Source organism: Vagococcus vulneris, from assembly GCF_003950515.1.
In the GTDB taxonomy this organism is placed as follows: Bacteria; Bacillota; Bacilli; order Lactobacillales; family Vagococcaceae; genus Vagococcus; species Vagococcus vulneris.
The window spans coordinates 1-40,597 of the sequence record NZ_NGJS01000018.1 but is presented as its reverse complement, the minus strand read 5'-3'; the positions used below and the strand labels follow the sequence as shown (position 1 = coordinate 40,597).

The 40,597-nt window shown below is 33.9% G+C and carries 26 protein-coding genes; 19 read left to right on the top strand and 7 right to left on the bottom strand.

Features of this window, described 5'->3' with window-relative positions; all coding sequences use genetic code 11:
- Positions 1 to 209 precede the first annotated feature (209 nt).
- The gene (locus CBF37_RS10050; protein WP_240626703.1) at positions 210 to 1,208 is read right to left on the bottom strand and encodes a D-2-hydroxyacid dehydrogenase; all 999 of its coding nucleotides are present in this window, start codon (positions 1,206 to 1,208) and stop codon (positions 210 to 212) included.
- A 95-nt stretch (positions 1,209 to 1,303) separates the two neighbouring features.
- Positions 1,304 to 2,206, bottom strand: coding sequence for a LysR family transcriptional regulator (locus CBF37_RS10045; protein WP_125984625.1), 903 nt, complete (start codon positions 2,204 to 2,206; stop codon positions 1,304 to 1,306).
- 193 nt (positions 2,207 to 2,399) lie between these two features.
- On the opposite strand from CBF37_RS10045, the gene lpdA reads away from it, so the two are divergent.
- The 13 genes from lpdA to CBF37_RS09980 all read left to right on the top strand — a co-directional run bounded on the left by lpdA (position 2,400) and on the right by CBF37_RS09980 (position 16,364).
- Complete coding sequence (lpdA, locus tag CBF37_RS10040) at positions 2,400 to 3,806, top strand: dihydrolipoyl dehydrogenase (RefSeq protein ID WP_125984624.1); 1,407 nt, start codon at positions 2,400 to 2,402, stop codon at positions 3,804 to 3,806.
- Between the two features lie 26 nt (positions 3,807 to 3,832).
- Positions 3,833 to 4,876, top strand: coding sequence for a PTS sugar transporter subunit IIC (locus CBF37_RS10035; RefSeq protein WP_125984623.1), 1,044 nt, complete (start codon positions 3,833 to 3,835; stop codon positions 4,874 to 4,876).
- A 17-nt stretch (positions 4,877 to 4,893) separates the two neighbouring features.
- On the top strand, positions 4,894 to 5,997 hold the full coding sequence (gene pdhA / locus CBF37_RS10030) for a pyruvate dehydrogenase (acetyl-transferring) E1 component subunit alpha (RefSeq protein WP_125984622.1): 1,104 nt from the start codon (positions 4,894 to 4,896) through the stop codon (positions 5,995 to 5,997).
- A 1-nt stretch (position 5,998) separates the two neighbouring features.
- Positions 5,999 to 6,979: an alpha-ketoacid dehydrogenase subunit beta gene (locus tag CBF37_RS10025; RefSeq protein WP_125984621.1), complete on the top strand. Its 981-nt coding sequence runs from the start codon at positions 5,999 to 6,001 to the stop codon at positions 6,977 to 6,979.
- A 13-nt stretch (positions 6,980 to 6,992) separates the two neighbouring features.
- Complete coding sequence (locus tag CBF37_RS10020; protein WP_125984620.1) at positions 6,993 to 8,570, top strand: 2-oxo acid dehydrogenase subunit E2; 1,578 nt, start codon at positions 6,993 to 6,995, stop codon at positions 8,568 to 8,570.
- Between the two features lie 18 nt (positions 8,571 to 8,588).
- Positions 8,589 to 9,497 carry a phosphate acyltransferase gene (locus CBF37_RS10015; RefSeq protein WP_125984619.1) on the top strand — a complete coding sequence of 303 codons (909 nt, stop codon included), beginning with the start codon at positions 8,589 to 8,591 and terminating at the stop codon, positions 9,495 to 9,497.
- Positions 9,498 to 9,509: 12 nt separating this feature from the next.
- Positions 9,510 to 10,571: a butyrate kinase gene (buk, locus tag CBF37_RS10010; RefSeq protein ID WP_125984618.1), complete on the top strand. Its 1,062-nt coding sequence runs from the start codon at positions 9,510 to 9,512 to the stop codon at positions 10,569 to 10,571.
- A 23-nt stretch (positions 10,572 to 10,594) separates the two neighbouring features.
- Positions 10,595 to 10,897, top strand: a complete 303-nt coding sequence (locus CBF37_RS10005) for a hypothetical protein (protein WP_125984617.1) — start codon at positions 10,595 to 10,597, stop codon at positions 10,895 to 10,897.
- A gap of 445 nt (positions 10,898 to 11,342) precedes the next feature.
- Positions 11,343 to 12,080 (top strand): tRNA pseudouridine(38-40) synthase TruA, encoded by a 738-nt coding sequence (truA, locus tag CBF37_RS10000; RefSeq protein WP_125984616.1) that lies wholly within the window; start codon positions 11,343 to 11,345, stop codon positions 12,078 to 12,080.
- A 103-nt stretch (positions 12,081 to 12,183) separates the two neighbouring features.
- Complete coding sequence (locus CBF37_RS09995; RefSeq protein WP_125984615.1) at positions 12,184 to 12,948, top strand: ABC transporter ATP-binding protein; 765 nt, start codon at positions 12,184 to 12,186, stop codon at positions 12,946 to 12,948.
- Between the two features lies 1 nt (position 12,949).
- Complete coding sequence (locus CBF37_RS09990) at positions 12,950 to 14,524, top strand: hypothetical protein (RefSeq protein ID WP_125984614.1); 1,575 nt, start codon at positions 12,950 to 12,952, stop codon at positions 14,522 to 14,524.
- Positions 14,525 to 14,608: 84 nt separating this feature from the next.
- Positions 14,609 to 15,292 (top strand): metal-dependent hydrolase, encoded by a 684-nt coding sequence (locus tag CBF37_RS09985; protein WP_125984613.1) that lies wholly within the window; start codon positions 14,609 to 14,611, stop codon positions 15,290 to 15,292.
- A 121-nt stretch (positions 15,293 to 15,413) separates the two neighbouring features.
- Positions 15,414 to 16,364, top strand: a complete 951-nt coding sequence (locus CBF37_RS09980; RefSeq protein ID WP_125984612.1) for an RluA family pseudouridine synthase — start codon at positions 15,414 to 15,416, stop codon at positions 16,362 to 16,364.
- 30 nt (positions 16,365 to 16,394) lie between these two features.
- Here CBF37_RS09980 and CBF37_RS09975 read toward each other — a convergent pair whose 3' ends face one another.
- Together CBF37_RS09975 and CBF37_RS09970 are read right to left on the bottom strand one after the other, a co-directional pair.
- Positions 16,395 to 17,378 (bottom strand): LacI family DNA-binding transcriptional regulator, encoded by a 984-nt coding sequence (locus tag CBF37_RS09975; RefSeq protein ID WP_125984611.1) that lies wholly within the window; start codon positions 17,376 to 17,378, stop codon positions 16,395 to 16,397.
- 11 nt (positions 17,379 to 17,389) lie between these two features.
- Positions 17,390 to 18,880 carry a sucrose-6-phosphate hydrolase gene (locus tag CBF37_RS09970; protein WP_125984610.1) on the bottom strand — a complete coding sequence of 497 codons (1,491 nt, stop codon included), beginning with the start codon at positions 18,878 to 18,880 and terminating at the stop codon, positions 17,390 to 17,392.
- 206 nt (positions 18,881 to 19,086) lie between these two features.
- Here CBF37_RS09970 and CBF37_RS09965 point away from each other — a divergent pair, with 206 nt between their 5' ends.
- From CBF37_RS09965 to CBF37_RS09950, 4 genes are all read left to right on the top strand, one after another.
- On the top strand, positions 19,087 to 21,054 hold the full coding sequence (locus CBF37_RS09965; protein ID WP_125984609.1) for a sucrose-specific PTS transporter subunit IIBC: 1,968 nt from the start codon (positions 19,087 to 19,089) through the stop codon (positions 21,052 to 21,054).
- Positions 21,041 to 22,675, top strand: a complete 1,635-nt coding sequence (locus CBF37_RS09960; protein WP_420824174.1) for a glycoside hydrolase family 13 protein — start codon at positions 21,041 to 21,043, stop codon at positions 22,673 to 22,675. The genes CBF37_RS09965 and CBF37_RS09960 overlap by 14 nt, the downstream gene beginning before the upstream one ends.
- A gap of 448 nt (positions 22,676 to 23,123) precedes the next feature.
- A complete protein-coding gene (gene apf, locus CBF37_RS09955) occupies positions 23,124 to 23,690 on the top strand; it encodes an aggregation-promoting factor (protein ID WP_125984607.1) in 567 nt (188 codons plus the stop codon).
- Positions 23,691 to 23,801: 111 nt separating this feature from the next.
- Positions 23,802 to 24,587: a sulfite exporter TauE/SafE family protein gene (locus CBF37_RS09950; protein ID WP_338067349.1), complete on the top strand. Its 786-nt coding sequence runs from the start codon at positions 23,802 to 23,804 to the stop codon at positions 24,585 to 24,587.
- 479 nt (positions 24,588 to 25,066) lie between these two features.
- On the opposite strand, the gene CBF37_RS09945 is transcribed toward CBF37_RS09950, so the two are convergent.
- A complete protein-coding gene (locus CBF37_RS09945; RefSeq protein ID WP_125984606.1) occupies positions 25,067 to 25,312 on the bottom strand; it encodes a hypothetical protein in 246 nt (81 codons plus the stop codon).
- Between the two features lie 482 nt (positions 25,313 to 25,794).
- On the opposite strand from CBF37_RS09945, the gene CBF37_RS09940 reads away from it, so the two are divergent.
- A complete protein-coding gene (locus tag CBF37_RS09940) occupies positions 25,795 to 36,987 on the top strand; it encodes a Cna B-type domain-containing protein (RefSeq protein WP_125984605.1) in 11,193 nt (3,730 codons plus the stop codon).
- Positions 36,988 to 37,034: 47 nt separating this feature from the next.
- Here the strand turns inward: CBF37_RS09940 and CBF37_RS09935 are convergent, their stop codons facing one another.
- The gene (locus tag CBF37_RS09935; RefSeq protein ID WP_125984604.1) at positions 37,035 to 37,727 is read right to left on the bottom strand and encodes a response regulator transcription factor; all 693 of its coding nucleotides are present in this window, start codon (positions 37,725 to 37,727) and stop codon (positions 37,035 to 37,037) included.
- Positions 37,724 to 39,214: a sensor histidine kinase gene (locus tag CBF37_RS09930; RefSeq protein WP_125984603.1), complete on the bottom strand. Its 1,491-nt coding sequence runs from the start codon at positions 39,212 to 39,214 to the stop codon at positions 37,724 to 37,726. The genes CBF37_RS09935 and CBF37_RS09930 overlap by 4 nt, the downstream gene beginning before the upstream one ends.
- A gap of 175 nt (positions 39,215 to 39,389) precedes the next feature.
- Between CBF37_RS09930 and CBF37_RS09925 the strand changes: the two genes are divergently transcribed.
- Positions 39,390 to 40,373 (top strand): DUF4822 domain-containing protein, encoded by a 984-nt coding sequence (locus CBF37_RS09925; RefSeq protein ID WP_125984602.1) that lies wholly within the window; start codon positions 39,390 to 39,392, stop codon positions 40,371 to 40,373.
- The last annotated feature ends 224 nt before the right edge of the window (positions 40,374 to 40,597 follow it).

The following is a 40,597-nucleotide window of genomic DNA, read 5'->3' as shown; positions in this document are numbered from 1 at the left end:
CTTCTTCTTTTACTTCTACTGGATAAGCAATCCTTTTAACCATAAAAAACACACCTCCGTTAAATTCATTTTACATGAATTCAACAGGGGTGTTTTTATATTTGTCTCATCTTTTGGGGTCAGTTCCGTTTTATTAAAGAGATGCGATGGTTCTTTGACTTTATTGAAAAATAAATTTTTAATTTAATTCCTAATTGTAGTAGAGTTTATTATGGATTAACGATGGTATCCGCTGATCCTGTCGTTAATATGGAGTAACAACTATTTAAGGCACCTTCTACCAAATTTTTCACAGAAGTTTTTGTATAAAAAGCAATGTGAGGCGTATAAAGAACGTCTTCACGCTTGATAAGCTCTTCTAATAGTGGATCTTCTAAAGGTTTATCTGCCCAATTTTTGGTGACATAGGGCATTTCATTTTCATAAGTATCTATTGCACAGCAAGAAATTTGACGACTATCTAGAGCTTCAATCAAACTTTTCGTATCAACGATAGCACCTCTAGCAACATTAATTAAAATTGCGCCAGGTTTCATCTTAGCAAATGTCTCTTTATTAAATAAATGGTGATTTTCTTTGGTTAGAGGAAGGTGAATGACAATCAAGTCAGATTGTTCTAGGAAGTTATCAAAATCATCAATATAAGTCAGGATATCTTCAATATTAGGGTTTTTATATAGATCATAGCCGATAACATTAGCCCCAAATCCTTTGAAAATTTTAGCCGTGATTTGTCCAATTCGACCTGTACCTAAAATACCTACTGTTAAGGAACGTACTTCTGTTGAGATAATTTTTTCATCCCATGTAAAGTCGTGGGCTTTAACTCGGTTTTGAACTTCTTGTGTGTGTCTTAAACAATTGAGAGCGCTACCAACTGCGAATTCAGATACAGAATTTGGCGAATAAGCGGGGACGTTGGTAATTGAAATTCCTTGTTTTTTAGCTTCATCTAGATTATACATGTCGATACCAGCAGAGCGTTGAGCAATTTGTGTAAAACCATCTTCTTTTAACCGGGTATACATGTCATCAGGTATTCCCATAGTTTGTTGTAAACTCAATCCATCGTATCCTTCAAGTAAGTGATAAGTGCTATTGTCAAGTATTTCTGGTGTTGTTGTTAAGTCAACATTGTTTTTATTTGCCCAATTTTTTGCTGCTGTTGCTTCATCATCTCGAGCGCCCATCATTAAAATCTTTACCATGTTCTATCTCTCCTCTTATTTTTATCTAATACAAGCTAAGTATAAGAGGTAGAGAATAAATTCACTAATTGGTTGTTTCTATAGACCTATAGATTTTATAATTTATCGGTTATTTTTTGATTAGTCAAAAACTCTAAACAAAGAGCAGCTTCTGGGGAGAGCGGCTTCCCTTTTTTGTGAATAAAGACAATTTCAAAAGGCTTTATTTTATCACTTAGTGGTACCCAAGCAAGTGGCTTATCTTTATATAATTCTTTTAATTGAACAGGAATAAGTGCAACTATGTTATTTTTTATAACATGGTTTACTAACAATTTATGACTATTGCTCATAAAGTCAATGTCAGGTCTAAATCCAAATTCACGTGCTTTATTTTTTAAAACGTGCCATAGGACATAATCTTTGCTCATTGATGCAAATGTCTGTTTTTTTAATTCTTTGATGCTTAATTCTTTTTTATTAGATAAGGGATGGTCATCTCGCATTAAGACATAGGCATCATAATTAAATGTATGTACTGCGTTTCTTTCAATATCAAGGTTTTCTTCTACTATTGGGAAGGAAACAATCCCGATCTCCAATTCACCGCGAGCAACTTTTTTTTGTGTTTTTACAGACCCATCTTCTTCAATTGTAATAGAGAAGTTAGGGTAAACAGACATAAATTGTTGGATTAACGGCATGTAAACAGGAGAGATGACCGAATTAGATCCAATAGTTAATTCTTTTTTTTTGTAAATATGGTCGGATTCAATCGTTTCTGTCAATGTATCTAGATCTTCTAAAATCTTTTTTCCTTTGTCATATAAAATACAGCCAGCAGTCGTAGGCATCACTTTGTTACCAACTTGATACATAAGTTTTTCACCCAACTCTTCTTGTAATTTATTCATGTTCCAAGAAAGTGTTGGCTGAGTTACGAAAAGATTTTTTGCAGCATTCGAGTAATTTTGAGTTTTGATAATTTCTATAAAATATCTTAACTGTCTGAATTCCATTAATTATTCTCCGTTTCTAGATTTTTTTATGACACTATAGATTTTATCAATTTCAATTATGTGAAATTTAAATCTATAATTTAGTTGTGGTAAAAAATAAAGCGTTTTCTAAAATAAAAAAAGAAATAATTGATAATTTGATTATAACTGAAAGAAGACACTTTATAAAGCGTGAGAGAAAGGACGTGTAAAAATGGTTGTAGGTGATTTTGAGTCAAACTTAGAAACAGTAGTAATTGGTTCAGGACCAGGGGGGTACGTTGCAGCAATAAGAGCAGCTCAATTAGGACAGAAAGTATCCCTAATTGAAAAAGATAATATAGGAGGAACGTGCTTAAATGTTGGTTGTATTCCTTCAAAAGCATTAATTGAGGCAAGCCATCATTATCAAGATGTTAAAAATTCACCGTTTGTAGGAATTTCTTCTAAACAGGCGAGTATAGATTTTTCCGAGGTACAGGATTGGAAAGAAAATAAAGTTGTAAAAAAATTGACAGATGGTGTTAAATTTTTACTTAAAAAGAATAAAGTAGATGTTTTAGAAGGAACAGGCTATTTTATGGATGAAAATAGAATTCGTGTGATGCACGAATTTGGTGGTGACACATACCACTTTGATAATGTCATTATTGCGACAGGTAGTACACCAATCGAGATTCCGGGTTTTAAATTTGGAAAACGTGTATTAGATTCAGCTGGTTTATTGAGTTTAAAGGAGATTCCAAAGAGATTAGTGGTAATAGGTGGCGGGTATATTGGTAGTGAACTAGCTGGAGTATTTGCTAACCTAGGTACAAAAGTAACAATTCTGGAAGGACAAACTTCTATTTTAGGTAACTTCGATAAAAAATTAGTATCCTTTGTGGAGAAATCTTTTGAGAATATGAATGTTTCTATTGAGACAAATGCGCTTGCTAAGCAAGCTGTTACAACAGATGAGAATGTGTCTATAACATATACAGTTGATGGTGAGGACAAAGAAATAATCAGTGACTATGTATTGGTTTCTGTAGGTCGTAAACCGAATACAAGTGAGCTTGGTTTGGAAAGAGTAGGCATCGAAATGGATGAACGTGGACTAATTAAAGTAAACGATCAATGTCAGACAACATTAGACCATGTCTATGCAATAGGTGACATTACCCAAGGGCTTGCTTTAGCACATAAAGCAAGTTATGAGGGAAAAGTTGCTGCTGAAGTTATTAGTGGTAAAGAAGTGGCAGTGGATTATAAGGCAATGCCTGCTGTTTGTTTTACTAATCCAGAACTCGCATCGACAGGATTAACTAAAGCTGATGCTGCTGCACGTGGATATGATGTACAAGTGTCAGAATTTCCGTTTCAAGGAAATGGGCGTGCTCTTTCTATGGGGAAAGCAGAAGGTTTGGTATTACTTATCAGTGATAAAAATACTGGTGAAATATTAGGTGGTCAAATTGCCGGTGTTAATGCAAGTGATTTGATTACGGAAATTACTTTAGCTATTGAAACAAACGCAACCATTGAAGACTTATCTTTAACAGTTCATCCACATCCAACTATTAGTGAAACTATTATGGAGGCTGCTGAAGTTGGATTGGGATTACCGATTCATATATAAAAAATTAATAATAGGAGATCAATCTTATGTCAATTAAAAATACCACACCAAAAGAATTTACGATGAATATTTTAAATGGTGTCGCACTAGGCGTAGTTGTTTCTTTAATTCCAGGCGCATTATTAGGAGAACTTTCTAAAGCACTGGGCTGGTCATTTTCTCTAACCGCAACAGGAATAGCTGCTACTATGATGCCAATTGTAGTAGGTGTTGCTGTCGCAATTAATTTTAAATTTACTCCCATTCAAATTGGTTCTCTTGGAATGGCTTGTGTGGTTGGGTCAGGTGTCGCGCGAGTTAATCCAGACGGTGGCTTTATTTTTCAAGGATCTGGAGATGTTATTAATACAGGTATTACTGCAGCAATAGCAGCTTTATTGATTATTTTATTAGGTGAAAAATTAAAAGCGTTTACTATATTAGTGATTCCCACAATTGTTACAGTTGTTGGCGGAGGATTAGGATTTTTAATCTTACCTTTTATTAAAAAATTAACAATGATGTTAGGAACTTTTATAGCTACTCTAACCGATTTACAACCAGTACCAATGACAATTGCGATAGCCGTAATGTTTGCAATGATGATTGTTTCACCAATTGCTACGGTCGGAATTGCAACAGCAATTTCATTAAGTGGTATCGCATCTGGTGCTGCTAATTTAGGCATTTGTGCAGCTGGTTTTGGTCTTTGTATTGCGGGTTGGAAAGCAAATGCTGTTCCTACGTCATTAGCACATTTTATTGGTTCACCCAAAATGCAGATGGCGAACGTCGTTAAAAAACCAAAAATAATGTTACCTGTTATTTGTAGTGCTGCTATTACAGGATCTCTTGCAGCAATTTTTGATTTACAAGGCACGCCATTTAGTGCAGGATTTGGCTTTAGTGGATTAATTGGACCAATTAATGCGCTAGCATTAAAAGCAGATGGTTGGACAGTTAGTAACATAATAATTACGTTTTTTGCTTTCTTAATTGTGCCAGTTATTTTAGGATTTGTGTTTAATTATTTATTTAATAAGAAATTAGGTATCGCTAGTTCAGACGATTATAAATTAGATTTTAATTAAAGAGAGGAAGAAACAGAATGAGTAAACAAGAGTTTAAATTATTTGATGATATGGTTAAAAAAAGTGAAGAAGCTATTCCATTTATACAAATTTTAGATGAACATGGAAAAATTGTAAATAAAGGCATGAAAAGTTCATTAACAGATAAAGAACTAGTAGATTTAATGAAAACTTTAGTATGGGGCAGAACAACTAATGAGCGACTTATTCTCGCTGGTAGACAAGGTCGTATTGGTAATTTACCTCCGTCTGAAGGCCAAGAAGCATCACAATTAGCCACAATATTTGCAATGAAAAATAATGATTTTGTTTTACCAACTTATCGTGATTTGATTCCATTAGTATATCATGGAATGCCTATGAAAAATGCTATTCTTTGGTATCGTGGCCATATGTCAGCTAACATCTTTCCCGAAAATGTTTATGGCTTACCTGCTCAAACAATTATTGGGTCTCAAATTGTTCAAGCTGCAGGTCTAGGCTATGCTTATCGACGTGATGAGAAAAACCAAGTGTCCTTTACTTATATCGGTGATGGTGGGTCGTCACAGGGTGATTTTTACGAAGGTATTAATTTTGCTGGTGTTTTTAATTCTCAAACTATTTTTATTATCCAAAATAATAAATATGGTATTTCAGTTCCTCGTGAGATGCAAAGTAAAGCTAAAACTTTAGCACAAAAAGCTGCAGCAGCTGGAATACCTGGTATACAAGTTGATGGAATGGATCCGCTAGCTTTATATGAAGCAACAAAAAAAGCTCGTGAGTATACGATGGCTGGTCACGGACCTGTTGTTATTGAAACATTAACCTATCGTTTTGGTGCCCATACATTATCGGATGATCCAACGAGATACCGTTCACAAGAAGAAGTAGATGCGTGGGTTGCTAAAGACTTTTTAAATCGTATGCGTACGTATTTAGGTGAGAAAGGTCTTTGGAATGATGAGCTAGAACAAGAAGTTGTTGAAGCAACAACTAAAGAAGTAAATGAGGCTTTGGACTTAGCTGATCAAGAACCTAAGATGAAGGTATCGCAATTACTGAAAAATGTATACGAAGTACCAACGCCACGTATTCAAAAAGAAATAGAGATGTATGAAGCAAAGGAGGAAATTTAACATGGTAGCTAAAAAGAATATGGTTCAAGCTATTAATGAGGCACTGACACAAGAAATGAAGCGTGATGATAGGGTTATAGTTTTTGGTGAAGATGTCGGCACTAATGGAGGCGTTTTCCGAGTGACGGATGGAATGCGTGATGAATTAGGCGAAGATCGTGTATTTGATACACCTTTGGCTGAATCTGGAATTATGGGAATGGCAATGGGAATGGCCCTTGGTGGTTTTCGACCTGTACCTGAAATTCAATTTTCAGGATTTACAATGGAAGCCATTGATGGATTATTAGGTCAATTATCACGTCATCGCTATCGTATGGCTGGTCGTGAAGGAGTGCCTGTGACAGTTCGATCTACTTTTGGTGGAGGTGTCGGTACGCCTGAGCTCCACTCAGATAATTTAGAGGGATTATTTGCCCAATCACCAGGTTTACGAGTAGTCATTCCAAGTGGTCCTTATGATGCGAAAGGTCTTTTGGTATCTTCTATTCGAAATAATGATCCTGTTTACTTTTTAGAGCATTTAAAATTATATCGGTCAATTACTGAAGAGGTTCCTGAAGAATCATATGTTATTCCATTAGATAAAGCACATGTGATTAAAGAAGGTTCTGATATTACGATTGTAACTTATGGTGCTATGGTTCAAGAGTCTAAAAAGGTGTTAGAGAAATTAGAAAAAGAGGGTATTTCGATAGAGTTAATTGATCTTAGGACAGTAGCTCCATTTGATATTGATACCATTTTAACTTCAGTTAAAAAGACCGGTCGTGTGGTAGTTGTTCAAGAAGCACAACGTTTAACGGGTATAGGCAATCAAATTATGGCTGAAATTGCTGAAGGTGCAATGTATGATTTAGAAGCTTCAATTGGAAGAGTGGCAGCTCCAGACAGTCATTTCCCATTTGGACAAGCGGAATCTATTTGGTTACCTAATGCATCAATTATTGAAGATCAAGTTAGAAAAACATTAGCAGAATAAAAGGAGGATCACCATGGCATATATTTTTAAATTACCAGATGTCGGTGAAGGATTAGTAGAAGCGGACATCATTCAGTGGTTAGTTAAAGAAGGGGATACAGTGAAGGCAGATGATGCATTAGTTGAGATTCAGAACGATAAATCATCAATGGAAATTCCTTCACCTGTATCAGGTATTGTTTCTAAAATATTGGTACCAGAAGGAATTGCTAGAGTAGATGAGGGAATTATTGAAATTGAAACAAATGAAAATGTAAAAGAGGAACCTTCTAAAATAATGACTGAACCTCAAGAAGATTCAGCTATCAATGACTCTACACCTGGTGATTATATCTTTGAATTACCAGATGTGGGTGAAGGACTAGTTGAGGCAGAAATCATTCAATGGTTGGTTAAAGAAGGGGATACAGTGAAGGCGGATGATGCATTAGTTGAAATTCAAAATGACAAATCATCAATGGAAATTCCGTCTCCAGTCTCTGGAGTGGTCACTAAAATATTAGTACCAGAAGGGGTAGCTAAAGTGGATGAGGGAATTATTACGATTCGCACAAGTGATATCGAAACAAGCAAGAACAAGTCTACTAAAGAAGTTCCTGTATCACAATTAGAAAAAAAAGAATCTAAATCTAATCATGCAGTCGGTAAGTCTTCTGTTGGTGTTCGTGCACTACCTTCTGTTCGCCGTTATGCACGACAAAAACAAGTTGACCTTTCTGAAGTTATACCGACAGGACCAAACGGTAAAATTCTAAAAGTTGATGTGGAACATTTCTTAAGTGGGACAAACAAAGCAACAGAGGCTAAATTAATTAACGATAAGCCACAAGTAGCAATAGCGAAAGAAGCTAAACCATCTCTTCCAGTTACAGAGAGTCAAGGAGATTGGGTTGAAAAAATGACACCAACACGTCGTGCGATTGCTAAAGCAATGGTAACGAGTAGAAGTGAAATTCCTCATGTTACTGTTTTTGATAAGTTGCGGACTGAAAAATTGGTGGCACATCGTAATACTTATAAAGAGATTGCAGCAGATGAAAATGTTCGTTTAACATTTTTACCGTATATCGTAAAAGCTATGGTTACTATGCTAAAGGCATATCCATCGTTAAATGCATCAGTTAATATGGAAAAATCAGAAATTATTCATCGTGGAAACATTAATATTGGGATAGCTACGAATACTGATCATGGACTATTTGTTCCGGTTATAAAAAATGCTGATCGAAAAAGTGTATTTGAAATTGCCGAAGAGATTGAACAACTTGCTAAAAAAGCTTTAGATAATAAACTAACAAAAGATGATATGAGTGGATCTTCAGCAACAATTACTAATATTGGTGGTATGCCTGAAGCAGGTGGAGTGTGGTCTACACCAATTATAAATTATCCAGAATCGATGATTATGGGAATTTCACGAATAGCAGATGAAGTAATTGTAAATGATAAGAGGGAAATGGAGATAGCATCTATTATGCGATTATCATTTGCTTTTGATCATCGCTTAGTTGATGGGGTGGAAGCCCAAAATGCTTTGGCAGCATTTAAGTCTGCTCTAGCAGATCCTAATTTAATGTTGCTTAAAAATTAATTTTTTGGAGGTGTGCTAATGGTTATAGAATCATTTGATAGTTTAAAAAAACAATTGTCGCGTACTACACATAATCCTAAACGAGTAGTTGTGGCTAATGCTACGGATGAGCACACATTGTCAGCCATTATGACATTATATAAAAGTAAGACGATAATTCCTATAATTATTGGAGAAAAAGAAGTGATTGTCAGTCAATTGAAGAAGATGAATGAATCTTCTTCAATTGAACAAATAGAAATAATTGATATAAAAGGTGATACGAAAATAGCCGAAAAAGCAGTTTCTGTTATCAGAGATGGCCTAGGGGATATTTTGATGAAAGGACATATTCAAACAAGAGATCTATTAAAGGCTGTAGTTAATAAGGAAACAGGAATTCGTGAAGCCAATGTTCTGTCACATGTAGCAATCAATGAAATACCTTATTATCATAAACTGCTATTTTTAACAGATGGAGGGATGTTGTTAACTCCCGACATAGAGACTAAAAAAGAAATTTTAATGAATGTTTTACTTCTGACTAAAAAATTAGGATATACACATACAAATGTGGCTATTTTAGATGCAAGCGAAACGGTAAATCCAAAGCTGCAAGCTTCAATTGATGCAGCTGAGTTAAAAGACTATTTTTCTAAGATTAATAGTGACGAAGTTACTGTAGAAGGTCCAATTTCATTAGATTTATCTTTAAGTCAAGAAATTGCTGTGGCAAAAAATTATAATAGTTCAGTTGCTGGCAAAGCAGATGTATTATTGGTCCCCGATATTGTGTCGGGTAACCTTTTGGGTAAAAGTATGGTTACTTTTGGACAAGGAAAGATGGCCGGACTTGTTTTAGGTGCGCAGGTACCAATCATTATTACTTCTAGAGGATCTACCACGGAAGAAAAGATTAATTCATTAATGATTGCTTGTGCTATGTAAGGAGGAAATTCTTTGAAAAAAGTATTAGTTATTAACCCAGGTTCTACTTCAACAAAAGTGGCATACTATGAAGATAAACAGGAAATATTAAATAAAAATGTATTCCACGAAACAAGCGAATTATCGAAATTTAAGACAATTGCTGATCAATATGATTACCGGTTGGAATTAATTAAGTTTTTTTTAGAAGAAGAGGGTATTGATTTAACACAATTAGATGCAGCCGTTGGTCGTGGTGGTTCTCTTCCACCTGTAGATGCTGGAGCTTATCTAGTTAATGACGATATGATTGATTGGTTAGTCAACAAGACAAAAGTTCATCATGCGTCTAATTTAGGTGCGCTGTTAGCTAATGGTTTTAAAGAGCAAAGTAAAAAAAATTGTCTTGCGATGATTTATGATCCAATAACAGTCGATCAGTATCATGAATTAGCACGGATATCTGGTTTAAAAGGTGTCAAACGAATTAGTATTGGACATGCATTAAATATGAGAGCTATCGCATTAAAAACTGCAGAGAATATTGGTAAACCATACAGCGAAACCAATTTAATTGTTGCACATTTGGGTAGTGGCTCTACTATTAGTGCACATCACAAGGGACAAATGATTGATTATTCACTTGATGACGAAGGACCTTTTTCGGTTGAACGGACAGGAAGCTTGAGTTTAAAAGAATTTATACCTTTTTGTTATAAGATGACACAGGAAGAAATAATTGCCTGGACAAGAAAAGAAGGTGGAATGATTTCTTATCTAGGTACAAATAGTGGAATTGAAGTAGAAGAACGAATTCTTAAAGGTGATGATGAAGCTCGACTAATCTTTGAAGCAATGGCGTATCAAGTTGCAAAAGGAATTGGTGAATTAGCTACTGTATTAAAGGGTGAAGTTGATCAAATAGTTATTACTGGAGGTCTTGCTTACTCAGAGAGACTTATTAATTGGATTGACGAGCGTGTTAATTTTATTGCACCTGTTTCAAGTATACCAGGTGAATTTGAAATGGAAGCGCTCAGAAATGGTGCATTAAGAGTGTTATCAGGTGATGAAGTAGCAAAAGAATTTAGGTAATCAAGGAATGAGGTTTTTTAAAGGTGCAAGATATTCTTGAATTCAATGATTGTGTCGTTAGTCAGTATGGACATTTTTCTCAAGTAGAGCTTAAAGTGGTTATTTTAGAAAATAATATTGAAACTACCGTCCCTATTTCTTTTTTAAGTGATTACAGTGGTTTATCGCTAAGTATGTTATGGTCTGATGCAGGTATTGTTGACTATAAACAAAGAGGTTTGTTTGATTTGTATTACGCTACGGGTAATAATATGACATTTGATCAAACAAATAAAAGTCTAACAATATTAGATAAAAGTAATAAAGAAGTCATCGTTTATATTTAAAATATCTGGTTTACAAGAACGAAAGATTAATAAATTATAGTTATTATTATTTTTAGTTAAGGAGCGAATTCTTTCGCTCCTTTTTTGTCATTTTATTTATCAAATTAAGCTCAATTTAATATCTTTGTCTCAAAAGATCAAAAACATTATTATGATTTAAGTGTAACACAAATGATTTTTTAGTTATCTAACCTAATTTTACAGTTGGTGTCATAATAATAGCTAACATATTGATGACCTATTAATTTGTATCTATATTTTTAAATTTTTCTATTAAGTATTACCAAAATTTTTATAGATTGTTCATTTTTAATAGTATTTAGTAATAAATTTTCTTCAAAATATTATTTAATTTATTGTAACGTATCAAATTTGATTTAATTTGGTATTATGATAGTAATTGAAAAAGAGTAAGTAATAGAAGTTATTGAAAGTAGGAGAAAATATGAGAAATATAAAACTAACAATCGAATATGACGGTAAGCGCTACTTAGGGTGGCAGCGTCTTAAAGATTCAGATAAAACAATCCAAGGGAAAATAGAAAGTGTGCTGCATCAAATGACCGGCGAAACCATAGAAATCACAGGTTCCGGAAGAACTGATGCTGGTACGCACGCTCGCGGACAAGTCGCTAATTTTAAAACGCAATCTTTACTGTCATCTGCAAAGATACTTAATTTTATGAATCGTTATTTACCACAAGATATTGTGATTAAGCAAGTTGAAGATGTCACTGAGCGGTTTCATGCACGTTTCAACTGTACCGGGAAACAGTACAGTTATTATGTTTGGAACAGTGAAATACCTTCAGCTTTTCAACGATTTTACAGCTTTCAAGAGGAGAAGCCGTTAGATATAGAAAAGATGTCAGCAGCTTGTGAAAAATTAATCGGGACACATGATTTTCAAGGATTTTCAGCTCTTAGAAAATCTAAAAAATCTACCGTGAGAACGATTAAAGATATCACGATTGAACGCGACGGAGACCTAATCCGTTTTAAGTTTGTCGGTGACGGCTTTTTATATAAAATGGTTCGCATTATGATGGGAACACTTCTTGCTATCGGTACTGGTGAATTACCTTTGACAGTAATTGATGAAGTATTAAGCGATAAAGTTCGGCAATCAGCTGGTGAAACAGTTTCTTCTCACGGTTTATTTTTAGATGAAGTTTATTATTAATCAGATGCTGCGTCTAGAAAGAAAAATGTTCTATATTTTTGGTGATTAATAAATACGATATAATAAATAAAATGCATTTTTTAAAAAAAAGGGAGAGAAAGTAATGATTGAAATAAAAGAGCTTAGAAAGGTTTTTGATAGGAAGGTTGCGCTGGATCATTTAAACTTAACGATTCAATCAGGTGAAATATTTGGTTTGCTAGGGCACAATGGAGCTGGGAAATCAACACTTATTAAAATATTAGTTAGTATTTTGAACCCTACTTCAGGAAGTGTAATGATTGAGAATTTGTCTTTAGACACACATCGGCAAGAGTTAAAGAAGCGTATCGGTTATGTTCCAGATTCGCCAGACTTATTTTTACAATTGACAGCATATGAATATTGGTCATTAATGGCAGCGGCGTATAACGTTCCTGAAGATGATTTTTCACAGCGGCTAGATGAATTAATCAATAAATTTTCAATGACAAGCCATCAGACTGAAACAATTGCGAGTTTTTCACATGGGATGCGTCAAAAAACGATGATTATCGGTGCCTTGCTTTCTGAACCTGATATTTGGATATTGGATGAGCCGCTACAAGGTCTAGATCCTCAAGCAGCATTTGATTTAAAAGAAATGATGAAACACCATGCTGAAAAGGGGAATGTTGTTCTTTTTTCCACCCATGTTTTGGATAGTGCGCAACAATTGTGTGATCGTTTGGCAATCTTAAAGCAAGGTGAGCTGATGTATACAGGAACAATGGCAGACTTACTAGCAACACAGCCAAATCAGTCACTGGAAACTATCTATTTATCAATTACTGGACGCCAAAGTATGAATGAAGCGGAGCCGGAGTCAATCTCTAAGGAGGTTGATTAGTATGTTGAATCGTCAATTAAAATCGTTGGTAAAAACTAATTTATTATTTGTGAATCCGCAAGTGACGGAAAAGGCTCGAAGAAAAGGGAAAACCGGTGCAGCTATGATACGATCGATTTTATCACAGTACATCGTGTCAGGCTTGATTTTCATTGTGTTGTATGGGTTGATGATGATATTTGCAGATTTTACAAAGCTTCCAGGTTTATTTACTTACTATATGATGTTATTTACAATATTGGGTTTTTCTCAAGCGATAACGACTATTTTAAATGTTTTTTTTGAGAGTAAAGATTTATCTGCCTATTTACCCTTACCATTTAAACAAGAATCGATATTTCTTGCCAAAATTATTGTTATTAGCCTCACTGTTGTACCGTTTATTTTGCCAATCTTAGTTTTATTTTTAGTGACCTCGATTAAAACCAGCTTAAATCCAGTATTAGCAATTTTCTTAGCAATTATTTCATTTATTGTTTATGTAATTTTATTGTTTGCTGTTTCAAGCATAGTTGTCTTTGGTCTAGCCAAAACACCTATATATAAAAAGCATAAGAAACTAGTTACTACAGGACTACTATTTATTACAATGATCGCGGTAGCTATCAGTTTTATGACTCTGAGTGTATCAGATAGCCCGAATCAAATTGATAAGAAGGTTATTGTGTTTTTTATTCCATGGCACAACGTATTAGCCAATTTTTACAGTACAGACAGTTTGGTATCTATTTTAGGTATAGTTGCTTGTTTGGTACTGCTTTATGTTGTTATTAAAAAAGGAGTTTTACCGAAATTCTATGACCAATTAATTGATATGTCCTCAACTGAGGAGACTATTAAACGCAAGGTTAAAACAAATCAAAAACTATCCACACTTTTATTTTCGTATAATTTTCAGTTGATTAAAAATCCTAATTTATTACTACAAGTATTTTCAAGTTCTCTATTATTTCCGATTATATTTTTGATTGCTATGGGGATAAACGGTTCGTTGAATATGTCAGCTATATCATCAAAGTATACAGTTATTTTCTTTTTGGCCGGTCTTGTTTTTAGTTATCTGATTACAAATCCAATGTCACTCGTTGCTCTCCTCATATCATTGGATAAAGAAAACTATGAATATATTCAAGCGACCCCACTATCAAAGAAATATTATCTTATTAATAAATATACATTCAGTTTACTCTTGCAAGTGGTTCTTATCGTCATTATTACGGGCATAGCTGCAGTAATAATGCACTTAACCTGGCAGTTTTCACTTGCCGTATTATTTGGGGGAATACTCGGAAGCCATATATTTGGTCAGTATTATTTTTGGCGAGACTATCGAATGTTTAATAGTCATTGGACCGAAATTACACAACTTTTTTCAAGAGGTTCGGGTACAATAGGAATGATGCTTATTCAACTAGTTGGTTTTTTAGGTGGTGGTTTACTGATTGGCATTTCATTTTTCTTAATAACTGTCTATCCAAGTATAGTGATGCAGCTATTTATTTTTGGTTGTATCCTTCTTGCAGCTATCACCAGTCAGGTATATTATTCACAAAAATATTGGAGCAAAATGAATTAAACAATGAAGTCTCTTTGTTTTGAATGTTACTTCAAATTACGTTACACTTAATGAAAATATATTATCATTAATGGAGGTCTTTTTATGAAAATAACATATCATGGACATTCTGCTGTAGCTATTGAGACGGATAATCATCACCGTTTGCTAATTGATCCGTTTATTACAGGAAACCCTTTGAGTGATCTAACGGTTGATGATGTAAAAGTAGATTATATTTTGGTCACACATGGTCATGGTGATCATTTGGGTGATACTGTTCAATTAGCAAATAATAATCAAGCGACAGTAATCGCAATACCGGAGATTAATCATTTTGTGAATAAGTTCGGGGTTAAAAAGATACATTCATTGAATATCGGCGGCAGTTATGATTTTCCTTTTGGACGAGTTAAAATGGTGTTTGCTCAGCATAGTTCTGGCTATGAATCAGGAGATACAATGGTCTATATGGGAGACCCGGCCGGATTTATCCTTGAGATAGATGGTAAAGTAATCTATCATGCGGGTGACACAGCATATTTTAGTGATTTAACTTTACTTCGTGAAGATTTTGATATAGATTTAGCATTTTTACCAATTGGTGATAATTTTACAATGGGACCTGTTGACGCTGTAAAAGCTAGTACAGCAGTCAGCGCATCGACAGTTGTACCAATTCATTACAATACGTTTCCTGTAATTAAACAAGATCCTGAAGAGTTTGTCAGACTTTTGCCCGTAGGGATTGGTCAAGCATTAGCAGTAGGAGAATCAATTAATTATTAATTAATAAAAATCTCGTGTTTGAGGACACGAGTTTTCTTATGGTTTTTTTGTTATTTGTGGTAAAGTAAAGGACGACGTAATTATAGGGATAACACGCATTAACTGCTAAGAGGAGAAAGTAATGAAAAAAAAAGTGTATTCACAGAAGAAAAAAAAAGGATTTGAAAAATACCCACGAACGAATGAAACTAATAATAAATTTCGACCAATCGAATTTCATGTGACCGAGTCTGGTGAATTACTAGATTTTTTAAGAACCAACTTAAAGGGACACAGTCGAAATTCTATAAAATCTATTTTGACACGTGGTCAAGTAACAGTTAACGGTAAATCAACGACTAAGCATAATTTTCCATTGGAAGAAGGTCAAGTGGTTTCTGTTCAAACAAATCATAATGCGATGAAAGAGCACTCTTTAAGCGGTCTTCATATTTTATATGAAGACAATGATTTGATAGTTATTGAAAAAGATGCGGGTATTTTATCTGTTGCAACTAATGACGGGTTTGAACCTACGGCAATTTGGCAGTTGAATCAGTACGTTAAACAGGATAATTCAAATAATCGAGTATTTATTGTTCATCGACTGGATCGTGATACATCAGGTGTCATGTTATTTGCTAAAAGTGAAAAAGTTAAGAGGTTGCTTCAAGATAACTGGAAAGATGCTGTAATGGAACGAATGTATACAGCATTAGTTGAAGGGGATGTAAAAAAAGAAAAAGGGACAATAAAGTCATGGTTGACTGAGAGTAAGACGTTTAAGGTACATTCGGGTCCAGAACGACCTGAAGCAAAATTTGCAGTCACTCATTATAAAAAGATAAGATCGAATGATTCATATAGTTTGTTAGAGGTTAACCTTGAAACAGGTCGAAAAAATCAGATAAGGGTACATATGGAAGACATCGGTCATCCAATAGCTGGAGATAAAAAATATGGAGCATCAAGTAATCCGATAAAACGCTTAGGTCTTCATGCGACTACTATCAGCTTTACGCATCCTATATCCAAAAAACAAATGATATTTCGATCAAAAGTACCAAAATCTTTTTTAAAAATGTCTAAATAAAAAAAGCTATCGATATTTTCGATAGCTTTTTTATGTTGTCTTACCTTGAACTAGTTTGACTGGTAAAACGTAATTTTGTTCAAGTAATCTATTTGGCGAATCAATTCGCTGTAGTAAGATGTCTACAATTAAATTTGAAAAGTCCGTCATGGGTTGAGCCATTGTAGTTAATTGCGGAAAATAATTTTGAATAAATTTAGTTCCGTCATATCCTATAATTCGAAGGTCATTAGGAACAGAAATATTTAACTCTTGACAAAGATTAAAGACAAGAATAGCTGTTAAATCATCTGTACAAAAAACACCGTCAAACGTGTAGTTTTCCAAAATCCGTTTGATCTCTAAATTTTTTAAAGCAGTTGATTGAGCCATTGACTGCAAGTGAAATATATTTGCTTTCAGATTATGTTCTTTCAAAAACGACAAGTATCCGTTCAACCGGTCGTTAGTGGGAGAGTTTGAATCATGTGATCCTGTAAATATAGCTAATTTTTGAGAACCCCGCAAGTATAAGTTTTCAGTTGCTAAGTATCCGCCTTGAAAATTATCGCTTCCGATAATAGGAATCTTCTTCGCTAAAAAACGGTCAAAGGAAACGATAGGTAAAGACATATTTTCATATTCTTCAATGCCTAAGTTATGGGCACCCGCGATGATGCCATCCACTTGATTAGCAACTAGCATATTAATATAATTTCGTTCTTTTTCGATATTGTTTGCACTGTCGCATAAGATAGATTTATAACCGCGTTCAAATAGTTGGGCTTCAATTTTTTCGACTAATTCACCAAAAAAAGGATTAGCCACTGTTGGAAAAATTAAACCAATAAGTTGCGACTTTTTACCTTGTAGTGAGCGCGCCAGAGAATTGGGCTGATAATTCAGTTCTTCCATTGCTTGATGAACTTTTTCGATTGTTTTTTGACTAAGTGATCCGTAGTTATTGATGACACGAGAGACAGTTGTGGGTGATACACCTGCTTTTTTTGCTACGTCTGTTAATTTTATTGCCATTTGTATTATTCCTATTCTATTGAATTTAGCTTCCATAATTTTCCGGTGAATTGCTTTTGATTTCCTTGTAAAAAGATATTTGTCTGATTTGATCCTGGAAAAACACGAGAAGAGACTACCTTCTTACCGTGATTGATAAATACTTCAACAGTTGATTCATCAACGAATATTTGAAGGGACAGCTGTCCTTTATCAATGGTAACCATTCTTTCAGTTCCATATTCAGTTGCAAAACTTTCGCCGGCAAGTTTTCGATTTACTGTCATTTTACCATTTTTTGTATCAAAGGCGATATCGATTTTTTTTGAAAGGTTCTCATTAGCAAATAAAGAAAGAGTTCCTATTGCACCTTCTTCAAAATTTAATTCTAGTTCATAGCAATTTTTATCAACTTGATATAGTTTAGTTGCCGAAGAATCTAATTCTCCAGATGAGGGATGACAAGTTTCTCGTAATTCTTTCATTTCAGCAACAGGTCTTTGAATTAATTTATCATCTTCAATTATTAATTCTTTAACAATTGTCAGGCAATGTGCCCATCCAAATTTATCAGTGGGATATGTTATTTCTGGCAGACCAAACCAGCCAATCGATAGTACGCGACCGTCGGGGGCATTAAACGCTTGTGTCGCATAAACGTCAAAACCTTCATCTAAGTTAACAGGAGCAGACACATTGATAAGCTTATTTTTCCTAATATCAAAGTCTTCAGCTAGGACGTAAGAGTTTGGATAAATATTATCGTAAGAGCATATATTTCTGTCCAATCCTTGAGGACAAAATAGCAGAACTGGTTTCTCATCAATAAAAACGAGGTTTGGGCATTCAATCATGAAACCTAAAGGAAGATCACTAAATATTAATTCTCCTAAGCATTCCCAATTTTTCAAGTCAGTGCTTTTATATGTTAAGACTTTACCTTGTAATTGATTATTTTGTGCACCAATGACAATATAATAAGCGTCTTTGCACTGTATCAGTTGAGGGTCTCTAAACTCGGAAGTATAACCGTTTGGGGCTTCAGTAATAAGCGGCTGTCTAATCTTAGTAATTTGGCCGTCATTATTCATTAGTGCGCCCAGCTGATACGATTCTCGTTCCCACTCTTTATTTCTCACATTACCAGTATAGGCTATAAATAAATTTTGATCGACGAGAATGGCAGAACCTGAATAAACACCGTGACTGTCATAATTTGAATCAGGAAGCAAGTGCTCGTTTTCATCAATCCAATGAACTAAGTCAGTCGAAGTTAAATGGTGCCATGATTTAATTCCGTGAACAGGTCCATAAGGATAGCTTTGATAAAATAAATGCCAACGATTATTAAAGAAAGAGAATCCGTTGGGATCATTCAATAGACCAGTCAATGGCTGAATGTGGTAGGACAAACGCCATTCTGAATTTGAAACAGATTGTTTTAAAAAATAATAGTAATCCTTAGACCATTCGTCGTATTTTTTATAGCGTAAGTCGGTTGTCCAATGCGTAACAAGTCTCATCAGTATTTCCTCTTTTCATGAAGTATTTGTTTTAATAATAGCGCTTAACTATTTTTATGTCAAACGTATAACAATCAGAAAAAAGCTTTTTCATTTGTATTGTAAGTGGTTGATAAAAAAATATACAAAAATATTTGATAAACGTTTGACATTTTGAAAAAAAGATTTATTATAGAGATATAAAACGATTTCATGGAGGGGTTAAAATGAATCATAAAAAAGTGGCTGAACAAGTGTATCAGGCAATAGGAAAGGATAATATACAGGCAGCAGCGCATTGTGCTACTCGTTTGCGGCTTGTATTGAAAGATCCAAAAAAAGTAGATCATGCAGCACTTGATAATATAGACGATGTTAAGGGGACCTTTGAAGCAAATGGTCAATTTCAAATTATTATCGGTCCTGGTGATGTTGATTATGTTTATAAAGAATTGACAAAAATGGCACATATAAAAGAAGCGTCAACAGAAGATATTAAAGAAGCAGCTAGAAACAATGGAAAAACAAATCCTGTTATGTCAGTTGTTAAAGTATTATCAGATATATTTGTACCGATAATACCAGCGTTAGTTGCTGGCGGTCTGTTGATGGCAATAAACAATGTCTTAACATCTCAAAACTTATTTGGACCTCAATCAGTTGTTGAGATGTTTCCTGCGTTCAAAGATTTAACAAGTATTATTAATTTACTTGCTTCTGCGCCGTTTGCATTTTTACCTATTTTAGTAGGTTTCTCAGCGACAAAACGATTTGGCGGGAATCCATATTTAGGTGCTGCAATAGGTATGGCGATGGTTATGCCCGATTTAGTAAATGGATATGGTGTGGCAAATGCAATGGCAGACGGTTCAATGCCGTTTTGGAATATTTTTGGTTTAAATGTTGCACAAGCAGGGTATCAAGGATCAGTTTTACCAATCGTCGCAGTTGCTTGGATTCTAGCGAATTTAGAGAAGTTCTTCCATAAACGGATTTCAAAAGCATTTGATTTTACATTTACTCCCATGCTGGCCTTGATTATTACAGGATTTTTAACATTTATTTTAGTAGGTCCGGCAATGCGTGCCGTTTCAGATGGTCTGACCAGCGGTTTAGTTTGGTTATATGATACAACTGGTGCAATAGGCCTGGGTATCTTTGGTTTATTTTATTCACCGATTGTTATTACAGGTCTTCACCAGACATTCCCTGCTATTGAAACAACGCTGTTAGCAGATATCGCAAAAACGGGCGGTTCGTTTATTTTTCCAGTAGCATCTATGGCAAATATTGCACAGGGTGCCGCATGTCTAGCAGTTTTCTTTATGACAAAAAATGAGAAACAAAAGAGCTTATCAGCTTCAGCAAGTTTATCGGCATTACTTGGTATTACAGAACCAGCTATTTTCGGTGTAAACTTAAAATTAAAGTTCCCATTCTTTTGCGCAATGATTGCCTCAGCAATTGCAAGTGCAGTTATTGGTTTATTTAAAGTTTTAGCTGTTGCTATGGGGCCTGCGGGTGTTATTGGATTTATTTCTATTTCACCAAAATCAATTCCCGTCTTTATTTTCTCTGGGTTGTTAAGTTTAGTTTTAAGTTTTATTTTTACTGTAGCCTATGCAAAAAAGAAGAATGTCTTTGCTATTGAGGGTGACACGTTAGAGACGGTAGAAATTAAGAGCAATGATGGTATTGTTTCACCAGTTGTCGGTGAATCGACTGAGACAATAGATGTTCCGATAACTGGTCAAATTATCTCATTATCTGATGTTAATGATCCGGTTTTTTCAACAGGAATGATGGGTGACGGTATCGGTATTACACCTGAAAGTGATGATTTATACGCACCGATATCAGGTGAACTGACTGTTTATTATGAAACAAAACACGCTTTTGGTCTGAAATCAAACACAGGTATTGAAGTGCTGATACATGTAGGAATAGATACTGTAGAATTAAATGGTCAGTATTTTGATGGCAGTGTTATTCAAGGACAAATGATTGAAAAGGGTGACAAATTAGGGAGTTTTGATCGTAAAAAGATTGCAGCTGCTGGATTTGACACAACTGTCATAATGGTAGTAACTAATTCAGCAAGTTATGATGAGATTCGTTTGGTACAAAAATCTGAAGTTAAAGCTGGAGATACAGCGATAATTATAGGTGGAAGTGATGACAATGGAACAATCTGATTGGTGGAAAACCGCAGTCATTTATCAAATTTATCCAAGAAGTTTTCAAGATTCTAATGGGGATGGTATCGGTGATTTACAAGGAATTATCCAGCGGTTAGATTATCTAGCGTATTTAGGTGTTGATGCTATCTGGTTGAGTCCAGTTTACAAATCACCGAATGATGATAATGGATATGATATTAGTGATTATGAGGCAATCTCACCTGAATACGGTAAAATGACAGATATGGAGCAATTAATTGCTGAAGCAAAAAAACGGCATATAAGAATTATAATGGATTTAGTTGTAAATCATACATCGGACGAACATATGTGGTTTAAAGAAGCAAAGACAGATGCTTTAAGTCCGTATCATGATTTTTATGTTTGGCGTAAAGGACAAGGAGCCTTGCCGCCAAATGAATTGCAGTCTAATTTTGGTGGATCTGCGTGGACTTATGTATCAGAGATCGATGAGTATTATTTACATCTCCATTCCAAAAAACAACCAGATTTGAACTGGGAAAATCCTGAGTTAAGACAAGAAATATGGAGAATGATGCGTTTTTGGTTAGATAAAGGAATTGGCGGTTTTCGTTTAGATGTGATTGATCTAATCGGAAAGGAACCAGATAGATTAATCACTAAAAATGGACCAAAGCTGCATGATTACATTCAAGACATGAATAAAGAAACCTTTGGCAATTATGATGTTGTGACTGTTGGTGAGACATGGGGCGCAACGCCTGATACAGCTAAATTATACTCGAGTAGGGATAGACATGAATTATCAATGGTTTTTCAGTTTGAGCATATTAATTTAGATAAACAACCTAATAAAAGAAAATGGGATTTGAAGGAATTGGACCCGCAAGAATTACATGGGGTTCTGTCTAAGTGGCAAATCGAATTAAATTCTTATGGTTGGAATTCATTATTTTGGAATAATCATGACTTACCGAGGATTATTTCGAGGTGGGGAAATGATAAAGAATATCGGGTGCTGAGTGGTAAGATGCTAGCTATTTATTTGTATTTTATGAAAGGCACGCCTTATATTTATCAAGGTGAGGAAATTGGTATGATTAATTTTCCAGTTTCTTCTATTAATGAAGTAGATGATATCGAAAGTCGACGAATGTACGAAGAGAGAAAAGAACTGGGATACTCAGAAGAGGATATGTTGAAATCAATTAATGCCAAAGGACGAGACAACGCACGTCATCCAGTCCCTTGGGATACAAGTGATGAAGGCGGATTTACGACAGGTAAACCTTGGCTGCCAGTAGCAGTCTCTGAGGAAGTTAATGTTAGTACGGCTTTGGCAGATAAAGGATCACTATTTTATACCTATCAGCAATTAATAAGACTACGTAAAAACTACCAGGTTATTATTACTGGTGATTATCAGATTGTTGAAACAAATAATTCCAATGTCCTTGCTTATAAAAGAACGTCATCCGAGGAAGAAATATGGGTTGTAGTCAATTTTTCTAATGAAATCCAAAAATATAATTTAGAGCTACCGGAAAAGATGATAAATAATAAAGTGTTGATTCAAAATTATGAGAGACCTGTTTCATTTAGCCGATTGAAACCTTATGAGAGTTATGTACTATATAAGAAGAAAACTAAATAGAAGAGACAGCAGATATTAGTTTTTAATATCTGCTGCTTCTTTTTTTATAAGAAAGTTTATTAAAATATCCAGATAGTTGAAAATTTTATAATTCAAAAAGATGTCTATTCTGAAATAAGAGTAATGCATGTAATAAAAAAATTAATCTCAATAATCTCTTGAATAACAAAAAAATATATATTATTAAACAAAAACACGCAATATAGAACATTATATCATTGTAAATGAACGTTAAAAGAAACGTATCCGTTTATGGGTCAATTATGACAAAAATTAAATTTGTAACTTAAATCAAATGAATATGACAAAAAACGAGGTAGATTGTCATGGAATATCATTTTTTCTTTACCTATGAAATATTATTAGGTGGTAAAGTTATGACAGTCGATTGAGACAATAATAAATGAAAAACTAAAACTTACATAGAACAAAGGAGATTTTTACTAATATGAAATCACTAAAAACATTATTCTTAGGATCAACAGTTGCAGCAGGTGTATTATTAAGTACTCAAGCATTTGCAGATTCAACATATACAGTTCAATCAGGTGATACATTATCATCAATTTCTACTAAATACTTTGGCAATAATGATTCTGTTGCTAAGATTGCAAAAGATAATAAGATTGACAATGTTCATATGATTCATGTCGGTCAAACATTAACTATAAAAACGGATGGACAAGCTGAAGAAAAAACAGCTGTACCAGCAGTACAACAACAAACAGAAGCAGCACCAGTTCAGCAAGAAGTTCAACCAGTAAAAAATGAAAGTACATCAAATAGTTCGGGACAAAGTTCAAGTGCTAAAGAGTTTATTGCACAGAAAGAATCTGGTGGCGACTACAATGCATCAAACGGTCATCATGTCGGTCGTTACCAATTAGATCCAAGCTACCTAAATGGCGACTACTCACCAGCTAATCAAGAACGAGTAGCAGATCAATATGTAAACGAACGTTATGGTTCATGGGAAAATGCACAATCTTTCTGGATGAATAACGGTTGGTATTAATAGGATAGTAAGCAAATAAAAAGTCTGTCAGTTGAATACTGACAGACTTTTTTGATATGGTAATGGAGATAGTCATATATTTCATAAGTTAAATTCTAAGGAGAACAGTTCATGATTGAAGTTGGGTTGATCTATTTTCTAGTCATTATCATTGCGAATACAATTGGAGCAATTTCGGGTATGGGCGGCGGGGTAATAATTAAGCCTATTTTAGATAGTCTGCATATTCATTCGGTTGCTGCTATAACTTTTTATTCTAGCATAGCAGTATTGATGATGTCTGTTATTTCGACGATAAAACAGATTCGACAGGGCAAACAGATTAATTGGCCGTTTGTGATACAAATATCCCTAGGTTCCGTCACAGGTGGGATCATAGGAAATTATGCTTTTGAATTTTTTTTAAATCGCTTCCCTGATGAACGTGTCGTTTTGATTATTCAGATTACTTTAACAGTCTTAACGCTGTTGTTTGCACTTCTTTATAATAAATTTCAATGGACTGCGCTTCACCTAAAATCGACTTCCAGTAAGGTTCTGACGGGATTTACTCTGGGATTTTTGGCTAGTTTTCTTGGTATTGGCGGAGGTCCTATTAATGTCGCTTTATTAATGCTCTGCTTCAGTATTCCAATTAAAATGGCGACAGTTTATTCAATAATTACGATATTTTTTTCACAACTATCAAAATTAGCAATAATATTGATAACAATCGATTTAGCAAGATATGATTTAAATATGTTGTATTTTGTTGTCCCTGCTGGTGCTCTAGGTGGGATAATAGGTGCTTCAATTAGTCAAAAAATAACCAGTCAAACTGTCAATCATATTTATCGTTGGGTAGTAGTTGTAGTTATTTTATTGAATGTTTATAATGCCATAAAATTATTAAATTAAAGACTTACTAATCTTTTAATATGATCCCCAATGCACTATAAATTGAATTCATATAAAAGGCAATCCTCTAAAAGTCACATTTTTAAGGAGTGGATAAATCCACTCCTTTTTTGAAATATTGAATAGAACTTTCTCAGTTTAATTTCTTTTTCATATATTTATTGTTGTTGTAGGAATTACCTTGTTTCTCAGATTAAGTTAAATAAACGATTTTTTAGGTGAGTTATTTCTCTTAAATAAACAGGTTGAGTATAAAAGATTTATCTGCTTTATTTATGATTTTGCATCTTTCATAGTCATTAAAAATAGATAGGATACTATCTAAAACATTGTAAAACAATTAATTTTAATATTACATAGACTTGAGCTACAAAAAAATAAAATGATTTAATAATTTCTGCACGAATATGTTTAAATAACTAACTTAAATATATCGCTAAAAGAATTCAATCAAAATATAATTATTCTTTAGACTTGTTCTATTTAAATGGTTTAGATTTGTTATCTTGAGTTGTGTTCTTTTTTCTTTTTCTTCTAATTTTAATTTTTCGTTTTGTTTCATTTCGTGGTGGAAAATTTTTAAAAATATCACTATTATGTTGAATAATTTTTTCATAGTCATTAATTAGTGCTGTTAACTGTTGTTCTAATTCTTCATTTTTAGTTATAAATTCATTGTATTTTAATTCCACATAATTTAATCCGTCATCTTTTTTTTCAATCATTACAGATAAACCCCTCATTTTATTATAGACGCTACACTTTTATTATGACAAATAAAATCTTTATTTTAGTAACTCAATTTTAAATTAAATACTTCTATCATTATATATACTGTTACTTCTATTAAAACACAAAAATTTAATATAAGTAAGTTGTTTTTGATTAATAAACGCTTAGTTTATAATTATATAATATTGATATTTTTTTTATGTATATTATTTTTGTTTAAATGTCAATAAAAACACTAAGTAAGATGTGATTTGTGGTTACTTAATTTAATTTATGATATATTGATTATAATTAAGGTTATTGTTTTTATGTTTTTGTCTTTTAATCGGACGTATTATATAAGAATACCTTTGTTATACTTTTATAATAAAGAGTAGTGCTATAAAGTGTAAGGTCTATTTTAATTTTTAACAGCTTATTTGCAAGTGCTGTGTTATAGCTGGTATTTATAAATAATCAAAAGGGGAGTTAAAAAATGAAACCAAAAAAGTCTATTTTTATGTTAATTGTCTTATTGTTCGGTATTTTTGCTCAATTAGTCACAGCTGTTGGTGTTATGACTGTCTACGCTGATGAAGCTAATTCTGTAGTTAGCACGCAATCATCAGATCCAGAGATAACCAAAAATAAACAGGAGACGCTGCAAGCAGGCAGTGATCCAGTATTAAATTCACAGGAGTTGTCTGAAGACTCGGCACAAAAGGTTGATGAACCAAATACAGCTGAAGCAGAGCCTGTTGTAGAGAATCAGGATGATGATTCAAAAAAAACACACTCGTCAGAAGAACTTGAAAAAACAGATAAAATTGAAAAAGATAAAGACATACGTGAAACCGGTGGACGCAATATTCTAACGATGCCTGAAGCGGAGTATTTATATGATGATGTTGCAGGTAATAAAACAATATTTACCGATGTTACTATGACACTAAATGGAAAACCTATCACAGAAGATGCCCCATTACATGTCGGTGATCATTTTCAAATTATGTATAAATTCGATTTGCCAGATGAATTAAGTAAAAAAATGTTGGATGGTGATTACTACGATTTTGAATTACCAACATCAAAATTTATCAAATTAACTGACGCACAATCAGGTAAATTATCTGATCCGGACCATCCAGGTGTATATTTTGGAACATACGATGCTCAAACAGATGGTCATGTCCGGATGATTTTTAATGAAAATGTTCCTAAATATGATGGCATTGATGGAAGTTTGATGTTTACGCTGGAATTAAATTCTGAAACAATTGAAGTACCAGGTGAAGTACCAATTGAAATCCCTGGGGTGGAATCTAAAGATAGTGAAGTTATTTATGTCCAAGGAGCATTTGAACAGAATTTGTCAAAAAAATTTGTTAGCTATGATTATAAAAAACAAGTGGCTAAATGGAAAATTATTATTAACCCAAATTATGAAAAATTAGATAATATTACTTTAAATGATAGGACAACAGCGAGTATACCAAATATAGGGAATGCATTAAAAGACAGTATATCTATTGATAAACTAGTGAAAGCGAAAGTTGATATAAAGGGTAACATAACTGAAGGTGAAGAAATATCAATAAATGAGAAGTTTGATGAGCAAGGTAATTTTACTTTCCCATTAGATCATATTGAAGATCCTTACGTAATGGACATAACGACACCGTTAGTTTTTATTCCTAGAGAGACATCTATTACTAACTGGGTAACATTGGGTGCGACTAATTTATCAAAGGATATAGCAGTTAGTGCACAGTTCAATATAACAAAATCTAATATTGAAATGTTTCGTAAAAAGTCGACGAATGTTGATAAAGATAAGGGTATCGTTGACTGGGAGATAACGTATAATCCTTTAAGCATCGAGATACCTCAAGAGCATGCCTATTTCTCAGATACAGTGACCAACGGGGAGCTTATTGAGGAGTCTATGACTGTTGATCCAAATTTAAAACATATAGTAACTAAGACGACAACAGGTTTTGATTTCAAGTTTTTACAAGATGTCAAAGAGCCAGTTACGATAAAGTATCAGACAATCATTAAAGATTGGAGTAATTATTATACAAGTAACGTTATTGAATCTCAGGGGCAAAAAACACCAATTATAAGTGAACAAGTATCGGATGGATATAACCCACATGGTAAAAATAGTACCATCCTTAAAGAATACCCCACTTTATCTGATAGTAATACTCGATTGAATTGGAGGATTTATATTAATAGGGAACATGTTGCTGTTGATAAATGGACTGTTACTGATAATGTCGATAATGCACCCATTGATAAAGATTCAATACGTATAACAGATATGAATCTTAATAGAGATTTGACCTATGATCAATATAAAATTACTTGGCATGATATGCCGGGACGACCGAATAAAAGTAATGGTTTTACTATTGATTATAATAAACCAACTGACCATCAATATCGTATTTATTATAAAACGGAGTTTGAAAAAGCAACTCAAAAAAATGCCGCAGTGTATCGCTATACTGTAGGTGAAGAAGAAAAAGAATCAAAAGACTCTAAAACATATATATATAATTCGGTTTCAAGGCCTATGAGATTGGCAAAAAGTGGTGAATACCTTCCTGCTATTGACCAAATTAAGTGGTCGATACAAGTAAATACGGAAAGAAAAGCAATGAACGCCGATAGTTTATTAACTGATGTTATTCCAAGTGACCAAGAATTAATAGAAGACTCACTCTTTGTTGGTCAAGAAAATTATTGGTATGGTCCTCCGGAAGCAACAAATAATGCAAAGGTTTCCTATGATAAAAATAACAATCAATTGGAAGCGTCATTCCAAGAAGGAAATCCTCATATGTTTACAGTCATTTTTAATACACGGTTGAAGAACCCAATGGATATTATCGGAAAAACTATTACGAATACGGCTGTCTATCAAGATGCTGGAACACCAATCACAAATGTTAAAGGTACTGTAAGTAAAAATACGGGAAATCAACTATTGGCTAACAAAAAAGGTAAAGTCAACGCACAAGATTCAACGTTGATTGATTGGAATGTTGTGATTAATCCGAATAAATTTCATTTGAAAAATGTTGAGATTGTTGATGATCACTGGCAAAATCAAATTGTCAATCCGGCAACTATTCGTTTAACTTATGCAAGCGGACCATTGACCGGTCAACCTTTGATTGAAAATGTGGACTATAAATTAACATATACTGAACGAGATTTTCATATTGTCATATTAGACGATGTAACAGAAATTCTTAACTTAGATTATCAAGGTCAAGTATTTTTCCCGTCAGGTTCAATACCAGGACAGACTGCATCAATTAAAAACCGGGTAACTGTTAAAGGGAGTAACTTCGTGGTGTCCGATCGGCCGGTTGAAGTTCAAGTGATTGTGACAGTTCCAAATAGCTCAGGTGTCATACAAGGGAAAACAGTCGATCTAAATGTTAGAAAAGTTGATGAAGAAAATGAAAACCAAGGTTTACAAGGGGCTGGGTTTACTTTATATCGTGGTACGCAAAAAAATTCACAAAAAATAGTGGAAAATGCAGTTTCAAATGATTCAGGTAATGTTTTGTTTAGTAAATTAACTAAAGGAGAATATCTATTAGTTGAAACTAAAGCACCTGATGGATATAGCATTGATAAGGATTGGGCAGATGGTCAGGTTATCAAAGTTGATACGAGTTCTAATAATACGGTGATACAGCAAATTGTCAAAGATCCTAAGAAACGTGAAATGATCGACCTTAAAGTAAATAAAAAGTGGGAAAATGATTTTAATAATGCCCAAAAAACTCGTCCCGAAAACATTATTGTTGAGGTTTATCAAAATAATAGAGAGATACCTTATGATGTAGCGACTATTACACCAGATGATGCCGGTGACTGGAGCCATACATTTAAAAGTTTGCCAAAAACAGATAATCAAGGCAACGACTATCAGTATTCAATTAAGGAGCAAAATGTACCCGGTTATGATAGTAAAGTTGATGGTTTGACTATCACAAATACATATCGCAATGATGAAAAAACCAGCGTTTCTGGTGAAAAAATCTGGATCGATTTTGATAACAAACACAATACACGTCCTGATTCTATTCATATTCAATTGCAAAAAAATGTTGGTACTAAAGAAGAGCCTAATTGGGAAGACGTTGAGGGCGCTAAAAAAGAAATCAAGAAAGACGACAATCAATCTTATACATTTGACGGATTAGCTAAGTTCGACAGTAATGGCCAAGTGATTGATTATCGAGTTATTGAAACGAATAATTCAGATATTTACACATCAACCTCAGTTGGCAATGATATTATGAATGTTTTAAATAATGATAAAGTTAAAGTTCAAGGCAAGAAAACTTGGAAGGGTGATAACGACGCAAACAATTTCCGTCCAAAAGAGATAAAAGTTAATTTGCTCCAGGATGGGAAAGAAATTCAGGATAAGATTGTATCAGCTAATGATAATTGGAAATATGAATTCACGGACTTAGACAAGTATGATATGTCTACCGGTAATGAACATCACTATACAGTTAATGAAGAAATTGTTCCAAATTATGATGTAAGTTATCCAAGTGTGGCGACAAACAAAAATATCATTACGGCCGATATTACTAATACGCTAAACCCAACTGAAAAAACACAAGTTGAAGGTGAAAAACACTGGGTGGACAATAACAATAAACACAATAAGCGTCCATCCGAAATCATTGTCAACTTATTAAGAAATAATCAGCCATATGCGTCAATTAAGACAAATCAAGAAAAAAATTGGAAATATACTTTTACCGACCTAGATAAGTTTGATAAAAATGGTAAAGAATATAGTTATACAGTTAATGAAGAAAAAGTAAATGGTTATGAAACGAACGTTTTCGGCTATGACATAACCAATATATTGAGACAAGAAAATGTATCTGTAGCTGGGAAAAAAGTTTGGGATGATTATAATGATAAATTTGAGACACGTCCAGAATCAATTTTTGTCAGATTATACAAAAATAACCAGTTTTATCAGAGAAAGGAAGTTAAACCGGATGGACAGGGAAATTGGGAGTTCAGATTTGATAATCTGCCCAAATATAGTGAAACTTATGAACTAAACGTATACACCGTTGATGAAGAAACGGTACCAAACGGGTATAAATCTGAAGTTGGTGAAAATAATGTCATTACCAATACTTTTAGAAATGAAGAAAAAACACAAGTGTCAGGTGAAAAAATCTGGGATGATTATAATAATAAATTTAATACACGGCCACAGGAAATCATTGTCAATTTATTAAGAAACAATCAACCGTTTCAAGCAGTTAAAACAAATAAAGAAAAGAATTGGGAGTATAAATTTACTGATTTAGATAAATATGATGCTGCGGGAAATGAATATCAGTATACGGTAGAAGAAGAAACTGTTGATGGCTATAAAACGAAAATTAACGGCAACAATATTTTTAATCAGTATAGAAACACAGACAAAACTGACTTTAAGGTACAAAAAGTATGGGACGATCGAGATGATCAAGCAAACATCCGTCCAAAATCAATTGATATTCAGTTATTACAAAACGGTAGAAACAAAGATAAGGTAGAATTATCTGAAAGTAATAAATGGCAGTATCAATTTAAAAATTTGGAGAAATATGATGAAAACGGAGAAGAGTATATCTATACAGCAGTTGAAGAAGGTATACCGACTTACATCACAAAATACGACTACAAAGATAAAACTGATTTAACGATAACTAACACATATCATGATGCCTCAACAACAAATATCAGTGGAATCAAAGTTTGGGATGATTATAATGGTCAAATTCCTAATCATCCACGTCCTAAGTCAATTGAGGTAGAATTACTTCAAGATGGCAAGGTATTTACTGGTGATAAGAACCAATGGCCTGCTCAAAAAGTCACTGCAGATGATAATTGGCAATATGAATTTACTAGCCTGCCTAAACATAATAATCAAGCCGGAAAAGACTACGTATACTCTGTTCGTGAAGTGGCTGGTCAATCTGACTTAAAAGATTACACAGTGACATACGAAAATACAAATATTATTAACACGTATCGAAATACGGAAAAAGTAAAAGTTGAGGGTAAAAAAGAATGGGACGATAAAAACGACATATTAAAACGACGTCCAGATTCTGTCAAAATTTTACTTTTAGATGATGGCAAAGAAGTAGCTTCAACCGAAGCACTAAAATCTACAGACTATGCATTCGAATTCACTGATTTACCTAAATATGATGGCGAAGGTAGTCTAATTAACTATGATATTCGTGAGGATTCAGTGAACGGCTATGATACCACCATTGATAAATTAACAAAGATAGATGATAACACGTATGTGGCTAAAATAGTGAATAAGTTGTCACCAGAAGTTATTAATGGAGAAAAAACTGAATTATCAGGTGAGAAAAAATGGGATGACTATAATGAAAAAATAAAAGACCGTCCTCAATTTATTACTGTCGAATTATTTCAAAATAATGCGACGATACCATTTAGAACGCAAGTAGTGAAACCTGATAAACCTGGTTCATCAGGAAAATGGTTTTACACATTTACCGATTTGCCAAAATACGATACCAATTTTAATGAGTATCATTATACGGTGCGTGAGACTATGCCGCCTGAATACAATTCTGTGTATCAATCAGAAGTAGTCGGCAATGATATTATTAATCACTATAAGAATGAGGAAAAAGTACTGTTTTCAGGGGAAAAAGCTTGGGATGATTATAATGATAAATTTGAAACACGTCCAAAAGAAGGCGTCACTTTCGTTCTGAAACAAAATGGAAAAGAAATTGATAAAACAGTTGCACAATCGAATAAGGATGTATCTGTAAGTTGGTCATTCAAATTTGATGGTGACTATCCGAAATATGATGAGTCTGGAAATAAATACGATTATGATGTTGTCGAAATACAAACATCAGATTATGAAACAAAAAAAGAGGCAAAGGTTGATGGTAATCATTACACGTACAAGTTCACAAATAAATACCGTAACGATCAAACCATAGCCATTTCAGGTGAAAAGCAATGGCAAGATGCTGGTTTTGGGGACAGACGTCCGAAAGAAGTAATTGTCCATTTAACTAATCATGGCAAAGATATTCTTGAACCAAAAATCTTGAATGCGGAAAACAACTGGAGATATGACTTTGGTAATTTACCTGTCTATGATGAAAAGGGTGATGAAAATCAATACGAGATTAGAGAAGAACCTATTGATCATTACGAAAGCAGTGCTGATGGTTTTAATCTGATTAATACGTATAAAAATGATGAAAAAACAGAATTTAGCGTAATGAAAGCCTGGGATGACGGTAATAATGCACTTGGTGTTCGTCCAGAATCAATTATGGTGAATTTATTACGGGATAATGAACCAGTGATTGAAAACAATCAGCCTGTGACAGTTGAGTTAAACGAAACTAATCAATGGCAGCATAAATTTAAAGATTTAGCAAAATTCGATGATAAAGGAAAAGAGTATGTTTACTCTGTCTCCGAAGAACCAGTTAATAACTATAAAACCATTGTTAATAATTCAGTCATTACAAATAAGATAGATGAACAATCATTTAAGACAGAAGTTGTTGGTAAAAAACTTTGGAATGATCAAAATCAGAAACTACATCAACGACCTGAGAGTATTACGGTCGAACTTTATAAAAAACAAGGTAAATCCAGTACTTTCGTTGATTCGCAAAAGGTTAAAGCTGGAGCGGATAATAGTTGGAGATACGCCTTTAAAGATTTACCCAAATATGATGCTGATTTAAAAATCATTGAGTATTTTGTGAAGGAAAAGAATGTCCCAGCTGATCATTATGTCAGTGAAGTTGAGGGTACAACCATTATTAATACATATAAGAGCACCGAAAAAACTGAATTATCTGGTAAAAAAGAATGGAATGACTTTGACAATAAGTTAAATTCTCGACCTGGATCAATTACGGTGAAACTTTATCAAAATCATGGATCTATTCCAATCGCTTCTCAAGTAGTTAAACCTGATAAAGACGGTAATTGGGATTATCATTTTACTGATTTAGATAAATATGACGATGACTTAGAAGAAAATATCTATACGGTTAAAGAAGAAAAAATCCCAGATTATGATAGTTCTGTTAATGGTACGACTATTATAAATACGTATCGGAATCAAGAGAGAACTAAATACGAAGGTGAAAAATTATGGGATGACTTTGGCGGTACTATTATTAAGCGTCCAGATTCAGTAGATGTGACGCTTCAACGCAATAATGGGACAGAACATCAGGAAAAATGGGATGACGTTGAAACTAAGAATGTCAAAAAAGAAGATAATTGGGAATACAGCTTTGAAGACCTTCTTAAATATGATGATCACGGAAACGAAATCCAGTACCGTGCCGTTGAAAAAATAGTGCCCAATCAATATGAGAGTCATCAAAGTGGACACAACATCGTTAATAAACTTGTTCTTAAGAGCAAAATAGATGTTTCCGGTCAGAAAACTTGGGATGATGGTGATGGAAAATTACGTCCAGAAAGTATTACGGTTAACTTGCTTCGAGACGGTATTAAAATTGATCAAAAAGAAGTAACGAGTAAAGATGCTGATAAGAAGGAAACAAATGTTTGGCACTATAATTTTACAGATTTGGATGAATATGACGAGGAAACGGGTGATAAATACACTTATACCGTGTCAGAAAATCTAGTGCCAAATTACGAACAGACTTACGATAAACTAAATATCACCAATAAATTTGCACAAGGTAAAACACAAATTTCTGGGGCAAAGATATGGGATGATGAAGGATTTGAAAAGCATCGACCACAAGAAATTGTTATTCATTTGTACCAAGGAACAAATGATACTGGTCAAACGAGAAAATTAAATGCTAAGAATAACTGGTATTACGAATTTAAGGATTTAGATGCTTATGATAAAGACGGTAATCAACTTGATTATCATATAAAAGAAGATCCAGTTGAGGGATATACTAGTCATTCAGATGGTCAAAATCTAGTTAATATATATAATAATAACGAAACAGTTGAATTGAGTGGTACTAAACGTTGGGAAAAAGACGAAGACGATAAATTGAAAACACGCCCAGAAAATATCACAGTTATCGTACTTCAAAATGGATTGCCAATGATTGATAAAGATGGTAACCAAAATAAACAAATTGTAGGAAATGACACAAATTGGACCTATCATTTTATAGGGTTACGTAAATATGATGATAAAGGTCGTGAATATGACTACTCTGTAGACGAAATTGATGTGGATAATTATGAAAGTACTATTGAACGTATCCCAACAATTGACGATAATCACCATGTGGTCAATATCGTTAATACATATCAAAATGCGGTCAAAACAGAAATTGCTGGTGAAAAGATCTGGCATGATAATGATAATCATCTTAAGAGACGTCCAGATCATATCACGGTTCAATTATTTAGAAATAGTAAAGCTGTAGTAGGTGAGACTCAAAAAGTGACACCTGATAGTAATGGACATTGGTACTATGCTTTTACTGACTTAGCTAAATATGACAATAAGTTAGAAGAATATCAATATACTGTCAGAGAAATCGATGTACCAAAAGATTATGTCAGTGAAGTGAATGGCACGACGATAGAGAATACGCTCCACCTAAAAGGTAAAATTGATGTTTCTGGTGAAAAGATCTGGAAAAATGATAATAATAATAAGTTGCAAAGTCGACCTAAAGACATTATTGTTGATCTGTATCAAAATAATGGAGATGCTCCATTAGACACTAAACATGTTTCTCCTGATGGTAACGGTAAATGGAAGTATACTTTTACAGATTTACCAGAGTATGATGAACAATTAAATAAATATCAATACACTGTTCAAGAACGTAATGTTCCTGCTGGTTATGATAGTCAAGTAGACGGAACGAACATTATAAATACGTATCGAAATGATGAAATGACAGAGATATCTGGTAAGAAAATATGGGAAGATAATCATGATACATTGGGTAAACGTCCTGATCATATTGTCGTTGAGTTATATCAAAATGGCGGAGATAAGCCATTTAAGTCTCAAGTTGTTACAGGGGGCTCTGATAATAATTGGACCTACCGTTTTGACAATCTGCCAATGTATGATGGACAGTTAAATCTATATACATATACTGTGAAGGAACAAACAGTTCCAGGTTATAGCAGCAAAGTTGACGGTACAAAGATAACCAATAGCCTCAACAATTCTGAAAAGACAACTGTCTCAGGTAAGAAAGTATGGCAAGACGGAAATGATAAATTAGGCAAACGTCCTGACAGTATTGTTGTTGAGTTGTATCAAAATGATGGAGATAAACCATTTAAAACACAAACCGTCACAGGTGGTAAGGACAGTAATTGGACCTATACATTTACTGATTTGCCAAAACATGACAGTCAATTCAATGATTACCGTTATACTGTTAAGGAACAAACAGTTCCGGGTTATACAACAAGCGTTACTGGTACAACGATTACCAATACACTTGAAAATAATCAAAAAACAGAAGTAATCGGTGATAAGATTTGGCAAGACGGAAATGATAAATTAGGCAAACGTCCTGACAGTATTGTTGTTGAGTTGTATCAAAATGATGGAGATAAACCATTTAAAACACAAACCGTCACAGGTGGTAAGGACAGTAATTGGACCTATACATTTACTGATTTGCCAAAACATGACAGTCAATTCAATGATTACCGTTATACTGTTAAGGAACAAACAGTTCCGGGTTATACAACAAGCGTTACTGGTACAACGATTACCAATACACTTAAAAATAATCAAAAAACAGAAGTAATCGGTGATAAGATTTGGCAAGACGGAAATGATAAATTAGGCAAACGTCCTGACAGTATTGTTGTTGAGTTGTATCAAAACGACGGACATACACCTTATCAAATACAGACAGTACATGCAGATAAGGATGGCAAGTGGCATTACGAATTTAATAATCTACCTAAGTATGACAGCAACTATGCTGAGTATCATTACACTGTGAAGGAACAGCCAGTCGCTCATTATTCAAGTCAGATTAATGGCACGACTATAACCAATACACTGATTAATGATGAAGAAACAACTATTTCTGGTAATAAGCTTTGGGAAGATAATCAAGACAAACTTAAATTACGTCCTGATTACATTGTTGTTGATTTATTCCAAAACGACAGCAAACAAGCTTATCAAAAACAAGTTGTTCGGGCTGACAGTAATGGGAATTGGACCTATAAATTCAGTCATTTACCAAAATATGATAAAGAAATGAATGGCTATAAATATACGGTAAAAGAACAATCCGTAAAATATTACACGAGCCGCATTGAAGGAACAACGATTATAAATACGATTAGCAAAGATGTTGTGCCGATTGTACCAGTAAAACCGCTTATTCCACCAAAACCAGTGACTCCTAGTATTCCAGTTCAACCGAGTAGACCATCTGTTACGCCGGTTATTCCAGCAACAAGTAATGGAAATAGTATTGTTGGCAGTCAATCAAGTGCATCTCGATTATTGCCGCAAACTAGCGAAGCTCATAGTGAAGCTGTTCTAGCAACACTATTAGGAACGATTGTTCTATCATTATCAGGTGCCTTCATTGTCTTTAGAAGAAAACAATAAATAGGTACAACGAAAAAGCTGTTGGACAGTTAAGTCCGACAGCTTTTTTATTTATTGAATCGATACCCGCTTCCCCAAATTGTTTCAATCGGAAAGTCGCTTAATCCAGCTTTTTTTAGTTTTTCACGAATCCGTTTGATATGAACAACCACAGTTGACACCTCAGTATCGAAAACATCTTGTCCCCAAACGGACTCAAATAACTCTTCTTTATGCCAAACACGGTTAGGATGTGTTACTAAAAATAGTAACAAGGAAAATTCCTTAGCCGTAAAAATAACTTCTTGTTGATTAACAGAGGCACGATGAGCTAATCTATCAATAGTCAAACCAGAAGTTTCAATCTTTTTATTATCGATGGGTTTATCAACTAAAGATTCGTATCGTGCAATATGTGCTTTGACACGAGCCACTAATTCGCCTGGACTAAATGGTTTAATCATGTAGTCGTCAGCACCTAAACCAAAACCTCTGATTTTATCGATATCTTCTTTTTTTGCTGACACAATCATGATTGGCGTTTTTTTCGCTTTTCTGATTTCTTTACAAATAGTAAATCCGTCCGTTGTTGGTAACATGATGTCGATGATTATCAGAGAAAAGTCATTAATTAGTGCTTGTTCTAAACCTTCTTTACCATCATGTTTAATAGTGACGGTAAAGTCGTTAATCTCTAAGTAGTCTCTCTGCAAGTTTGCAATGCTTGGATCGTCTTCAATAATTAAAATATTTTTTGTCATAATGTCGTCTCCTTTATCAATGGCAATGTTAGGACAACCTCTGTTCCTTCATTCAGTTTGCTGGTAATCGATACGCTTCCGTCATGATGTTCCATGATACTTTTTACGATATTCAGTCCAAGTCCAGATCCTTTGATAGTTGGTGTTCTTGATTTATCAGCTCGATAAAAGCGCTCGAACACGATTGGCAGTTGTTCTTCTGAGATACCGATACCATTATCTTTAATCGTAATTGCGACGTATGAACCATTCGTCCTTAAGTCAATTGAAATAGTGGCTCTTTGCTTAGCAGGTTGTTTGAATTTAAGACTGTTCTCAATAATATTAGTCAATACACGTGTCATTTGTAGTGGGTCAATTTCAGTTAGAATTTCATGTTGAGGTAAATTTATTTTCCACTCAGCCTGATTGTTTAGTTGATAATCATTAGTAATTAAGCGAAGCAGTCGATTGATATCAGTAATTTCTTTATTGATGACAGCATTTTCCATATCAAGTTTAGAATACAAAAAAAGTGTTTCAATCAATTCATTTAAACTGATAGCTTTTTGGTGGATAGTGTTAAGATATTCTTGCCGTTTTTCTTCAGTATTTGCGATACCGTCACGTAAACCCTCAACATATCCGATAATCGATGTTATCGGTGTCTTTAAATCATGAGACATATTAGCAATCAATTCGCGCCGATTGTCTTCATATTGTTTTTGGAGTTGGTTGTTTTTTTCGATTGTCTGCCACATCATTTTAAAGCTTGATTGAATATGGGCAACGTCTTGACTGATTTCCGGTTGCGGAAAACTGGCAATTAGGGCTTGGTAGTCCTGTTTATTGTCAAAGGAAGCAATTTGTGTAGCGACTGCCAAATTTTCTAATGGCTTGACAGTCGTCTTTGTTAGTCGGCGATTAATAAAGATGGCTAACAAAATAGCGAATAAAATAATAGTACTTATTAACCAAATACCCTGACGTGTAAAGAATTCAAATAGATTACTTTCTCGGCGTAAAATAATAAAACTGCCGTTTGTTCCATCTAAATATTTAAAATCATGTTTTATGTAATGATAAAGCCTTCCGGCGTTATCAATCGTACCAATCGGTTCAAAATTTGATAGTTCATAGTCAGGTGCATGGAATTGTAGTGATTTTTCAATTAAATCTTGAGAAAAATAGATAAATTGATTATTCTTTCGAATCACGACATTTAATTGGCGTTTTTCAATTTCTTTAATGGTTTGTTTGACATCTTCTTTTAATGGTTCATTCACGAATTCAGTTGATTTTTGAACATAATTATTTAATTCTTCAAAACTTTTTTGTTCATCAGCTGTTAATGAGCGCTGTGTTGTCAAAATTTTATACATATCTTGAACTGAAGGAACTTTTCCTAACGTAATATAAAAAGTTAACGATAAAATCAACAGCAATGAACCAAGTGTAATTAGGATTGCGCTAATGTAAGAAAAAATAAATCGTCGTTTGATCGTCATAAATATCTCTCCATAGATTTTCCGTTCGTTTAATACAAGTTTAATTTAAGAGGATTCATTAGTCAAAGTTTATTTGATGTTATTTTTGTTAATAATTTGTTTATTTTTTATACAGATTATCGTTATAGTCATTTGCTATAGTTAAGTTAACAAAAGAAATGAAGGGGATGTAGAGATGAAGAAAAAAATAATTGGATACTTAAGTCTAGCAGGAATGACACTTTTACTAGTAGGATGCGGTAGCAACGTTGCAACTACCAAGGACTCTAGTCAATCATCAAAAGGTAGCAGCATAGTGGAATCAACTGATACCAGCAGTGCAGCAGCGACGACGGAAAAAGGAAAAGGTGCAGAATACACAGATTTATTAACAGCAACAAATTGGCAGGGAACAAAAGTCTACGATAAAGATAATAACGATTTGACAGCTGAAAATGAAGGATTTATTGGTTTAGCTAAATATGATAAAGAAACAGGTTATTATGAATTTTTTGATAAAGCAACTGGTGAAACACGCGGCGATGAAGGAACGTTCTTTATTACTGCTGACGGTGAAAAGCGTATATTGATTTCAGCCACAAAAGATTATCAAGCAGTTGTGGATATGACTGAAATGACGGATAAAGTATTTACGTATAAACGTATGGGTAAGGACAAAAACGGTAAAGATGTTGAAGTCTTTGTTGAGCATATTCCTTACGCAGATAAAGAATTGAAATTTACTAAAGGGCGCGGCAAATTAGAAGCAAAAACGGGTGACATTGAAACAAGTAAACCAGGAATTGACGTATTAGCAGAAACGTTATGGAATGGAACCAAAGTAGTTGATGAAGCCGGTAATGATGTAACAGAAGCCAATAAAATGTTTATCAGTTTAGCGAAATTTGATGCTGCAAACAATAAATATGAATTCTTTGATTTAGAGAGTGGTAAATCAAAAGGCGATTTCGGCTACTTTGATGTCTTAGATCATAATAAAATCCGAGCACATGTATCAATCGGAGAGAATAAATATGGGGCAGCGTTAGAACTAACAGAATTAAACGATAAGCGTTTCACGTATAAACGTATGGGTAAAGATAAGGATGGTAAAGAAATCACAGTTTTCGTCGAACATGAACCGTATAAAGGTGCAGAGAAGCCGGAATTTACTTTTTAAGTGAGACTAATCAGAAAGAACAGTCTAAAATAGGCTGTTCTTTTTTTTTATATGTTTTGAAAACCACCTGCTATGCGGGTGGTTCAGAAGAGCTTTTAGCGTGGTATAAAAAAAGTCTCCTAAAATGATAAGATATATTTGGTTTCCCGACCACGAAATATCAATCATTTAGGAGGTCCCTTATGAAAAAGGACAATCAAAGTTTATCACACACAACATGGAAA

Bases quoted from the DNA above. Each gene is read 5' to 3' on its own strand.
- CBF37_RS09985 (WP_125984613.1), top strand. From the start codon at position 14,609: ATGAAAATAACATATCATGGACATTCTGCTGTAGCTATTGAGACGGAT.
- CBF37_RS09980 (WP_125984612.1), top strand. From the start codon at position 15,414: ATGAAAAAAAAAGTGTATTCACAGAAGAAAAAAAAAGGATTTGAAAAA.
- pdhA (WP_125984622.1), top strand. From the start codon at position 4,894: ATGAGTAAACAAGAGTTTAAATTATTTGATGATATGGTTAAAAAAAGT.
- CBF37_RS09935 (WP_125984604.1), bottom strand. From the start codon at position 37,727: ATGACAAAAAATATTTTAATTATTGAAGACGATCCAAGCATTGCAAAC.
- CBF37_RS10015 (WP_125984619.1), top strand. From the start codon at position 8,589: ATGGTTATAGAATCATTTGATAGTTTAAAAAAACAATTGTCGCGTACT.
- CBF37_RS09960 (WP_420824174.1), top strand. From the start codon at position 21,041: ATGGAACAATCTGATTGGTGGAAAACCGCAGTCATTTATCAAATTTAT.
- truA (WP_125984616.1), top strand. From the start codon at position 11,343: ATGAGAAATATAAAACTAACAATCGAATATGACGGTAAGCGCTACTTA.
- lpdA (WP_125984624.1), top strand. From the start codon at position 2,400: ATGGTTGTAGGTGATTTTGAGTCAAACTTAGAAACAGTAGTAATTGGT.
- apf (WP_125984607.1), top strand. From the start codon at position 23,124: ATGAAATCACTAAAAACATTATTCTTAGGATCAACAGTTGCAGCAGGT.
- CBF37_RS10050 (WP_240626703.1), bottom strand. From the start codon at position 1,208: ATGGTAAAGATTTTAATGATGGGCGCTCGAGATGATGAAGCAACAGCA.
- CBF37_RS10025 (WP_125984621.1), top strand. From the start codon at position 5,999: ATGGTAGCTAAAAAGAATATGGTTCAAGCTATTAATGAGGCACTGACA.
- CBF37_RS10020 (WP_125984620.1), top strand. From the start codon at position 6,993: ATGGCATATATTTTTAAATTACCAGATGTCGGTGAAGGATTAGTAGAA.
- CBF37_RS09930 (WP_125984603.1), bottom strand. From the start codon at position 39,214: ATGACGATCAAACGACGATTTATTTTTTCTTACATTAGCGCAATCCTA.
- CBF37_RS09975 (WP_125984611.1), bottom strand. From the start codon at position 17,378: ATGGCAATAAAATTAACAGACGTAGCAAAAAAAGCAGGTGTATCACCC.
- CBF37_RS09990 (WP_125984614.1), top strand. From the start codon at position 12,950: ATGTTGAATCGTCAATTAAAATCGTTGGTAAAAACTAATTTATTATTT.
- CBF37_RS10035 (WP_125984623.1), top strand. From the start codon at position 3,833: ATGTCAATTAAAAATACCACACCAAAAGAATTTACGATGAATATTTTA.
- CBF37_RS09970 (WP_125984610.1), bottom strand. From the start codon at position 18,880: ATGAGACTTGTTACGCATTGGACAACCGACTTACGCTATAAAAAATAC.
- CBF37_RS09995 (WP_125984615.1), top strand. From the start codon at position 12,184: ATGATTGAAATAAAAGAGCTTAGAAAGGTTTTTGATAGGAAGGTTGCG.
- CBF37_RS09945 (WP_125984606.1), bottom strand. From the start codon at position 25,312: ATGATTGAAAAAAAAGATGACGGATTAAATTATGTGGAATTAAAATAC.
- CBF37_RS09940 (WP_125984605.1), top strand. From the start codon at position 25,795: ATGAAACCAAAAAAGTCTATTTTTATGTTAATTGTCTTATTGTTCGGT.
- CBF37_RS09925 (WP_125984602.1), top strand. From the start codon at position 39,390: ATGAAGAAAAAAATAATTGGATACTTAAGTCTAGCAGGAATGACACTT.
- CBF37_RS09965 (WP_125984609.1), top strand. From the start codon at position 19,087: ATGAATCATAAAAAAGTGGCTGAACAAGTGTATCAGGCAATAGGAAAG.
- CBF37_RS10045 (WP_125984625.1), bottom strand. From the start codon at position 2,206: ATGGAATTCAGACAGTTAAGATATTTTATAGAAATTATCAAAACTCAA.
- CBF37_RS09950 (WP_338067349.1), top strand. From the start codon at position 23,802: ATGATTGAAGTTGGGTTGATCTATTTTCTAGTCATTATCATTGCGAAT.